Origin of the sequence: Nonomuraea marmarensis (genome assembly GCF_043197025.1) — a bacterium.
Taxonomy (GTDB): domain Bacteria; phylum Actinomycetota; class Actinomycetes; order Streptosporangiales; family Streptosporangiaceae; genus Nonomuraea; species Nonomuraea marmarensis.
Window position 1 is genome coordinate 56,028 of sequence record NZ_JBICRM010000031.1, and the last position, 57,671, is coordinate 113,698.

The following is a 57,671-nucleotide window of genomic DNA, read 5'->3' on the forward strand; positions in this document are numbered from 1 at the left end:
TTCGGCATCACGGTGAACCTCTACCCCGTCGACTCGGCCGGCGACCCCCCTGCCGACGCCGACGCCGACGCCGACGCCGACGCCGACGCCGACGCCGACGCGGACGCGGACGCGGACGCGGCCCGGCGCATCGACGCGCTGATGAACCGCCAGTTCCTCGACCCGCTGCTACGCGGCTGCTATCCGGCCGACCTGCTGGGCGACCTCGCACACGTCACGGACACCGGGCACATCGAGGACGGCGACGCCGAGGTGATCGCGCAGCCGCTGGACTTCCTCGGCGTCAACTACTACAGCCGGCACGTCGTACGCGCCGGACGGCCGGACTCCGGCGCGAGCACCCCGTGGGTGGGCAGCGACGACGTGGAGTTCGTCGGCCGCGGCCTGCCCGCCACGGAGATGGGCTGGGAGATCGACCCGGACGGCCTGCACGACGTGCTCGTCAGGATCCACCGCGAGTACGACGCACCGCCCCTCTACGTCACGGAGAACGGCGCCGCCTTCGCCGACGAGCCGGAGCCCGGCGGTCAGGTGCCGGACCCGCGGCGGATCGACTACCTGGACCGCCACTTCCGCTCGGCGGCCCGCGCCATAGCGGACGGCGTGGACCTGCGCGGGTACTTCGTGTGGTCGCTGACCGACAACTTCGAGTGGGCCTGGGGGTACGCACGCAGGTTCGGGCTGGTCTACATCGACTACCCGACCCAGCGCCGCATCCCGAAGGACAGCGCCCGCTGGCTGGCGGCGGTCACCCGTCGCAACGGCCTCGAAGGCGTTCCGTAGACCGCTGACACGCGGAGTCGTTGTCAGAGCCGCCCGGATGGCTGCTCGTCCCAGGGCCAGCGGGGGGTGGGCAGGGCCGCGAGGGTCTCCCGAACCGCCTCCACCGCCGGTGACACCACCCCGCCGGTGCGCCACCACGCCGCCACCACGCGCTCGCAGTACGGCTCGGCGATCGGCACCAGGGTGACCCCTTGGGTGTTGGCAGTGGTCATGGCCAGGCTGTTGGTGACGCCGGTGCCCATGCCGTGGCGTACCAGGGAGATGAGGGTCTGCGGCTGGTTGGTCTGGGCGACGATGATCGGGTTGAGGCCGGCCATGGCGAAGGCGAGGTTGGCCTCGTACTGGCGGCCGTGGCCCTCGCCGCTCTCGCCGATGCTCACCACGGGCAGGGCGGCGATCTGGGTGAGCCGTACGCTGGTCGTGTGCGCGAGTGGGTGGTTGTCGCGGAAGACGGCCACCAGCGGTTCGCGCCACAACACCTGGCTGACCACGTCATCGGAGTTGACGAGCGGCTGCAGCGGCCGGATGGCCAGGTCGACGGCGCCTTCGACGAGGTCGTCGCCGAGCGCCACGCTCGGTCCCTCGCGCAGGACGAGCCGTACGTGCGGGTGCGTCGCGTGCAGTGCCCGTACGGCCAGCGGGTAGAGGTAGGAGGCGGCGCTGGGGTAGGCGCCGAGCCGTACCTCGCCGCGTACGACGCCTCCGGTCAGTTCGGCGAGGAGGCTGAGCCTGCGCAGGATCTCCTCGGCGTGTGGCAGCAGCGCGCGGCCCTCGGGCGTGAGCGCCGCGGGTTGCAGGGAGCGATCCAGCAGCCGGGCGCCGAGCAGGCGTTCGAGCTCGGCGACGTGGCTGCTGACCCGGGGCTGGGAGCGGTAGAGGGCCTTGGCCGCGGCCGAGAAGCCGCCGTGGTGGGCGACGGCCACGAAGCTGACGATCCAGTCGATCCGGTAGTGGTGCACGTTTCGGATGTCCATCAGCCCCGCTCCCTCGCCGCGGCTCCGGAGCTTACCGCGAGGTTCGCGAACGGGACACACCCGGATCAGATGGTCGTCAACGGATGAACTGGTTGACGTAGTCGGCTCCGAGACCGGCCTTGTCGTAGTGCGCGCGGCACATGTCGATCTTGGTGAAGGTGTCCTCGTAGCCGATCTGCGCGCCGTTCTCGTCGACGTAGGCCATCGCGCCCGTGATGTTGAAGAACGTGATCATCTCTGGGCAGTCGTCCGGCACGGCCAGCGTGTGGATCTCGCCCGGCGGCTCGTAGACGAACTGGCCGGCCTCGGCGACCCACTCGTGCTCGTAGTAGTGCCACTTGCCCTTGATCACGTACCCGAAGACCACGCCGGGATGGCGGTGCCGGGACACGATGCCCGCGGCGGTGACCTTGAGCAGGTTGCACCATTGCCCGGTCACCGTGTTGAACATCAGCGGCCGGAACCACACGTTGGGCGCCTGCGGCACCCACACCCGGTCATCCTCGGGGACGGCCGCAACGGCGATCTCCGGCGGCACCACGGAGGAGATCGGGATCACGGGGGCTTGCGTTCCGCTCAAGAGTCGCTCCTTGTCATCAGAAGTCTGGTTCTCGCTGTCACGCGGCCAGGTAGCCGCCGTCCACCGGCAGCACCGCGCCCGTGATGAACCGGGCGTCCGGGCCGCACAGGAACGCCACCGCTCCCGCCACGTCCCCGGGCTCGCCCCAGCGGCCCATCGGGGTGCGCTCGACGATCTTCCGAGCGGCCGCGCCGTCCTCATGCAGGGCGGCCGTCAACGCGGTACGGATCCAGCCCGGGGCCACCGCGTTCACCCGGATGCCCTCCGCCGCCCACGCCACCGCCAGCGCCTTGGTCAACTGCATGACCCCGCCCTTGCTCGCCGTGTACGCGGGCGACTTCGGGCCGCCGAAGAAGCTGAGCATCGACGCCACGTTCACCACACATCCCGCGGAACGGCGCAACAGGCCGTGGGCCGCGACGCAGGCCCGCATGGTGCCGGTCAGATTGACGCCGACCACACGGGCGAACACCTCCGGGTCGTACTCCTCATCCCTGGCGATCACCCCTGCGGCGTTCACCAGCACGTCCAGCTGGGAGAGCCCGCCCAGGAAGCGCTCCAGCGCCCCCGCCTCGGTCAGATCCAGCAGAACCGGCCGCACCGTGCCCGAAAGGCACTCCGTGCCCGCGCTGAGGCCGGCGGCGAACACCTGGGCCCCCGACGCGGCGAAGCGTTCAGCCACAGCCGCACCGATGCCACTGGTGCCACCGATGACGACCACGGTGCGGCCGTCCTTGCCGCCGCCCGGACCCGCCGAATGTGCTTCGTTCACGGTGATCCTCTCCGCCAGGGCTATCGACACCTGCGATTCAACCGCCGGACCGGCTCTCCGCCACCGATCATGCGGGACGGGGATGAGGGCCATTCGAATCGCTCCCGCAGCCCGCCCGTGACCTCTCCGTCAGTGCCCATGCCCGTGCCCATGGCCGCGCCGTCGCCAGCTCACGTCGTCCGGATCGCGGGGCGTGCGATCGGCGGCCAGGACGCCTAAGGAAGATCGTCCTCTGCGCGCCGTCTTGCCTTGCTCACGATCCGTCACCGCACCACGCAATGATTGCCAGAGCCAAGATCAGAGAGCGTCATCACGGGTCAGAAACCGCGACAGCGGACACTGGTATAGGTCTCAGCGCCGGCGGAAGATCAGCTTGGGGTCGGACCGCGTTGCCGCACTAGAGGCAGGTACACCTCGTCGACGATCTCGACGAGGACGTCGTCGGGTGCGGTAGGGACCCCGCGCACGACGAATTCGTTGCGTAGCAGGACGATGGCCACGGTGGCGACCCGTGGATGGAGCGCTTCGGGGGCTGCATCACCGCGTGCGATCGCGCGGCCCAGGATGGTCAACCAGGGGGCGGCTGCGGCGTCGCCGGACTGGTCTTGCAACTGCGCCAGGAGTTCTGACGCGCCGCCGGCTGCAGAGAGTAGTTCGCGCAGGATCGCGCCGAGGGGGGAGCTCCAGTAGCGGTTCGCCTGGCGTAGCTGCTCCAGGACGTCGCCGCGCAGATTGCCGGTGTCGGGGGGCGGGACCGTCGTGGTCAGTTGCCGATAGGCGGCGATGCCGAGCGTGAGGCGGTTTGGCCAGCGGCGGTAGATGGCGTTCTTGTTGGTGCCGGCGCGGGTGGCGACCTTGTCCATGGTCAACCCGGCGTATCCGGACTCGGCGAGTTCGTCCACCGCGGCGCGCAGGATCGCCTCCTCCAGGGCAGCTCCGCGTCGCCGCGTCTGCCCGGCACCTGGCCGCCTCATCGGAGCCCCTTCCCGCAAGCGGTACCGGTCGTACCTTCCTATTTTGGTTGTCACCCCTGGGCCATAGCAACTAGGGTACAGCGAGTACCGTAAGAATTCTCGCCGAAAGAAGGCGCAACACGTGCGAGCCAAGGGCATCAGCTACGACACCGGCTTCGTCTACAACGGAGCCATCGGCCACGAGCTCTTCGACTCGGAGGTAGTCAAACGCGAGCTGCGCATCATCCGTGATGACCTGCACTGCACTGCGGTCCGCGTCATGGGTGGCGATCCGGAACGGATCGAACTCGCGGCGGCGCACGCCGCCGACCTCGGCCTCGAGGTCTGGTTTTCCCCCTACCCGCTGGAACTGACCACCGACGAGATGCTGTCGCTGTTCGCCGACTGCGCCGCGCGCGCGGAGCGGCTCAGGCAGCGGGGAGCCGAGGTCGTGTTCGTCACAGGCGCCGAGCTCAGCTTGATGAACAAGGGATTCCTGCCCGGGGACAGCACCGACGAGCGGGTCGAGTTGCTGAGCCGGCCACATCGCGTGCGCGAGCAGATCGGCGAGCTCAGCGCGCGTGTCAACGACTTCCTCGGCAAGGCCGTGGCACTCGTCCGTGAGCACTTCGGCGGCAAGGTGACCTACGCCTCCGTACCGCTTGAGCGCGTCGACTGGGCACCCTTCGACATCATGTCCGTGGATCTCTACCGGTCGGCCGAGATCGCCGACCGCTTCGCCGAAGGCGTCCATACTCTCGTCGCGCAGGGAAAGCCGGTCGCGATCACCGAGTTCGGCGCGGCCGGCTACCAGGGTGCCGGCGACCGGGGCGCTCGCGGTCTGGAGATCGTCGAGTACGACAAGGACACCCGTGCACCTGTTCGGCTGAACGGTGAGTACGCCCGCGACGAGGCCGGTCAGGCCGCGTATCTGCGCGAACTGCTGGAGGCCTTCGAAGCCGGCGGCATCGACGGCACCTTCGTGTTCACCTTCGCGCTCTATGACCAACCGCACCGCCCCGACGGCGACCCCCGCGAGGACCTGGACCTGGCCAGTTACGGCATCGTCAAGGTCTACGAGGACCGCCTCGGAGCCACCTACCCCGACATGCCATGGGAACCCAAGGCCGCGTTCGCCGCCCTCGCCGACTACTACCGGGAGCACTGAGCAACCGTGCGTTCTTGACCATCGGCATTATGTGCTACTTGTTCGCTCGGAGGGACGGACGGCCGAGGAGGATCCCGCCGCGCTCGTCGAATCCCTGGTCATCGACCGGCGGACGTCCGCCGGTCGTGATCCTTCGACAATGGTAGGTCCCCGGCGTCAATTCTTCCGTCAGCTGCGCCAGTACACGGTGCGCCGAGTCGGGATTAGATTCTGCCGACCCATTCCATTGGCACCGACCTGCCAGCCCCTCATGCATGGAACGGATTCGTCATGGCCAAGCGTCAGGCAGTCCTGGCTACCCTCGGCGTATTAGTCGCGAGCGTCAGTGCGATCGGAGTTCTTCCCGCACAAGCCGCGACACCACACCCACTCCCGATCACTGTCAATCGCGCCGCGGCGGGAGCCGTCGCGGCCACGCCTGAGGTCGCTCTCGAGGTCAAGTTCCAGGAGGCGCTCCGGGTCCGCGGGACGAGCCAGGAACTGCGCAGCACCCGTGGCGAGAACCTGGATTCCGTCCAGACCGTCCTCGACCGTCATCGCGCCCGGTCGGTCACGCCGCTGCTGCCGAGCGCGTCGGTCGCCAAGCTGGACGACCTGAGCACCAGGGCGAAAGCCCGCGCCGGCGAGGCGGTCCCCGACATGGCCTCCTGGTACAGCGTCGTGCTGCCCGCCGACGTGGACGTAAAACAGGTGATCCAGGAACTCCGATCGCTCCCCGAGGTGGCCTTCGCCTATCCGGCCCCCGACCCCGCCCCACCGCCCGCGTCATCGACTCCGGACTTCACCGGGATGCAAGGGTACCAGCGGCCGGCGCCGCAGGGCATCGACGCCGACTTCTCCCACCAGGATCCGCGAGCCCGCGGCGCCGGGATCAAGATCGTCGACTTGGAGTACGACTGGAACATGTCCCACGAGGACCTCCAGCTGGACTCGTCGAGCGACCTCGGCGGCTCGGTGTTCCCACGGTACACGGGCTTCGCGGACGAGCATGGGACCGCGGTCTTCGGCGAGCTGGTCGCCCGGGACAACGGGTACGGCGTGACCGGCAGCGTGCCGGAGGCCACGATGTACGGCATCTCACCCAGCCAGGCACTGGCCAGTGGGGGCACCCGATGGAGCCCGGGCGCGGCACTGGCGTATCTCGCCGGCCTCAACGTCCTCGAACCCGGCGACGCCGTGCTGCTCGAACAGCAGACGTCGGGCCCGCTCGGCGGCAGCAACTACGCGCCGCTGGAGTGGATACCGTCGGTCTTCGACGCGATCCAACTGCTCAACGGGCTCGGGGTCACGGTGGTGGAGACCGGCGGCAACGGCAACCAGAATGTCGACTCCGAGCTGTACGTCCAGAACGGGATCAAGTGGTTCGACCGGAGCGTCCAGGACTCCGGCGCGATCCTGGTCGGCGCCGGCAGCGACACCGAGCGTGAGCGCCTGGGTTTCTCCAACTACGGCGCCCGGTTCGACCTGCAGGGCTGGGGCCGGAACATCGTGACCACGGGCAGCAACGGCAGCCTGTTCGGCGGGACCGACCCGGCGAACCTCAACGTCCGGTACACCAGGTCGTTCGGCGGCACGTCCGGTGCCGGGCCGATCGTCACCGGCGCGGTCGTGGCCGTCCAGTCCTACCTGAAGGCCACCGGCCAGGACCCGTGGACCGCCGCGCAGATCGCCGACCTGCTGAAGCGCACGGGCACCGCGCAGGGCCCCACCACCGCGGGAGAGCACATCGGCCCCCTGCCCAACCTCGCGGCGGCCCTGAAGGCGATCGAGGTCGACCCGCCGACCACCGAGGCGGAGCTGAGCCAGCGTCCTCCTCGCCAGGGCGACTCGTACAACAATCCCTTCGTGACGCTCACGGCGAGCGACGGCTGGGGCTCGGGCGTGACCGGGACCCAGTACCGGCTCGACGGTGGGAAGTGGAAGACGTACAGCAAGCCGTTCCGGGTCCTAGGCGAGGGCGGGCACACGATCGGCTTCCGTTCCACCGATGCCAACGGAAACCAGGAGGAGACCCGGTCGCTGTCCTTCCAGAACCACCGGTGATGGAGACCTGAAGTGTGACGGCGGGGCCGGTGGAGCGCTACATCGGCCCCGTCAGCCGTGCCAGTTTCAATGCCAGATGCAGGGACAGCCGCTCGTTGCCGTTCCTCAGGTCGGTGCCGGTGAGTTGTTCGACGCGCTGTAGCCGGTAGTACACCGAGGTGCGGTGCAGATTCATCTGAACCGCGGTGGCATGCGCGTTGCCCGCCAGGTCGAGATAGGTCTCCAGGGTCTCCAGCAGCGGCCGGTTGGTCGGATCCTCGATCAGCTTCTCGAGGCCGGGATGGACGCCGGCGGTGCTCACCTCGCTGGACAGCTGTGACAGCACGCGGTAGACCCCGAGCTGCGACCAGTTCGCCACCGGCCCGACCGCTGGAACCTGCACGGCGACCCGGGCGGCCAGCGCAGCCTCGTCGTAGGACATGCGGACCTCGGACAACTCCGGGCGGGGGCGCCCCACGCCGACCACAGCGCCGGCCACCGAGGAGACTCCGCGGATGGTCGTCTGCAGCACGTCGTTCAAGTGCTCGGCGACGGCACGCGAGGTGGCGGCGCCCCGCCTGTCATGGACCAGCAGCACGCCGTGGTCGTAGCGCACCAGATGCACCGCCTCCCTTGAACCGGTCCACCGGCGGCTCGCGACCAGTGCCTGCTCCAGGGCGATGCGGGCCAGGTCGTCGAGCCGCACGTTCGGCTGCAGGATCAGCCGGGCGACGACCGCCGTTGTGGGGACGTCGTCGTCGGAGAGCAGGCCGCTTTCGAGCAACGTCATCGCGCCATGCCGCCGGGCGTCCCGCTCGTCGGCGAGCAGCAGGCGGATCGCCTCCGTCTCCCGCTGTGAGGCCAGCTCTCCGGCGAGATTCTCGCGGTACAACGCGAGAGCCAGGTCGGTGGTCGTCCTGGACACCGCCGCGATCTCGTCGTCGGTCATCGACTGACCGGCGTCGATGAGCCAGACGAACCCGAGCAGCAGGTCACCGTGGCGGATCGGCACGCAGACCCTGGGCAGCATCTTCAGCTCGTCGCAGGCCGGGGTGCGGATCGGATCCTTGGCCTGCATGATGCCGACCTCCCGGAAGAACGCGATCACCTCCGGGGTGGTCTGCCTGCGCAAGATCGACAGTCGGCGTACTTCGTCCATCGGCTCGAGTTGCTCGCTGTACACGACCACCCGCTGGCGATGGTCCTCGATCAACGCGGGGCGGCCGACGCGGCTCGCCACAGAGTCCACGATCGCTTGCAGCTCTAAGAGCATCGCACCGCTTTCGACGGGAGTAGGACAACTTTCTCCCGTTATTTGCCGGATAGTGCCTCTTCTCAAACGGCGTGATCGATGAGTCCCGACATATGTCGGGGCGGCCGGCAACGCACTTTCGGCATCTGCACGGTGACGAGTGCCCGTTCCGATCGTATGGTTCCGCCTTGCGCATCCGTTTAGGAAGGTGTTGCTTGTGCTCTTGAACCGCGGCCACCGCTCATCCCGACGATTGTCGGCCAAGGCCCTGGCGGTGTTCTGTACCCTCGTGCTCGGCTTATCGCTGAACATGACGCAGACCAGCCAGGCCACCACCACGGCGTGGGACCCTCCCGCACTGCAGCCGATCGACCCGCAGCGCGTGCAGGACCAGCAGGACATGACCTGGCAGGACTACAAGCCGATTCCCGGGGTGAGCTGGGCCACCAACGGCGCGGTCCCGACCGGCCGCGCGCTCCGGGTGGCACTCGTCGCGGTCGACTTCCCCGACCAGCCGTTCGTGATCACCAAGCCGAAGCAGTCCGACCCGTTCGGCAACCCGCAGATCGACCCCATCACCCGGGACAAGGTCGCGCAGTTCTACGCCGACTTCTTCAACAAGCCGAGCCCGGTGAACCACTACCAGACCATCAACGGGTACTGGATGGAGCAGAGTGGTGGCAAGATCGGCATCTCCTCGGTAACCGCCTTCGGGGCGTACCGGATGCCGAAGAACTCCTCCCAGTACGGCCTCAACGACATCGGCCAGCCACAGCAGCAGGGCTGCCCCGGCCAGACCACGGTGACCGGGAACCAATCCGGCGTGACCACCATCGCGGTGGAGTCGACCAAGTTCCTCAAGGTCGGCGACCTCATCACGATCGCGGGGGTCTCCCCGTCAGGGCAGAGGGTCGTCACCGCCATCCCGGACGACACCCACCTCACCCTCGACGGGACGGTGACGGTCACCGACAAGGCCGGCATCAACAACTGTGCCGGGACCCGCCTGGAGACCGACGCCGACAAGCTCTGGCACGCCGACGCGAGCTGCACCGGCAACTGCGGCTACGACGTGATCATGCGGATCTACGCCGGCTACGACGAGACCTCGGTGTGGCAGGAGTTCGGCGAGATGAAGTTCAACTCGCCGCAGGATGTGCCGCGGGAGATCTGGGGCAACCCGAACCCGGCGCTGCCCACCTCGGTGCAGAGCCGGTACGTCCCCTGGACCTCCTGGCTCGCCGGCTCGCAGCTGTGGGGCCAGTCGACGGTCCGGCAGGGTGAGAGCTCGGGCACGATCACGCACGAGCTGAGCCACTTCTTCTTCAGCATCGGCGACAACAACAACAATCCGTACCTGCAGCCGTACCACCGGGTGGGGTCGGGTCCGTGGGACATGATGGACCGGGGCTCGTTCAATGGGCCGGGCGGTCCGCACAGCCGCTGGCAGGTGCCCGCGCAGCAGGGCGCCTCGATGGGAGCCGAGCAGACGCTGCGGAACAAGATCGGAATGGGATTCGTCCCCTACTCCTCGGTGCTGCGGCTCAACCGTGACGGGCTCGCCAAGTCCGGCCTCGCGGTCGTGGACGTGATCGCCAGGGCGGTGAACACCAGCCCGCTGCCGAAGGGCACCCGGGCGGGCGTCCAGGTGCTGCTGGACGGCGCCGCGCCAGTCGACCGTTCGCCGGCCTGTGACGTCAACACCAACCCGCTGTGCGACGGAGGCGGCCCCTCCGGCGGGTGGAGCAACTACACGCTCGAGACGGTGCAGCGCATCGGGTACGGCTCGTTCCAGCCGGACAACGGCGTGCTGATCGCCAAGAACAAGGCCTACGAGCCCGGAGGCGACGGAAAGGAAGGCGCGACCTGCGGCTACAACTGCTTCACGTGGGCGGTGGACGCGCATCCCGAAGACATCGACATGCTGGACTACAAGCGGCCTGACGGCACCGAGGTGAAGCGCACGATCGGCGACTACCGGCAGCTCAACGACGCGCTGTTCCACGCCGGAACGAACTCGGGCTCGAAGAACGAGTACGTCGACGCCACGAACGGCCTGCACTTCTACATCCTGAACAAGTACCAGGACGCCAAGGGCCTCCTGCACTACGTCATCGGCGTGCAGAACCCGGCGGGCGCCGGACCGCAGCTGCGCGGCGTGGCGGTGGCCATGGGGCTGCCGGGCGGCAAGGCCCCTGCATATGCCACCAACTGCTCGTTCCGGGTGACCAACACCGGCAAGGACGCGGCCACCGATCCGGCGCTGCACCCGCAGGATGAGCGAGCCCACCTGCACAACGACGTCTACCGGTTGTCGGCCTCGGTCACGGGCAGCGGCTGGTCGGCGCAACCGGGCAACAACCTGACCACGGCCGCGTTCGGCAAGTCGGTCGATGTCCCGGTCTTCGTGACCCGGACGCCGGGCAGCGCCCACTCCGCCACGGTCAAGCTGACCGCGACCTCGGTGAGCGATCCGGGGAAGGTGGCCACCTCCACCTGCAAGGTGAAGACCAAGGACACCGACCACTGACCAGGTGACCCCGCACTCGCCCTGGCCCGGCACCCGTCGGCCAGGGCGAGCGGCACGTCCACACTCCGGAACCGCCCGCCTCACGCGCGGAACGCCCAGTTTCTGCTGAGCGGGAGCGGCGCAAGGGGCGCATGCTCGACCGGCGCGCACCGGATGAGGGCGGAGATCGCGATCTGCGGGCGCTGTGGCTGAGCGGGGCGGCGCTGGCCGCCGTCGCCGTCCGATTCGCGCTCCACGTCCGCAAGCCCGCCGCTCCGGCATAGCCTGTACCTGTGCTGAGTCCGGCGCCTGGGGCGCGCGGGTGGGCGGGAGCTGCGATGGCGAACGATTTCGCGTCGGTCATCGATGAGGCCCGCCACCGGGCCTTCGTGGGAAGAGCGGGTGAGCTCGCCAGCTTCGACGAGGCGCTGCGGGCCGACACGCCGCGCCGGGTGCTCTTCGTGCATGGCCCCGGCGGGATCGGCAAGACCACGCTGCTTCATCAGTTCCGGATGCGCGCTCAGATCGCCGGTCGCCCGGCCGTCGCCATCGACGGCCGGGATGTCGATGGCTCACCGGAGAGTTTTCGGGCGGCGGTCGACCGGGCGGTCGCCAGGTGCTCGGGGGGCGATGCTCCGAGCCGTGACGGTCTTCCCGGGGCCGTACTGATGCTCGACGGCTATGAGCATCTGGGCGCGATCGACGCCTGGGTGCGCGAGGAGTTTCTGCCCTCGGTACAGGCCGGGGCGGTCGTCGTGCTGGCCGGGCGTAACCCGCCGAGCGCGCCGTGGCGTACCGATCCGGGGTGGCGGGCCCTGGTCGCCTGTCACCGGCTGGAGACGCTGAGCGGGGCCGAGAGCGCCGAGCTGCTGGAACGCGCCGGGGTCGCCGGCTCGCTCAACCCGCACCTCGCGGCCCTCGGCCGCGGGCACCCGCTCACGCTGGCGCTGCTGGCGAACGCCGCCGCGTCCGGTTCGGTGCCCGACGACCTGGCAAGCGCGCCCGACCTGGTGGCCGCGCTGGTGACTCAGGTGGTCGGCGACGTACCCGACGAAGCGCACGCCATCGGGCTGGCGGTGTGCGCGCAGGCCTGGCTCACCACCGAGGATCTGTTACGCCGCGCCGTCGGTGATCGCGCCCCCGAGATCTGGGACTGGCTGGAAAGCCGGCCGTACGTCAGCCGGGGGGCGGACGGCCTGTACGCGCATGATCTGGTACGTGACCTGCTCGATGCCGATATCCGGCGCCGGTCGCCGGATGCCTTTCGGCGGGTCCATCGGATCGTTCATGGATACGTCATCGCCTGTCTGCGTCGCGCCGACGGCACCGACCGCTGGCTCGCGGCCCATCAGAAGGTCTACCTCCACCGGAGAAGCCCGCTGGGCGGACAGTTCTGGGCCCTGCGCGAGCAGGGGGCGGCGGCCGTGGTCCCCGGGCGTCGCGAGGACCACCAGGGCGTGCTCGAGGTGATCGAGCGATTCGAGGGTGAGCAGAGTGCGGTGCTCGCCGAGCGATGGCTCGACGCGCAGCCCGAGAATCTGGTCGTGGTGCGGTCGCCGGCCGGCCTGGTCGGCTTCGCGTTCCAGATCGTCTATCCCGCCGACCCGTCGCTGTGCGACGCCGATCCCGTGGTGCGTGCCACGCTCGACGCGGCGGCGCGGATCTCGCCCGCCCGGTCCGGTGAGCAGATCAGCATCGCCCGGTTCTGCTCCGGCATGACCGGCCATCAACGCGACCCGTACGCCGTGCTGGCGGGATCGGTGATGTGCACGATCGATTGGGTGTCACGGCCCCTGGCCTGGTCGTTCATGACGACCCTCGACCCTGAGTTCTGGGGACCCGCCATGCACTATGTCGCTCTCACCACCGAGCTCACGACCGAGTTCGCCGACCGGCGATACAGCGTGTACGGGATCGACTGGCGTCGTCTGACCATCGAACGGTGGCTCGAACTCCTGGGCGAGCGTGAGCTGTCGGGCGCGAGCGGGCCACCGCCCGCGGACATGCTACGTCCCGCACCGCTCGACCGGGCACGCTTCGACCAGGCCGTCCGCGCCGCTCTGCGCGACCTGCACCGGCCGGACCTGCTCGGCGCCGGTCCGCTGATGGGCTCCGCCCTGGCCGTCGGATTCGACGGGGCCTCCGTCGAACGGCTCCACGCCATGCTGCTCGGCGGTATCGAGCAGATGGGACGCGAGCCTCGCGCCGAGACGCTGTGCCGGGTGCTCGATCGCACGTTCGTACGGGCGGCGCCCACGCAGGAGACGGCCGCCGAGCTACTTGATCTTCCCTTCTCCACGTACCGGCGCCACCTGGCCAAGGCCATCGAGCGCCTCACCGACCTTTTGTGGGCCGTTGAGATCGGTGAGATCCGGCTGGACGTCCAGTGAGCACCGATTAGGCACCGATCAGGCACCGACCGATCTGGAGGGTGAGCGGCCCGGCGCCTGATGCTGTCAGCACCGAACCGATCAGGGAGGTGCGCCATGGCAGAGGTAGTGGTGCTGGGAGCAGGGCTCAACGGCTTGGCGACGGCGATGCTGCTCGGCAACGACAGGCACCGCGTCACCGTGCTGGAACGCGACGCCGCCGAGCCGAGCGGCGATCCCGCGGAGTTATGGGAGAACTGGGACCGGCGCGGGGTGAACCAGTTCCGGCAGCTCCACTTCATGCTGCCGCGCTGGCGGCTGGTGATGGAGCGCGAACTGCCCGCGGTGATCGAGGAACTCGATGCCCTGGGCGCCACCCGGGTGAACCAGATCCAGGATCTCCCCATGGAGCTGAGCGGTGGTCCGCGCGAAGGCGACGAGCGCTTCGAGACGGTGACGGCGCGCAGGCCCGTGCTGGAGGCGGCGCTGAGCGCGGTCGCGGCCCGTACGCCCGGTGTGACGATTCGCCGGGGCGTCACGGTCACGGGGCTGATGGCGGGGCCGGCGTCGATCGCCGGGGTACCGCACGTGGCCGGCGTCCTGACCGACGAGGGGACGGCGATCCGCGCCGATCTGGTCGTCGACGCCTCGGGCCGCCGGTCGGCGGTGGTCGGCATGCTGGACGCCCTCGGGTGCCGCCGTCCCGTGGAGGAGCGGGAGGATTCGGGGTTCGTGTACTACACCCGCCACTTCCGGTCGAGGAACGGGACCCTGCCCGAGATGCGGGCGACGGTTCTTCAACGCTTCGAGAGTGTGTCGCTGCTCACGCTGCCGTGCGACTCCGACACCTGGGGCGTGGCGTTCATCACGGCCGCCCGGGACAAGAGGTTGCGTGCGCTGCGCGACGTCGAGGCGTGGGAGACGGCGCTGGCCCTGTATCCGACCGTCGCACCCTGGGGTGTCGGCGAGCCGCTCACCGACCCCCAGGTGATCGCCGGCATCGAGGACCGCTACCGCCGGTTCGTCGTCGACGGCACGCCGGTGGTCACCGGGCTGGTCGCAGTGGGGGACGCCTGGGCGTGCACCAACCCCTCTCTTGCGCGGGGCACGTCGATCGGCCTGCTCCACGCGTGCGGCCTGCGCGATCTGCTGCGCGAAGTCGGGCCCGACCAGGCGGGCAGGCTGGCCGTACGGTTCGACGAGGTCACCGAGACGACGGTCGCCCCCCTTTACCGCATGACGCTCGCCTTCGACCGGCATCGGCTGGCGGAGATCGACGGCGAGATCACCGGCAAGCCGTATCGGACCTCCGACGCCACCTGGGCGATGAGCAAGGCAATGTACGCGGCGGCCTACCGCGATCCCGACGTGCTGCGCGCCTACAGCGCGATCGCCGCGCTTATCGCCACGCCGCAGGAGGTGCTGGCCGAGCCCGGCATGGTCGGCAAGGTCACCACCACCGCCGCCGGCGCGCCGCCTTACGCGACGCCAGGCCCGAGTCGCGCCGAATTGCTGGCCGCCATCGATGAGGGGGAGCCGCATCAATCCCGCCGATCATCCACCCGGACCCTGTCCGAGCCGGTACGAGCCCCTACCGAGAGCAGCGTGCGCATCAAGGTCAACGGCATCGGCATCAACCAGGAGCCGCTCTGTGGCTCATCGTAGCCATGGGAAGGTCCGGGCCATGATGTATCCATCCGCGGTGGCCCCGCCATCTGGCCACCTGGCCGTGGCGAGGCCGCCGCGGAGTCTGCTGACCGATCCGGCCGGCCTGTTCGCCGAGCTGGCCCGGCTGAGCTTGCCGCGCGGCCACTACGTGGTGTGCGGTTCAGCCGCCCTGTACGTGCGCGGGTTGCGTGCCCGCATGGGCGACCTGGACGTGCTGGCTCGTGGCGTGGCCTGGAACGTGGCGCTGTCTCTGGGAATGGTCGCCTTCGCGCCCGGGTCGGCGGGGAGTGCGGTCGGGCTGCTGGGCGCCGACAGCACCCTCTACACCGGCCCGCTCACCGCGCTGTCGGGCGGCCTGGATGCCAGCTTTCTGACATCGGGACTGGTGGCCGGGGGGATGTATCTCATTTTGCACGCGTTCCGCAGGCCGGCCGAGCCGCCGGTCCCGATCCCGGCCTGGCGGCAGGAGTACCTCCGATCGTCCGCCTGGGCTCTGGCCAGCCGCCCGGCCCACACGGCGGCGCGGGCATGAACGAGTGGGCGGCCGTCCGGTTCCTCAGGCGTGTCCTGGCGGGTCGCAGGGAACTCAAGCACTGGACCGTCAGCCTGGCCGCCAGCGCGGCGTCGACCTACGCACTAGACGCGAGCGCGGCAGCAGCAGGGGTCTACCTGGTCGCCTCCGGTCTGCTCGCAGGCCTCAACCATCAGTGGGTGGTGGCGTTTCTCGTCGCGAGCTACGCGGTCTGGGGATTCGGCCTGCGTGCCAACCTGCGGGCGAACTGGACGCTGCTGGCGACGACGGGGACCAGCACCAACGTGCTGTCCAAGGCAGCCTACGACCTGACCCGGCGCAAAACGAGCAGCACGCGCGCACCGCGCCTGGCGGCGGCCCTCGGGTACATCGGCACGGAGGTCGCCAAGGAAGTGCCCTACTACGCGGCTGCCTTCGGTGTTGCGGTCTTCAGCGACTCGATCACCTCCAATGAGGCACTCATCTTCCTCGGCGGCGCGAACCTCGGAGCCGCACTGTACGAATACGGGCTCGCCCGCCTCACCAGAGCCGTCCTCCATCGTCGCCGCCCCAGGTACGCGTCGTTCGACACCGACTGGGTACCGGCGGAGTACCTCACCGGCTACTACAGCACTCTCGAACCGGACGAGATCGCCACCATCGCGTTCTTCGTCGACACGATGCACCGCGCGCAACGCGATCAACCCGTCCTATTCTTCGGCGTCGGGCCCACCCTGCACCATGTGTTCGCGGCCGCCGAGGTCGCATCCGAGATCCACCTGGGCGACTATCTGCCGGCAAACCTGACAGAGATCCAGCGGTGGATCGAACGCGAACCAGGTGCCCACGACTGGCGACCCTTCGTCCGCTACACCCTGCAGTGCGAGGGAATCAGCGACCCGACCGACGAAGACGTGGCAGCCCGTGAGGATCTCACCAGAGAAAAGATCACCGAACTGATCAGGGTCGACGGCCGGCACCGTCGCCCAGTGGAGCGACACTACGCAACGGTGATCAGCGCCTATTGCGCGGACTCCGCCACCGGCGACCGTGCGACGTGGGAGCTGTTCATGCGCCACATCACCGGCCTGGTCCGGCCGGGGGGTATCTTCGTTACCGCCGCCCTGCGCCGATGCCGCAGCTACACCGTCGCGGGAAAGGCCTTTCCCAGCGCCGATGTCGACGAACACGACCTCCGGGCCGTGCTGCAGCCCGAGTTCGGGCCGCTGAACGGGTCGATCGAGGTCAGGCAGATGGCCCAGGACGCCACCCACGGTTACTCGGCGATCGTGCTTTGCTGTGCCCGCAGACACATGCCGCCGAACCAGCGGAAACACCAGGCCCGGGTCTGAAGGCGTCTCGGGATGACCCCGATTCAGAGTGGAAAGTCCAACACTGCTCGCCTCCCGAGCTCCGGATCTACCAGCGCAAGCTCCGCGAAGCGGCATATGTCGACGCGCGTAGAAACGACCCCTGTGAGACTCCTAATTCGAGGGTCAAAGGGCGGGGGCACCTCAGGTCGCCGTGGCATGTCGAGCAGGATGTCGATGTTGCCGATCGCATGCACGAAGCTCTCGCGGGCTGCCGAGACCTGGAGGTGGCCAGCCGCCGGGACGCCGCCCCGAGCGCCGGGCCTGCCACTAGCGTCTGGAGAGAGGCAGCCGGACGGCCGGCGGAAGCGGCGTCGGGACGGGGTTCGCCTGGAACGACTGGATCATCAGGGCCGCGAAGCGGCGCGACGCCGCCACCCTCATCTCGGGTGACTCGGCGCGGATGCCTTCGTTCGCCATCAGCGCCAGGCTGATGTCCTCCAGCACGAAATCCCCCCGCAAGGAGCCCGCTTCCTTCGCGCGCCGCACCAGTTCGAGCAGCAGACGCAGCGTGCGATCGCGGTCCGCGGCGAAGCCGACCGCTTGGGGAAGCTGCGAGGTGAATGCGCGGGCGAAGCCTCGGTCGAGGGCATGCACCTCCATGAGGTTCTCGATCACCAGGCAGAACCCGCGCCACGGGTCGCCCGCCGCCAGACCCTCCTCCACGACCGCCGAGCAAGAGGCCATCTGCTCGGCAAAGGCCTCGGCCAGCAGCGCTTCCTTGGTCTGGAAGTGCCTGTAGACGGTCGCGACACCGACCTCAGCGCGCCGGGCGATCTCCCGGATCGGCACGTCGAGGCCCTCGGCGGCGAAGGCTGCGCGAGCGACCGCGAGGATGCGCCCGCGGTTGTCGCGGGCGTCCGAGCGGAGCTTCGTTACCACTTGGGCCGTCACCGCTCTCACTTTAGCCAAACGGACGGGGTGCTCCGTTACGGTCGGCGCATGAGAGCAATTCAATTCACTGAGTACGGCCCGCCCGGCGTTGTGCACGTCGCCGAGGTGGAGGCGCCGCACGCCGGACCGAGCGAGATCCGCATCGCCGTACGGGCCTCCGGAGTCTCGCCCGGGGAGATGTACATCCGCTCCGGAACGCTGCGTGACGTGGTGCCCACGACGTTCCCGTATCGGACCGGGTTCGACGCCGCGGGCGTAGTGGACGAGGTCGGCGGCGGCGTCACCGGCGTGGGCATCGGCGACGAGGTGTTCGGCATGACCACCATGGCCGCGCGTGGCGCCAACGCCGATTACGCGGTCCTGGCCGCCTGGGCGCCCAAACCGGCCGCGTGGAGCTGGGAGGAAGCGGGCGGCGCCGCGGGCAGCGTCGAGACGTCCACCCGGGTCCTCGACCGGCTCGCGGTCGGCGCTGGGCACACCGTGCTGGTGCAGGGTGCGGCCGGTGGTGTGGGCACGATCGCCGTCCAGCTGGCGGTTGCCCGCGGTGCCACCGTCATTGGTACGGCGAGCGAGCACAACCACGACTTCCTGCGTTCCCTCGGTGCGGAGCCGACGACGTACGGGACGGGGCTGGTCGAACGGGTCCGCGCGCTGGCACCGGCCGGGGTGGACGCGGTGTTCGACTGCGCCGGAGGGGCGCTGCCCGATCTGATCGCCATCGCCGGGGACCCGGCGCGCGTGGTGACGATCGCCGACTTCACCGCGGCGGCCCACGGCGTACACATGTCGCACGGAGCGCCGGCCGACGAGACGGGCGCGGCCGTGGGAGCCCCCGCCGACCCGCTGGCGTCGCATGGCCTCGCGATCGCGGTCACGCTCGCCGGCGAGGGCCGGCTGCGGGTGCCGGTCGCGGCGGCGTTCCCGCTCGCCGAGGCCGCGGCCGCGCACGAACTGAGCGAGAGCCGCCACGCCCGCGGAAGAATCGTGCTGGTGAGCTGATCGGGCGCCCGTGGCCGGTCACGACAACCGGTCACGGGCCCGATGCTGCTCAGCGGGCGGCGGCCGACCAGATAGAGGTTGTAGACGGGGGCGCCGAGCAGGTCGCCGGCAGGCCAGTCAGCAGCAGGTCGCCGCGCTTCCCCACGGGCAACCGCGGTGGCAGGGATGACTTCACGGACATGTCGCGATCCGGGTACCTGACCTTGACTGCCGTGTGAAGAGCCAAGGAGATCGCGGCCCCCGGCGTCGTGGTCGAGTCCGGGCAGTATCAGCACCTGATCTCCGAAACCGGGTCGGCGGGTCGCCCGGGACGGCTGTCCCGGGCGGCCGGCTCGGTCAGTAGCGTTCTGCCAGGTTTGAGTTGATCTCGGTGAGGGCCAGGGTGTTGTCGGTGTAGCGGATGGCGTTCGGCAGGACGGGGAGGGCCAGGGTGGCTTGGGTGAAGCGGTAGGCGTCGGCGACCGTGTGGAGGCCGAGGCGTTCGATGGTGATCGTGCGGATCTGGGTGCCGGCGTTGATGCGGCGGGTGGCCAGGTTGAGGGAGGTGGCCATGAGTTCGGCCTGGAGGGTGCGGGGTTGGAGCAGGGGCAGCGTCAGGACGGCCGTGGCTTCCGACTGGGACAGGGCGCCGTCGGGGGTGCTGCCGTCGGCGCCGTCGAAGCGGGGGTCGGTGGCCTGGATGCGGGCCAGCACCTCGGGAGTGCGCAGGTCCTGGCGGAGTGCCCAGATCGTGGTGAGCTGCGGGTTCCTGGTGGGGGTGGGCTCGGTGATCTGGGTGGTGGCTTGGGAGGCGGCCGGGGTGAAGGTGCAGCCGTTCTGACCTCCGTACGAGAGGGCGGCTTGCGCGGTGAGGGGGCCTGCCGGGGTCAGCAGGCTCGGGCGGGCGGTGATGGTGACGGTGCCGGTGGCGTTCTGGGCCAGCGAGCCGACGGGCCAGGTCAGAGTGGTGGTGCCGTCCGTATTGCGGGTGACGGTGGCCGGGCGGGGGCCGGAGCCCTGGTCCAGGGCCTGGCTGTAGTAGAGGTTGGTGGGCAGGGTCTGGCGGAGCGTGGCGCCTGTCGCCTGGGCGCTGCCGGTGTTGCGGTAGGTGAGCGTGTAGGTGATGGGATCGCCTGGGTTGACCGATGGTGTGGCGGTTTGCGACAGGGTCAGGACCGGGGCGTGGATGGTGGTTGAGGCGGTGGCGGTGTTGTCCTGGAGGGTCGCGTCGACTTCGGGGTCGCCGGAGCCGTTCACGCCGGTGATCTTGATGGTGTTGGTGAGCGTGCTGCCGTCGGCCGCCGTACAGGGGACTTGGTAGGTGAAGGTCTCGGTGGTGGGGAGGCCGGCGATTGATCTGGTGATGGGGGCGCCGCTTGGAGGCGTGTCGGTGAGGGAGACCGAGGTGGCCTCGTTGGGGCTGTTGTTGGTCGCTTTCACGGTGTAGGTGAGGGTGTCGCCGCCGGAGGCGTCGGTCTTGTCCGCGGTCTTGGTGGTGGCGAGGTCGACGGAGTGGACGCGGGCGAGGTCGCGGGCGGTCAGTTCGTCGATGGCCTGGCCGTGCGCGCCCTCGGCGTAGTACCTGCTGCTGGTGAAGTCGTAGACGATCCGGTCCCAGTCCTCGTGGCTGAGCAGCGTCTCGTTGGCGTTGGCCACCTGGCATTCGGTGCCGTAGGCGGGGATGAGGTTGACGTCCTGGCTGGCGTTCCTGGCGTAGGAGCCGTCTTCGCCGGCCCAGTGGATGGGGTCGTCCGCGCGGTGGTGCGCGCCGACGCCGCCCACGCCGTGGATGATCAGCCGCTGGCCCACGCCGGAGAGCGCTGGATCCCTGATCTCGTCGAGCCCGGCATTCTCGACCAGGTTGTCGGTCACGTCGGCGGGGCCGGCCAGGTCCAGCGGGCGGGTGCTGTCGACGTCGGGGAACTGGTAGAGGTAGTTCATCACGCTCAGGTAGTTGGGTTTGCAGTTCTTCAGGTCGAGGTCGCCGTTGTCCATCCGGCCGCCGTGTCCCAGGCCGAGCGTGTGGCCCAGCTCGTGCAGGAACGTCGCCTGCTCGGCCACGGCCTTACCACCCAGGGTGTTGATCAGCTTGGTGGTGAAGCCGCCCAGTGACACGACGAAGTCGTTGCTGCCGCGCTCGTCCAGCTCGGCCATTCCGGAGCTGTCGGGAAGGCCGTTCAGCGCGTGGATGAACATCGCGTAGCGAAAGTGTTGCCGCTTGAAGCGCAGGATCTGGTCGCACAGGGGACTCGTCCTGTCCTGTGGGGTGCCGAAGTAGCCGGTGCCCGTGCTGCCGCACGCCTTCTCCGGATGCCCGAGCTTGAGGTCGTCGAAGTCGTCCTGCGCGCCGGTCGGATGACCGTTGAAGTCGAGGTTCGTGACGTCGGGCACCGCCTCGTCGGGCAGCAGGTGTAATCCGATGCCCGTCACGTGGGTCTGGTCGTTGATGACGGGCGCCCCGTTGAAGACGCCTTCGACCGCGGTCAGCACGCCGGGCTGCGGGGCCTCCGACTGCATCCAGTCGACTTCGACGTACAGGTCCCTGCGCTCGGCGTTCGCGCCGGGCAGCGTCAGGTCGACCTGGTTGTCGCCGTTGAAGTCGAGGCCCCGGTACTCCTCGAGATCGGTGAATCCATCCCCGTCCGTGTCCAAGCCGGGGAAGGGCAGGATTTCCATGCAGACCTGGACCGAGGGCTTCGGGTCGTCGCCGAACAGCCCGCCGCCGGGCTCGCCGTTGCCCTCGATGCACTGCACCGAGGACGTCATGTCGCCGGTGACGGTTCCGTGGATCAGGTTGACGGTGAACCTGGCGTAGGGGTCGTCGGGCCGGGGCGAGGCGTCGGCCAGGTCGTCGGGGCTGGTGGTGTCGTGGTCCTTGATCAGGACGTTGATCTTCTGCTCGGTCTTCGTGGTGGGGATCTGTTTGGTCAGCGACCAGTTGGGCGCGACCTGCACCTGGTCGTCCGGTGCCCGTGGGGTGGTGTAGGTGGCGAATCCATCGAAAGTGATCTCCGCGTAGAAGTCCGCCGCGCTCTCCCCGGCACCTTCGAGGCCGTGGTTGCGGCAGTCGGCCACGCAGCTCACCAGGAGCACGCGTAACGTGAGCGGCTGTGTCGTCTCCGCCCTGGCCGGTAGCGAGGTCACGATCATCCCCGCCAGCGCCACGATCAGGGCGACCGCATAGCGGAATGCTGCCTTGGTCTGCATGCCGCCCACGATCCGAGCTCACCGGGTGACACGCATGAGTAAAGGGGTACTTAGAAGGTCATGACCGTGCCACGGTCCGCGCGACGTTGTACCCCTCCACCTGCACGGCGGGCCGGCCCGAAGGCAGAGACTCGGCCGGCCAGGAGAGCCTGAAGGTCCGCGACTCGCCGGGCAGCAGCCAGACGTAATTGTCGCTGTACAACGTCGGTAGCACGCGCTCGCCGCTCCTGTCGTCCACCAGTGACAGCCGTACCATGGCCGCGACCGCGGTGCCGCGGTTGCGGACCTCGGCGGTGAGTTCGCGCCGCGTCCCCGACCTGGTCACCTTCCCCACGTCGACGGAGATTTTGACCTGCGGGACGTCATTGAGCGACTGCATGTCGGCGGGTTCGCGGTAGCGCCAGTAGTCGTTCCTGGACAGCGGTTCGCCCGTGTCGTTCTCCAGGGTCAGCCGAAGCAGGTGGCAGTCCGGGAGGTCGTTCGTCCAGTCGGCGGTGAACACCTGAGCCGTCGCGGCCGAGGCGATGTCCACCGTCTGGCGCCGGGGGGAACCGAGGGTGCGTCCGAGCAGGTCGAAGACCTGGGCCGTCACCGTCACGCCCTTGAGCGCCTGCGCGGTGTGATTGACGGCGATGACCCGCCAGTCGTCGAGGCGGGCCTGCACGTGGACGGGCTCGCACGCCACGCGGGCCCCGTAGTACATCCCGTTGACGTCGAAGTCGTAGTCGTAGGTCTGCCAGACCGTGCTGTGCCAGGCAGGATGAGACATCCACAACATCAGGCCGGTGGCATCCTCCCAGAGGTGGGAGTTCCACGCCTCGAACATGGCGCGGGCGTTCTCGTAGTTGACGAACTGCGCCTTGCGCGCGAAGTCGTCGAGGTCTTCGGCCGCCCCGAGGCGGGTCTCGATGGCCGCCTGGTAGTTCTGCGGCGCCTGGTTGCCCCTGGTGCTCCAGTCGTGGTGGTACCACACGCCGCCGATCGGCCACTCGGGCTCTCCACCGACGAGATTGCGCATGCTCTCGGTCGTGGACACCACGGGCATGCCGATCTCGGTGTGGAATCCGAAGCTCTGGGTGCCGTACGTCGACGCGGAATAGTAGCGCTGCGGCTCGACCCAGCCGTAGGGGCCGCCGCCGTTGACGATGCCGCCGGCCGAGTTGTTCTGGTACAGGATGCCCGGAGCCTCCGACAGGACGGCGTCGCGCATGCCCTCGTCGATGGCGGCGGGCGGATTGCCTTCGTTGGCACCGCACCAGACCACCACACAGGGATGGCTCCGGTAGCGCCGGACGGTGTCCTTCGCCAGGTCGTTGTACGCCTGGTGGTCCGGCGGGTCCATCGCCCACGCGTTGGGGAAGTCGTTCCACACGAGCAGGCCGTGCTCGTCGCAACTGGCGTAGAACTCCTCGCGGGTGCTACTGCCGACCCAGTTGCGGATCATGGTGAAGTTCATGTCCCGGTGCATCCGCACCGCCGTGTCCATGCGGGCGGCAGGCATCCGGCGCAGCAGTTCGTCCCATCCCCAGTTGCCGCCGCGGGCGAAGACGCGGACGCCGTTGACGCTGATCTTCAGCGGTTCGGGAGTGTTGTCGACAGACTTCACGTCCGTCCAGGCGGATCCGTCATCGGACACCTGGATCGTGTACGTCTTGGGGTAGGCCGCCTCCCAGACGATGACGACCCGGTCGATGGAGACGGGCGATCCCAGGTCTACCTGGATCCACTGGGAGTCCTCGTAAGCCGAGTTCCAGCGCGTGCTGGGGTCGCCGTCGGTCGCGTGGGCGGCCGGGTGGGAGGACTCCTCCGTCGAGGCGGTGGCTGTTTTGCGCAGAGCCAGGTCGGTCGCCGGCGAGGCACTGTCGATCACGGACAGGGTCCACAGGGAGTTGCCCCAGCTTGTCGCCCGAGCGCCGCCGCTGATCCGTACGTACCGGGCGGTGCGGGTGGGGAAGTCCACGGTCTGCAGGCTCGCGTCGCCCCGGTTGAAGGGCAGCGGTACGGCGGAGTTGTCCACCGCCTTGACGTCCCGCCACGTCGAGTCGTCGTCGGACACCTGCACCACGTAGGTCTTGGCGTACGCCTGCTCCCAGGTCAGGTCGACCCGGTCGAAGGAGACCGTCGAGCCCAGGTCCACCCGGATCCACTGGTCGTCCGCGAATTCGGAGGACCAGCGGGTGTTCGCGTTGCCGTCGGTGACGTTGCCCGGCTGGTTGGCCTGATCGTCCACGGAAAGGGCGGTGGCCGGCTTGTGCAGGGCCAGGTCGGTGCCCGCGGCGGCGCTGTCGAGGATCGACAGGGCCCACAGCGAGTTGCCCCAGCCGGTGGCGCGGGTCAGGCACCTGATCCGCACATACCGGGCACGCTGCTGGCCCAGGTCCACCGTCTGCACGTAGGCGTCGGTGCCGCCGCCGAAGGGCAACGGCACGTCGTGCTCGTAGCCGAACTGGCGGATGCCGAAGCGGGTGGCGCGCCGGTCGCTCTCCTGGCCGTCGATCGAGGCGACCAGGGTGAGGTCGTGCAGGTGGGGCTCGCCGTAGCCGTTGGGCCACCACAGCTCGGGGTCGCGCAGGCGGAGCCGGTCGTAGGCGTCGGGAGCGAAGGTGACGTCGACCGTCCCGCCCGCGGGCACGGTGACCGTCTGGGAGACTCGCACGTCGTCGAACGCGGCGACGACGGTGACGGGCCGGTCCTCGGTGCCGGCGTTGCGCACCGGGACCACGATGGTCACCTCGGCGGTGCGGGTGTCTGGCAGGCCGGGCAGCCTGGTGTCCACCCAGGGGTCGCCGATGACGGCGTGCCCGGTCGAGCGCAGCCGTACGTGGTTCCAGATGCCGGCGACACGGTCGCGTACTGCCGGCATCCAGTCCCAGCCGGAAGCGGCCAGATACGTCGGAGAGTTGCGGTTCATCATGGTGGCGCCGGCATCCACGAAGGCCAGCCCCGCAGGTCCCTTGTCGCCGGGGCTGCCCGGGAAGGGCATCGGCGAGATCTGCACGGCCAGTACCTGCTCGTCCTCGGCGGTCAACAGGTTCGCGATGTCGTGGGCGGACCGGCCGAAGGGGTATGTCAGGTCGCCTACCCGCTGCCCGTTGAGCCAGATGTCCGCCTTGTGGTTGATGCCGTCGAACTCCAGCCAGATGTGGCGTCCGGATCCGGTGCGCAGACCACGCGGTAGTTCGAAGCTTCGCCGGTACCACCACGAGTGACGCGACAACGCCTCGGGGATGTGCAGGTTGTTGAAGCCCTGCACCGGGTCCGGCAGGTGTCCTTGCTCCACCAGCGTGGCGAGGACGGTGCCGGGCACGGTGGCGGGGAGCCAGGAGCCGGTGTCCACCGACGGCCGGGACAGGGCCGGGCCCTCGCCGCCCGCCCAGTCGTCCATGGTCAGTGTCCAGCCCGACTCCAGCGGCGCCGTGCCGTCAGCGGCGATCTGCAGTTTGGGAGCCTTGTGCCGGTGGGTTCCCCAGTCGGTCCAGCCGGTGACCGCCGGCCGGTGGCCCCGAGCCGTGCCGTACACCTCGAAGCCGTTCAGGCCCAGCGGGTTGGCGTTGGAGCGCTTGTGCACGGTCATCCGCATCCAGCGCGCGACGGCGGGCTTGGCCAGGGTGATGTCCACGACACCGCCGGTGCCGGAGCCGGTGCGGTGGACAGCGGTCCACGAGCGGTTGTCGCGAGAGGTCTCGATGACGAAGTCGACGGCGCAGCTCGAAAGGATCTCCTGACCGGTCGTGTTGTCGCGCGGATTGCCGCTCGTGGAGGGGACGAAGACCGGGTCGTTCACCGTGGCTTCGAAGGTCAGGCGGAGGGCCGTGACCTCGCACTCCGCCTGCAGGTCCACGGAGATCCACTGGGGGTCGCCGTCGGCGGCACGCCAACCGGTGCCCCGCACTCCAACGGAGCTGATCCGGTCCACGACGAACTCCCCGGGCGTGGGCGCGTAGTCCGTGGACGACACTGCGATCGGGCGGTATGCGGCTAACTCTTCCCCAGCGGCGGTACCGCCGTGCGCCGCGCGGCCGGCCGCCTGGGCGTTGGCGGGAAAACCGACTCCCAGGCCGAATCCGGCGAGCAGGGTCGCGCCTGTGACGACGACCGACCGGCGTGAGAGGGAAGGGGGTGGGTTCGACATGTAGGGCAAGTTCCAATCACAGGTGCGCCGGATTTCGGCTCAAGCTGATGACAACGTTGTCATTGTTGGCCACTAGTCCGATTCATGGCAAGAGCGGAAATCTGGGCCATCCCGCTGGGCGGTGCTCGACGAGGGACGGGCCGCGTACCGGAGATTCGGGCTCGACGGGAGCTGCCTGGTCGGCCTCGGGTCAGGCGCCGACCGGTGTGCCGGCTTGTGAGGTGAGCAGCGCACTGCGTGCGGCGCCGAGCAGGCCGGCCTGCCGCCCGAGCGAGGATTGCTGAACGGTCGTGCGTCGCACGAAGCCGAGTGTGGCCAAACGGCTGAGATGGCGTCGCAGTGGTGCGAACAGGATCTGGCCGGCCGCCGAGACCCCGCCGCCGATCACGACGCGGTCGAGATCGCACAGCGTTGCCGTTGCGACGATACCGCGGGCAAGTGCTTGGGTGCCTTGATCGAAGGCGGCCACGGCGATGGGTTCGCCCTGGCCGGCGTCGGCGGCGAGGGTGCGGGCGTCGGTGCCGGTCCAGCCACGCTGCTGGGCCCAGCGGACCATCGACGGGCCGCTTGCGTACGCTTCGACGCAGCCGGTGGCCCCGCACGAGCAGGGCGGCCCGGCAGGATCGACGACCGTGTGGCCGATATGGCCGGCGTTGCCGCTCGGTCCGGGGTACGCTGCGCCGTTGAGCACGAGGCCGCCGCCGATGCCGGTCGAGACGACTATCCCGAGCATCGAGTCCGCGCCCCGGCCGGCGCCGCGCCAGTGCTCGCCCACCGCGGCCGCGATGCCGTCGCCCACCAGAGTGACCGGAACGCCGGGCACGATGTCGGCGGCCAGGTCGACGAGTGGGAAGTCACGCCAGGCGGGAATGTTGACCGGACTGACCGTGCCACGCCGCAGGTCGAGCGGCCCGGCCGAGGCCAGCCCCACCGCGCTGGGCGATACGCCTGCGGCCACCGACGTCAGCAACGCTCGCAGAGCCTCGCCGATGTGGAGCTCCGTCGTCGGTGTGGCGGTCTCGGCGTGCCTGTGCACCTGCCCGTCCGCACCGACCAGCCCTGCAGCGATCTTGGTACCGCCGATGTCGACGGCGAGCACGGCTTTCTGGTCCATCAACCATCCTGTTCTGATCAGTCCGCGATGAGCGCGGACAGTTTCGGTGAGTACGTGGCGTGGAGGACGAGCGCGGCGCCCCCCACGACGGCGGCGTCAACGCCGAGCGGCGAGAGCGCGACGTCAACCATTCGGATGACCCGGGACATATGTCTGGTGGCGAGTGCCGAGGCGACGGCGTCGACGTACCGCTTCTCGACGCGCAGAATGCCGTGACCGCCGAGAACGATGAGGTCCACATCTGTGATGTTGGCGATGTTGACGGCGACCGAAGCGACGTGTTCGGCGGCCTCGTCGATGACCGCGGTCGCGAGGGGATCACCAGCCTCGGCCGCGGCCCGAATCGCGGCGTGGTCGACACAGGCCGGATCGCGGTCGAACGGTTCCGACAGCACGCTGCCGCCACGCTGGCCGGCGAGCCGGCGGTGGACGTTGGCAACGATCGCCGAGGGGTTGACGAGCGTCTCTAAGCAGCCCCGATTGCCGCAGTAGCACTCCGGCCCGTCCGGCAGCACGGACGTGTGACCGAACTCTCCGGCGTTCATCGAACCGCCTCGGTAGACCTGGTGGTTGAGGACGAGACCGCCGCCGATGCCGGTGCCGAGGAAGAAGTACGCGAAGTTCGCCACGCCTCTGCCGGCGCCGGACCATCGCTCGCCGACCGCGGCGGCGGTGGCGTCGTTGTCCAGCGTCACCGGCAGGCCGGTGGCGTCGCTCAGCATTTGCCTGATCGGTACCCGTGTCCAGTTCGCGAGCTGAGGGGGGCCGACGATCACGCCGAGATCCTGGTCGATCGGGCCCGGGGTGGCGAGTCCGAGACCGAGCACCCGGCTCCGTGGGACGTCTGCTTCGGCGAGGACGTCGGCGATCAGCTCGGCCATGGCGGCGACGACATGCGACGGATCGGTGCCGGGCGGTATGGGGCGTCGTTTGGCGACCAGCGGCCGGCCGAGCAGGTCGACCACGGCACAGGTGAGCTCGACCGGGTCGAAGTGGAGTCCGATCGCGCGGCCCGCGTCGGCGTTGATCCGCAGGGTGGTGCGAGGTTTCCCGCTGCTGGGGGCCCGGCTGGCGCCGTCTTCGCGCACGATGCCCTCGTCGAGTAGCCGGCGCACGATGACGGAGACGGTCTGCGGGGTGAGGCCGGTGTGCTGGGCGATCTCGACCCGGCTGATGCCGTCGGCGAGCTGGATCTGGTCCAGCACCACTGCTCGGTTGTATCGGCCTACCTTGGGGAGATTCGTGCCAGTCTGCCGCACCCAAGATCCTCTCTGCTGGTCGTCTGCCGACATTCTGCCCTACGGCGTTGATTAGTAAATCAAATTGATTTAAGGTCCGTCTTCGTAGCTGTAACACCCCTGACATGTAGACACCCCGCGGTGGGCCGCCCCTGCCGCGGTGACTGTGGGTCTCCCCTAGACGAGGCCATCGGAGGCAAGTTGAGGTCAACGACATGCCGCATCCCTCGAGGACCGGATCTGCGCCGTCGTCGCAGTCTGCGCAGTGCGGAGCCCAGGTCATGATCGACGCTCCGATTCTGCTGGAGATGCGGACGATCACCAAGACGTTCCCAGGTGTGACGGCACTCGCCGATGTCAACCTCGTGGTCCAGGCCGGTGAGATCCACGCGATCTGCGGCGAGAACGGCGCCGGCAAGTCCACGCTCATGAAGGTGCTGAGCGGCGTGCATCCACACGGGACTTATACCGGCACGATCTCCTACCAGGGCGAAGAGGTCCGGTTCCAGAACATCCGGGCGAGTGAGCACGCGGGCATCGTGATCATCCACCAGGAGCTCGCGCTGGTGCCCGGCATGTCGATCACCGAGAACATCTTTCTCGGCAACGAGCCGCGCAAGCGGGGCGCGATCGACTGGAAGGCCGCCCAGCGCCGGGCGCTCGAGCTGATGGAACAGGTCGGGCTCGAAGAGGACCCGGACACGTTGATCAAGGACATCGGCGTCGGCAAGCAGCAGCTGGTCGAGATCGCGAAGGCGTTCGCGAAGGACGTGAAGCTGCTCATCCTCGACGAGCCGACCGCGGCGCTCAACGAGGCCGACTCCCAGCACCTGCTCGACCTGCTGCGCGGCTTCCGGGAACGCGGCATCACCTCGATCATCATCTCGCACAAGCTGAACGAGATCGCGGCGGTCGCCGACACCATCACGATCCTGCGCGACGGCCGGACGATCGAAAGCCTCGACGTCAAGGCCGACGGCGTCGACGAGGACCGCATCGTACGCGGCATGGTCGGCCGCGAGCTGCACAGCCGGTTCCCCGATCACACGCCTCGCATCGGCGAGGTGTTCTTCGAGGTCCGCGACTGGACGGTGCGGCACCCGATCTCGGCCGATCGGCTGGTGTGCAAACACTCGAGTTTCAGCGTCCGGCGCGGCGAGATCGTCGGCTTCGCCGGTCTCATGGGGGCCGGACGCACCGAGCTCGCGATGAGCCTCTTCGGCCGCTCGTACGGCGTGTACCTGTCCGGCCAGATCTTCAAGGACGGCGAGGAGATTCAGCTGAGGTCGGTGGCGGACGCCATCCGGCACGGCCTCGCCTACGTGAGTGAGGACCGCAAGGCGATCGGCCTCAACCTGCTCGACGACATCAAGACGTCGATGGTGGCCGCCAAGCTGTCGAAGATCTCGACGCGCGGGGTCATCGACCAGGTCCGTGAGCACCGGGTCGCCGAGGAGTACCGCGAGAGCTTGCGGGTCAAGACGCCGAGCGTCGACGAGGGTGTCACGAAGCTCTCCGGCGGCAACCAGCAGAAGGTCGTCCTGGCGAAGTGGATGTTCACGGACCCGGACCTGCTGATCCTCGACGAGCCGACGCGCGGCATCGACGTGGGCGCCAAGTACGAGATCTACGGGATCATCCAGCGGCTCGCCGACCAGGGCAAGGGCGTCATCGTCATCTCATCGGAGCTGCCCGAGCTCATTGGCCTGTGCGACCGCATCTACACCGTGTTCGAGGGGACCATCACCGGCAACGTGGCGCACCGCGACGCCGATCCGGAAACCCTCATGAAGCAGATGACCTCTACGAAGAAGATGCCCACGCCATGAGCCGAATCAAAGACCTGCAGAAGAACCTTTTCGGAGGCACGACCTCCAACGCCCGCCAGTTCGGCATGATCTTCACGCTCGTGGCCATCGTGCTGCTGTTCCAGATCTGGACCAACGGCCTGACCTTGACCTCCGGCAACCTCATCGCGGTGGTCAGTCAGTACTCCTACATCCTGATCCTGGCCATCGGCATGCTGATGGTGATCGTCGCCGGGCACATCGACCTGTCGGTCGGCTCGGTCGCCGCGTTCATCGGCATCGTGGTCGCCAAGGCGATGCAGGAGTTCTCGATCCCGTGGCCGCTGGGCATCGTGCTCGGCCTGGTCGTCGGCGCGCTGATCGGTGCCTGGCAGGGCTTCTGGGTCGCCTACATCGGGGTGCCGGCGTTCATCGTGACCCTGGCCGGCATGCTGCTGTTCCGCGGCGGCAACCAGTACATCGGCAACGCCGACACGGTGCCGGTCCCCACCGGCTTCCGCCAGATCGGCGCCGGCTTCCTGCCTGAGGTGGGGCCGAACACCGGGTACAACAACCTGACGCTGCTGCTCGGTGTGGCCGCCTGCCTGGCCGTCGCGTGGCGGGAGTGGCGGAGCCGGCAGACGCGGCGCGAGATGAACGCCGACGTCGCGCCGATGTGGATCTCGGTGCTGCGCCTCGCCGTGATGCTGGGCGTCATCATCTTCGCCACGCTGCGCTTCGCCGGCGGCCGCGTCGGCACCAGCCTGCCGATCTCCGGCATCATCCTGATCGTCCTGGTGCTCGCGTACTCGTTCTACACCCGCAACACCATCGGGGGCCGGCACATCTACGCGGTCGGCGGCAACGCCCGCGCGGCGGAGCTGTCCGGCGTGAAGCTCAAGCGGGTCAACTTCCTCGTCATGATGAACATGTCCGTCCTGGCCGCCCTGGCCGGCATGATCTTCGTGGCGCGATCCGCGGCCTCCGGACCGCAGGACGGCCTGAGCTGGGAGCTCGACGCCATCGCGGCCGTCTTCATCGGTGGCGCGGCGGTCTCCGGCGGGCTCGGCACCATCAGCGGGTCGATCGTCGGCGGTCTCGTCATGGCCCTGCTCAACAACGGCCTGCAGCTCGAGGGTGTCGGCTCCGACATGGTCCAGATCATCAAGGGCCTCGTCCTGCTCCTCGCCGTCGCGCTCGACGTCTACAACAAGAGTCAGGGACGCTTCTCGATCCTCGGGTCGCTGATGCGTCCGTTCCGCCGGGAGGGTCCGGCCACACCGACCCAGCAATCCAGTTCGACCCCCGAGTCCGCCAAGGCTCCGATCGTCGGCTGACCGTTCGGCCGCCATCCAAGCGCGCTCAAATCAACATCCGCATCACAACGTAAAGTGGGTTCCTTTCACCATGCGCACATTCCTCACCAGGAGCATCGCGGCGGTCAGTGCCGTGGCGCTGCTCACGCTGAGCGCCGCCTGCTCCAACGAGCGCGAAGGCGCCACCGGTGCCACCACCGGTGGCAGCACCAGCGCCGCCAAGGGCTTCCCGGCGGACTCGCTCATCGGTGTCGCACTGCCGTCGAAGACCTCGGAGAACTGGGTGCTCGCCGGTGACCTGTTCACTGACGGGCTCAAGGCGGCCGGGTTCAAATCCGACGTACAGTACGCGGGCGCGTCGACCACCGTCGCAGACCAGCAGGCGCAGATCTCCGCCATGGTCACCAAGGGCGCGAAGGTCATCGTCATCGGCGCGACCGACGCCGCGCAGCTGTCCACCCAGGTGGCTCAGGCCAAGCAGTCCGGCGCGACCGTCATCGCCTACGACCGGCTGATCACGAACACGCCGGATGTGGACTACTACATCGCGTTCGACAACTTCAAGGTCGGCCAGCTGCAGGGTCAGGCCCTGCTGGACGGCATGAAGGCGAAGAAGGCGACCGGCCCGTGGACGATCGAGCTGTTCTCCGGCTCACCGGACGACAACAACGCCGGCGTGTTCTTCAACGGCGCGATGGACGTGCTCAAGCCGCTCATCGACAAGGGTGAGGTCGTCGTCGGCTCGGGCCAGCAGGACGTCAAGCAGACCGCGATCCAGGGCTGGAAGGCCGAGGGCGCGCAGCAGCGCATGGACTCGCTGCTGACCTCGACCTACGACAGCGGCAAGACCCTCGACGGCGTCCTGTCGCCGAACGACACCCTCGCCCGCGCGATCATCACCTCGGTGAAGGGCGCGGGCAAGCCGATCCCGATCGTGACCGGTCAGGACTCCGAGGTGGAGTCGGTCAAGTCGATCGTGGCCGGCGAGCAGTACTCGACGATCAACAAGGACACCCGCGAGCTCGTCGCAGAGACCGTGAACATGGTCAAGGCCCTGCAGGGTGGCGGCGCGCCCGAGATCAACGACACCAAGTCGTACGACAACGGTGCCAAGGTCGTCCCGGCGTACCTCCTCCCGCCCATCATCGTCACCAAGGACAACGCGGCCGAGGCCTACGCCAACGACCCGAAGCTGTCACCGCTCACCAAGTAATCGCCGACGATGCCGTCGCGCGTCCCGATAGCGATCCTGGGGCGCGCGCGGCCTCCACCCCGCCAAGTTCGGGGCCTGGGCGCTGCTGGTCAGCGTCACGTTCGCGATGGTTGCTTCCTGGCAGGCGAGCCGGGGACGGCTGCATCCGCCGGCGGCCTCACGGGGCCGGCCCCGTGGCTGGGCGGTACGTGTCCAGGGCGGCGTCGAGATAGCTGCTCTCCCCGTCGATGATGATCTCGGTCTCGGCGAGCGTGCGCCCGGCCCGTGCGGTCCCGAGCAGCAGGGTGCGCAGGACAGTGTGCTCCCAGTCGCGATGTGCCACCGCGCCGCAGGCGGCCGCCAGGACGTACGGCAGTACGGTCATGGTGGTGTCCGGCCCTTCCGCCTCGTGGCCATGCTCACCGGGCGTCGTCACCTATTCCGACCCGCTCGGGCCAGTCCTGCCAACTACCACGATGTCCGGGACGAACCTTCGTAGCTGGGGCGTCCGTCGCTATACAGGACAGCCTCGCGGCTTGTGACGGCTGATTTGTGTATCTTGGTGCTGCTTTGTCACAGGTCGGGCCCCTGCCCTGTCTTTCGAAGAGGACGAACCCACGGAGTGACAGGAGCGGGACCTTGCCGGCAGCCAGCAGAAGTCAGATCCGAGTCCGGATGAGCGCGCGCCCCATCGACGAGCCGCACCGCGTTTCGAGCCAGCTCGAGCTTCTGTTCGATCTCACCTTCGTGGTCGCGGTCGCGGCCGTCACCGCCCAGTTCGCACACAGCATCGCCGACGGTCACGGCCTCGCCGGGCTGGTCCTGTTCCTGCAAGTGTTCTTCGCGATCTGGTGGGCGTGGATGAACTTCACTTGGTTCGCCTCCTCCTATGACACCGACGATGTCGCCTACCGGTTGCTGACCATGGTGCAGATGGCCGGCGTACTGGTGCTCGCCGTCGGTGTGCCCGCCGCGGCCGGCCGAGCTGATTTCGGCGTCGTCACGCTGGGCTATTTCATCATGAGGATCGGGCTCGTCGCCCAATGGGTGCGGGCCGGGCTCGAAGACCGGGCGAGCCGTCGCACGGCACTGCGTTACGCCGCCGGCATCAGCATCATGCAGGTGGCGTGGGTGCTAAGACACTTCCTCGGAGAGACGGGCACCTTGCCCTCATCCTCGCAGCTGCCGTTCTTCGCCTGTCTGGCTGTCCTGGAACTCGCTGTACCACGGTGGGCGGAGCGGGCCAGTGCCACTAATTGGCACCCGCACCACATCGCCGAGCGCTACGGGTTGTTCACGATCATTCTGCTCGGCGAGGGCGTCCTCGCCGCGAGCAGGGGAGTCGAAGGAGCGCTCGAAGCAGGCGAGATCAGCAGTCCCTTCGTCGTCATCGCCGTCTCCGGTCTCGTGCTGCTGTTTGCCCATTGGTGGCTCTACTTCCTCATTCAGGCCGGTGAGGGCCTCAGCGACCGCCGCCATCGGTCCTACCTGTGGGGATACGGCCATTACGGCATCTTCGCGGCACTCGCCGCCCTCGGCGCCGGGCTCGAAGTCGCGGTCGAGCAGAGTGGGCACGAGGTGGTGGCATCGCCGCTGGTACTGGGCTATGCCGTCGCGATCCCGGTCGCTCTGTATCTCATCCTGCTTTGCGCGGTACACGCGCTCGTCACAGAGCCCGTCATTCATCCCGCTGCGGTTCTGGGCTGCGTCACCGCCATCTTGTTGCTGCCGCTCGCGTCGCCCCGGATCGGAGTGGCCGCCACGGTCGCGGCGATCGCAGCCATCTGCGTCCTGCTGGTCGCCGTCACGATCACGACCAAAGCCGGCTGGGCCCGCGGCCGAATGCGTCGTCATGGCCCGGTATCCGCAAGCTCTGGCGAGTCGTAAGGCAGAGGGGCCGCGCAGGGCCGAACATCAGCTCCCCGGTGAGTCCGCGGCCCTCCTGCCGGCGTGTCACGGCCTTCGGTGGAGGCCGGCGATGCGTGTAGGGCCACGAGATGACGTAGTTGCCGTGTCCCCGCAGGTGAGTCCTTTGCCGGCCAGCGTGCGCATGAAGAGACAAGCCGGGGGAGGGGAGCCCGAAGAAAAGATTTCGCTGAAGCTGTCACAGGTCGGGAGGCTGCCTTGTCTTAGCTGGCGACCGGTTGGCAACAAATGCCCCGGCGAGCAGGAAGGCTTGTCATGAAGATCGTGGTAATCGGCGGGACCGGTCTGATCGGGTCGAAGCTCGTGACGAAGCTGGGAGAGCACGGTCACGAGGCGGTGGCCGCGTCGCCGAACACCGGAGTCAACACTCTCACCGGCGAGGGGCTGGCCGAGGTGCTGGCCGGCGCGTCCGTGGTGGTCGACGTGTCGAACTCGCCGTCGTTCGAGAGGGCCGCGGTGCTGGAGTTCTTCGAGACCTCCACCCGCAACCTGCTCGCGGCGGAGGCGGCGGCGGGCGTGGGTCACCACGTCGCGCTGTCGGTGGTGGGCACCGAGCGGATGCCGGAGAACGGCTACTTCGCGGCGAAGATCGCGCAGGAGCAGCTGATCGAGAAGTCGTCGATCCCGTTCTCGCTCGTGCACGCGACGCAGTTCTTCGAGTTCGCCCGCGCCATCGCGGACGAGGCCACGGTCGATGGCAAGGTGCACGTGGCGCCGGTGCGCTTCCAGCCCATGGCGGGTGACGATGTCGCCCAGGCGGTCGGCCGGGTCGCGGTGGGGTCGCCGCTGAACGGCAGGGTGGAGGTGGCCGGGCCGGAGCAGTTCCGGATGGATGAGTTCTTCCGCGAGGCCCTGGCCGCTTGGGGCGACCCGCGCGAGGTGGTCACCGACCCGCAGGCGCGCTACTTCGGCAGCGTGCCGGGCGAGCGCACGCTGGTGCCCGGTGAGGGCGCCACCTTCGGCCAGATCCGCTACCGCGACTGGCTCGACCGGACCGCCACCGGAAAGTAGATCAACGAAAGGTAGTCCCATGCCCAAGTCGAGATCAACCGCGTGGCAGACGGCGCTCACCATGGTGCAGGAGGCGGAGCCGCCGTTCATCCCGGAGGGGGCGCACGCGATGACCGTGGTCATCGAGTACCCGCCCGGCGACCCGGGTGCGCCGCCGCACCGGCACTCCGGGCCCGCGTTCGGCTTCGTGCTGGAAGGCGAGATGCTGCTGGAGGTGGAGGGCGAGCCGGAGCGGGTCGTACGTGCCGGCGAGGCGTTCTGGGAGCAGGGCGGCGACGTCATCCACTACCAGGACGGCAACAACCGCGACGACATCCCGCTGCGATTCACCGTCACCATGCTGTGCGCACCCGGCAAGCCCATGCTCACCCTGGTGGACGACGAGGAACTCGCCCAACGCAAGGACCGCCGCGCCCCGCGTCCGTCCTGAGCGCCATACCCGCCGCCTGTCGCGGCAGCGCGATTCCGGCCGAGGCGTGCGAGCTGTCGGCTGGGATCAGGCTGCTGGACGTGGGCGCGGGAGCCGGCCGGCCCGCCGAAATTCACCCAAGCCACGCATGGAGGAAAGATGAGTGCTCCGACCGGCGACAACGATTTCTTGTACGAGCTCAAGGCCGAGGTCGAGGCGGAAGTGACCTTGGCCGAGTCGAGCCACCCGGAGGAGGTCGCCGACCTGCCGGTCACCGATTGGTTGTTCGATCCGACGGACGTCGAGCGCGAGGAAATCGGCCTGCGGGGACTGCTCGACGCGGTCGAGGTGCTGGAGGACGACTCCCGGCCCGGCGATCACGTTGCGTGAAACGCCCCCCTTCCGGCAACCGAGACAGGACACTCATGACATACCTAGAACCACAGTCGACTGCCGCTGTCTCCGGGCCGGCACGGATCGACACCCTCGACAGCCTGCGTGAGCACCTGCAGTGGGCGATCGAGCTGGAACACGCGACCTTGCCGCCGTACCTGTGCGCGCTGTACTCGCTCGACCCGGAACGCAACCCGGAAGCCGTCGAAGTGGTGGCCAGCGTCTTCGCCGAGGAGATGCTGCACCTGGCACTGGCCGCCAACCTGCTCAACGCCGTCGGCGGCCGGCCGCGGCTGGACACGCCGGAGATGCTGCCGCCGCATCCGCGGCGGCTGCCTCACAGCGATCTGGAGCTGTCGCTGCTCCCGTTCGGCGTGGAAGCACTCGAGATGTTCCTGCGCCTGGAACGGCCGGCGCCGCCCGGCGCTCCGGCGGAGGGTGATGGCTACGAGACGATCGGGCAGTTCTACGACGCCATCAAGCAGGGCCTGCGCCACCTGTGCGACCGGCTCGGCGAGCGGGAGGTGTTCTGCGGCGATCCGGCTCGCCAGGTGAGCGTCGACCACTTCCGGCACACTGCCGGACGGGTGTTCGCGGTCGAGGATCTGGAATCCGCGCTGGGGGCGCTGGCGGAGATCGTCGAGCAGGGCGAAGGCACCTCCCGCGGCGAGGTCTGGGACGGTGACCGGGACGTCTTCCACCCCGAACGCGATGAGGTGGCGCACTACTACCGCTTCCAGGAACTCAAGATCGGCCGGCGCTACCGGCGCGGCGACACCCCGCAGTCCGGACCCACCGGCGAGACGCTTCCGGTGAACCTGGCCGCCGTACCTCCGATGCGGCGCAACCCGCGGCTGTCCGACCACGCTCCAGGCAGCGCCATCCGCACGGCAAGGGAAGAGTTCAACCGCACCTACTGCGCCCTCCTGAACCAGCTCGAGCAGGCCTTCGACGGCAGTCCCAAGCTGCTCGGGGCCGCCACCGGCACCATGTACGGGCTCAAGGCCCAAGCCCAGGCCCTGATGCGAATGCCCGACGAAGACGGCACCACGGCCGGGCCCACCTTCGAATACGTGCCACCCGAGTCGCGCCGGTGAGCGTCGGCCGGCGGCGGGTCGCGAGATGCTCGCCGACACCGGCGACAGTGACGTGCGCTCCAACGTCATGGGCCGTATCGACCATCGCCCTTCCGGGGGCCGCCCACTGGAGAGCCGCAACAGGATGACGCTGTGCCGCTGCGGACATTCGGGGTAACAACCCGCTGTGCGACGGGACCCATCGGGAGATCGACTTCCGCGAGGAAACACCGGGCCTCGGTGCGGTCGCCGCCCATCGACTCACCACGAGCAAAGGAAGCACATCATGAGCGGACACATCCTGGAGCCGGCGGCACGGGAGCTCGCCGACGCGACCTCCAAGCCTCCTTTCCTGTACGAGCTGGGCCCCGACGGCGCCCGCAAGGTGCTGGACGACCTCCAGGCCGCCCCGGTTGACAAACCAAGGGTGGACGAGAAGTGGATCACGGTCCCGGCCGAGGTCGGCGACGTGCGGGCACGCATCGTCAAGCCCGCAGGGACGGCCGGGGCGCTGCCCGTCGTCCTGTACGTTCACGGGGGCGGGTGGGTCCTCGGCAACGCCGGCACCCATGACCGGCTGGTGCGCGAGCTGGCCGTCGGCGCGGGCGCGGCGGTGGTCTTCGTCGAGTACGACCGCTCGCCCGAGGCCCGCTACCCGGTGGCGATCGAGCAGGCGTACGCCACCGCGCAGTGGATCACCCGGCACGGCGCCGAAGAGGGCCTGGACGCCTCCCGGCTGGCGGTGGCCGGCGACTCGGTCGGCGGCGACATGACCGCCGCCCTGACCATCCTCGCCAAGCGGCGTGGCGACGTCCGGTTCGTGCACCAGTCGCTGTACTACCCGGTCACCGACGCCGCCCAGGACACCGCCAGCTACCGCGAGTTCGCCCACGGCCCGTACCTGACCGCAAACGCCATGGCCTGGTTCTGGGACGCCTACACCACCGACCCGGCGCAGCGCGCCGAGATCACCGCCTCGCCGCTGCGCGCCACCCTGGAGGACCTGGCCGGGCTGCCGCCCGCGTTCGTCGTCGTCGACGAGAACGACGTGCTGCGCGACGAGGGCGAGGCATACGCCCGCAAGCTGACGGAGGCCGGGGTGCCGACCACCAGCGTGCGCTACAACGGCATCCTGCACGACTTCATGATGCTCAACCCGCTGCGCCACACCCACGCTGCCCGCGCCGCCACCGCCCAGGCCATCGAGGTCCTCAAGACCGCCCTGAACACCGGAAAGGCACAGTCATGAGCGAACAGCCCGTCGTCGTCCTGGTCCACGGCGCCTTCGCCGAGTCCGCGAGCTGGAACCGCGTCATCCAGCGCCTGTACGACCACCGGCTCCCCGCCGTCGCCGCGGCCAACCCCCTGCGCAGTGTGGAGGGCGACGCCGCGTACGTGCGCGACGTGATCAGCGGCATAGACCGCCCGGTCATTCTGGTCGGCCACTCCTACGGCGGCATGGTGATCAGCCAGGCGGCGGCCGGCAACCCGGCAGTCCGCGCCCTGGTCTACGTCGCCGCCTTCGCCCCCGAACCCGGCGAGAGCGCACTGCTGCTGTCCGGCAAGTTCGAGGGCAGCAGCCTGGGCGGTGCGCTGGTCGCCTATCCGGTCGCCTCCGGCGGCAACGAGTTCCGGATCGCCGAAGACAAGTTCCACCACCAGTTCTGCGCCGACCTGGACGCCGGCGAGGCCGCCCTGATGGCGGCGACCCAGCGGCCGGTGACCGAGCGGGCGCTGACCGACGGGCTGACAGCGAGCGAGCCGGCCTGGCGAACCACACCGTCCTGGTTCGTCCACGGCGAGCGCGACCTCAACATCCCGGCCGCGGCGCTGCGGTTCATGGCCGAACGCGCCGGCTCGCGCGGGACCCATGAGATCGCCGGCGCCTCACACGCGATCGCGGCGTCCCAGCCCGACGCCGTGGCCGCCGCCATCCTCGACGCCGCCGGCCACGTACGGGGCTGAACCGGTGGTTGGGCACACGACGGTTCCGCGGCCGAGCAGCCGGCTGACCACGCTCCGCGAAACCGCATGACGGATCGCCGGCCAGCGGCGAAGGCCGCTGGCCGGCGGCACATCGAAGTTGACGCCGACGCAGCAAAGGCCCGGGTAATCATGCATGCAGAACCCCTGGAACAGGCAAGCGCGCTCGAACAGGCCGCTTCCGCCTTCGTCGAACTGCGCCCGCGCCTCTTCGGCATCGCCTATCGGATGCTCGGCAGCGCGGCGGAAGCCAGATACGAGCCGACCTCGTCGTCACCTGGCCCGGAGTCGAACGCGAGACGGCCACCTCCTTGCTCGCGCAGGCCACCGCGCTGTGCCCGTACGCGAAGATGACCCGCCAGGGCATCCCGGCCACGATCGGCCTCGCCGCCTCCCAGCCGCCTCAGTGACGAAGAACCCTCGGTCGCGACGCGATCCAGAGAGCCCGATTGTGCGGCGGCTCGCGCGCGAGAGCGACCGTGCGCACTGACAGGGATGTCACAAGTCACGCGACATGCGCAGGAGTGCCGGAACCATAGGAGGCTTATCGGGCTAGTGACGGGTGTATCAACACCAAGACGCGGAAGGCCGTGTGTGAGTACTCCCGATGTGATACCTGAAGAATGGGATGAGGCATTACTGAGACCCTCGTCTCTTGATGATCCCGACTGCTTCGACGATCTCTTCCGCCGGCACGCACCACCGATCCACCGTTACGCCGCCCGGCGGCTGGGCAGCCACCTTGCTGATGACATCGTCGCCGCGACCTTCCACCAGGCGCTCCAACATCGCCACAGCTACAACCCCGCCCGCGGGGACACGCTGTCGTGGTTGTGGACCATCGCTACCAACCTGATACGCCGTCACCACCGTTCGGAGGCACGGTTTTATCGTGCGCTCGCACGTACGGGCGTCGACCCCGTCACCGAGGGTCATGCTGACCTCGTCGTCGACCAGGTCACCGCGGCAGCTGTGACTCCACGCCTGGCGGAGGCGCTGGCGGACCTGCGCAAAGCCGATCGCGATCTGGTGTTGCTGGTCGCCTGGGGCGAACTGACGTACCAGCAGGTTGCCGACGTGCTGGACATCCCCGTAGGGACGGTCCGTTCGCGGCTGAACAGGACTCGCGCCAAGCTGCGCAAAGCTCTGGGAGAGGTGTCAGATGGATGAGATGAAGCTGCTCCAGCAGATGCGCGCCGAGATATCCATGCCCGATCCGGACGCTCTGGCCGGGTCCATCGGCTGGCGATCGGGGCACCCGGCGGCACCGCACCGGCCGAACCGCCGGCGCTCACTCGTGCTCACCTCGAACCTGAGCCGGGGGTTGATCGTCGGCGCCGTATTGACCGCAGCGCTGGCAGCAGCTCTGGTGATCGGCCCGAGTGTGGTGCCCAGCGGGCCGGGTAGCGCGACGTCCTACGCCAACGCCGCCATCGAGATCGAGAAGGAAGATGGCTATTGGGTGGCCGAGATCAAGGACCCTCTCGCCGACCATGAGCGCTATGCGGAGGGGTTCAGGGCGGTGGGGTTGGATGTGCGGCTGCGTCTGGTTCCGGCTTCCCCGGCAGACGTAGGCAGGGTGGTCCGGCTCGACCGGAGCGGGCCGAGGCCCAGCCCGCTGCCGGGAGATGACGGAACGCCTCGCGCCCGTATCGTCATCACTGCGGGTAAGGAGCCTTCCGGCTGCCAGATAGGGCAGGGCGACTGTCGCCTCGCCGTACGCCTCGCCGAAGACGTCCACGGGACCGTGTCGTTCCAGGTAGGCAGACCCGCACAGCAGGGGGAGACCTACCAACACCCGAGTCTTGCCACAGACCCCGGCGAGGTGCTTCAAGGGGTCGAGGCACACGAGCGGCCGGTGGCTGAGGTGCTCGATGAGATCAAAAAGCATGATCTCCAGGTCGTGTATGAACGGGTGGCGTCCCATGACGAGGGCCCGTCCAACTATCTCACCGACCAGCATTACCATCTGACATTCGAACCCATCGATGCCAGTCAGGTCGGGCCGGACTGGGTTGTCTGGCAGGCGCGGTCGATACAAGACGGCGTCATTCAGCTGCAAGTCTCGCCCGAAAGACTCAAGCCCCTGTCGAAATCGACAAATTAGACCCCTCTTGCCGTTTCGCAACCGGTCAGTTCGATCCACAGAACCGTCGGGCGGCCTCCGGTCCCAACTTCGTGGTGGAAGCGATGATTACCTCACGGCTCAGGGGTTTATCGCTGCCGGGCTCGGACTGAGCCGGGGCCATAGGCGAGAGAGAGGACTGTCCTTGTCGCCGTCGTCCGGCGGCTGGACAACAGGGAGGCCGGCCGTCACCACGGAGCAAGGCTGTGGGACGGTTGTAATGTACTGGGGCATGGGGACGTGGAATGGCGTAGATCCTGATCTCATCGCGAAACAGGGCACACCCCACGGGGGAGGAGCAGCGGCACCCGTCCCTTCGTGGCAGGCACCTTCCGATATCGAACGTGGTCTGTATGAGGCCAAGATGCGCGGCGACTGGAACGCGTACTTCGACGTCCTCGCCGGCGCAGACCTTTATCACGCGATGTCGCGTGCCTGGGCCGACTCCAACCCCGGCTGGGTTCAGTACCGCCCCGCATACTGGAGCCCCCGGCCTGGCCCCAAGAGTCTCGCGTTCTTCACCGATGGGATGCTCCCGGCGCCCGCGCCCGACCCGGTCTATTTCACGGCCGGCCTGGGCCAACTCGCCGATGATTGGCCCCTGGACGATGAGTGGCTGGCCATCAATCCCGGCACCCCCTGTGAAGGGTTCTTTCCCGCGACGGCCGCCCATCGGCACGCATGGCGCTGGCACGCCGGCCGGATGTCCTACCCTGCGCGCAATCGACTACGCACGTTGCGGAACGGGGGCCCGCTGCACGGCCCCGTCGCTCACGGCCTCGCCTGCGGAGCGCTTCTCTGCGTGCACAACGCCTCCCTCTGGAACGCGATGGGCTGGCACGGCACCGGCTACAACCACGAGAGGCGACGCCTGCAGGAGTGGTGGGGGATCACCAGCCGAGAAGAGTGGCGGCGTGCGGAGGACACCCTCCTCAGGGCGGAGATGAGCAGCCCGGTCTGGGCATTTGTGCTGGGAATACGCAGCACCCTCGCCCGCGACTTCGGTGGCGTGGTCGAGGTGGGCCACTGGCGGCAGGTGACCTCGCGCGCCCTACGGCACCGCGCCGCCGAGCAGGGGACGACCCCCGACGGGGTCACCAGCACGGCCCCCCGGAACGATGTCGAGACGGAGGCCCAGGTCGCCGGAGCGCAACGACTCATCGGACGAATCACCCGGTACGAGGGGCGATTCCGCGCGGACGGGCTGCTCGCCGAGAGCAGCTTCGTACGCTCGGTGGAGGCGTGGGACTACGGGCGGGCTTCGAAGATGGCCCGCTGGGGACTCGGTGCCCGCTACTGCGACCTGGACGAGGCTGAACGGGCGGTCCTACGTGCCGGGCGGCTAAGCCGGATGAGCTACCGCTCCTGGGAGGAGTTTTCGGCCGCCTACATCCTGGGACGTTGCCTCCACTTCGACGAGGAGGAGTTCGGCGACTGGTACGGGGAGATGCTCAACGCGCACAGAATCCTGACGACCGACCCGAACAGTCCCTGGCTCAACATCCCCTTCACAGGACCATGACGTCGATCCCGGACGATCCCAGACCGGCTGGCGCCGCTCGCGGGGCCCCGGTGAGTGCATCCACCGCCTCGGCCAAAATTCTTGATCGATCATTACAGATTCGAGGCATGAAAACTCAGTCAAGGCAGCCCAGGGCAACCTCCACGGTGGCCATCAGTGACCTGCGGTCCTTGTTGATGGCGCCCGTGACGCGGAGGCCGTGCGTGGCCATCACGAAGAATCGTGCCAGGTCCCTTGTGTTGCGGCGGCTCGCGACCTGGCCGTTGGCCTGGGCTTCCTTGATCACCTCGGTCAACGCATCCTCCAGCGACGACGTCGTCGATCGCACGCGCTCGGCGACCTTGGGATCGTGGGGCAACCGTTCAATCGCGGCGCTGACAATCAGGCACGCCTGGTGGTCGCCATCGCGCACGATCTCGTCCACCAGGTCGACCAGGGCTGCGCGGAGCAGTTCCCGCGCCGGGGTCCCGTTGCGCAGGATCTCGATCAGTGGCTGGGCGTATCTCTCCCGGTAGCGGTCCACCGCCGCCAGGTACAGCCCTTCCTTGCTGCCGAAGGCGGCGTACAACGACCCCCGCCCGATCCCTGTGGCGTCGACCAGGTCCTGCGCCGAGGTCCCCTCGTATCCGGTGCGACGGAAGGCGATCATCGCCGCCTCCACCGCGGCCTCGGTGTCGAACTCCCTGACTCGTGCCATTCGAGCAATTTACGCCTATCTGGAACGTTCGGTCAAGTTTTCCACCGGAACGGTGGACCATCCCGTGGGCGTTAGCGATCCGCCGAAATCCCAATCACGGCCGGCCGGCATCGAGCGCGCGGAGGGTGGCAGGGACGCCGTCGGCGTTGAGCCGCTCCAGGCAGTCCGTGACCAGATCGCGGAAAACCCGGTTCTCCCGGAGATCGGCACCGAAGATCTCCTCGATCGCCAGCAGGCGGTTCACGGTCGCCGCGGCGGAGGCCGTCCCGTCGCCGCGCAGCCGATCGGCCAGCGGGTCGTCCAAGTCGCGGGCCTCGGTGACGTACCGCATCCACCCGGCCACGGACAGCGCGATCCACCGGGGCTCGTGTCCGCCGGCCAGCCGGTCGCGCGCCGGGTCGAGCAGGCGCTGCGGCAGCTTCTGCGAGCCGTCCACCGCGATCTGCGCGACGCGGTGCCGCAGGCCGGGGTTGGCGAACCTGGCCAGCAACGACTCCTTGTACCCTGCGAGGTCGAACCCGTCCAGCCCGTCCAAGGTGGGTGAGAGGTCGTCGTCCATCAGCCGGCGGAGGAACCCGGCGAACGCGGGATCGCCCACGGCCTCGGACACGTGCGCCGCGCCCGAGAGGTAGGCGATGGCCGAATGGCTGCCGTTGAGCAGGCGCAGCTTCATGCGCTCGTACGGCCGGACGTCACCCACCAGGAGCGCGCCCGCCTGGTCCCAGGCCGGCCGGTCCCCGGCGAAGCGATCCTCGATCACCCACTGCGTGAACGGCTCGGTGACGACCGCGCCCAGGTCGGTCACGCCGAGCCTGGCGGCCATGTCGTCCAGGTCGGCCTGCGTGGTCGCAGGGACGATCCGGTCCACCATGGTGGCAGGGAAGGTGACGCTCTCCTCGACCCACTCGAGCAGCGGCGGCTCGCACAGTTCCGCCACGAGCCCGGCGAGAGTCGCGCCGTTGCCGGGGAGGTTGTCGCAGGAGAGGACGGTGAGCGGGCCCGCGTCCGCGGTGGCACGGGCGCGTAGCCCGGCGACAAGCCTCCCGATCGCGCCAGGCAGCGGGTCGCGGCGGTACGCCTTCTCCGTGATGGTCAGCGTGACCACCGCGGTCTCGGGTGCGGCCAGCCGTGCGGCGAGGTCGTCACCGGGGGCGAGCACGTCGCGCACGGATCCGACCACGCGGACCTCGTCGCCGGCGCGCATGCCGTACAGGCAGTCCTGGGGGCGGAGCCGGTCGGCCACGTCGGTGCTGCGCTGGCTGGCTCCGCAGATGCCCCAGCGGTCGTCGCCGGTCGCGGCCATGGCGCGCTCGGTGTAGACGGCCTGGTGGGCCCGGTGGAAGGCGCCGATGCCCAGGTGCACGACGCCGGTGGCGCGCGGCTCCGCGAGCGGGCGCGCGGCGGGCGCGACCCTGGACAGGGTGGCGCGGCTGAGCCTCACCAATTGTGCATGCTCCCGTCTGTCAGCCGGTTGACCGGCAGGTAGGCCGGTTCGTAGGGGTAGCGGGCGGCGAGCTTCTCGTCGATGTCGACGCCGAGGCCGGGCTCCTCGCTCGGATGGAGGTACCCGTCGGCGAAGCGGTAACCGTGCGGGAACACCTCGTCGGTGGCCTCGGTGTGCCGCATGTACTCCTGGATGCCGAAGTTCGGGACGGCGATGTCCAGGTGGAGCGCGGCCGACATGCAGGCGGGGGAGAGATCGGTGGCGCCGTGCGAGCCGGTGCGCACGTGGTGGAGCGCGGCGAGGTCGAAGATCCGCCGCAGGTGGGTGATCCCGCCCGCGTGGACGACCGTGGCCCGGATGAAGTCGATGAGCTGCTCGCGGATCAGCTGTTCGCAGTCCCAGATCGAGTTGAACACCTCGCCGACCGCGATCGGTGCCGTGGTGTGCTGCCTGATCAGCCGGAACCCGTCCTGGAGCTCGGCGGGCACCGGATCCTCCAGCCAGAACGGCGCGTACTCCTCCAGCCGGGAACCGAGCCCGCCGGCCTCGATCGGGGTGAGCCGGTGGTGGATGTCGTGCAGGATGCGCAGGTCGTAGCCGAAGCGGTCGCGGACGGCGGCGAACAGCTCGGGCACGACGCGCAGGTAGCGCTCGGTCGACCAGGTGGCCTCGCTCGGCAGATTCGCGTCAGCGGGCTCGTAGAACATCTTGTCCCTGCTGACGCCGTAGGTCGCGTCGAGACCGGGGATGCCGCACTGCACGCGGACCGCGCGGTAGCCGAGATCGACATATCTCGCGACCTCGTCGAGCACCTCGGGAATCGTCTCGCCGTTGGCGTGGCCGTACACCGTGACGCCCGCGCGCGAGCGCCCGCCGAGCAGCTGGTAGACGGGCAGCCCGGCGACCTTGCCCTTGATGTCCCACAGCGCGGTGTCGACGGCCGCGATCGCGGTCATCGTGACCGGGCCGCGCCGCCAGTACGCGCCGCGGTAGAGGTACTGCCAGGTGTCCTCGATGCGCGCGGGGTCGCGGCCGATGAGCAGCGGGCAGACGTGGTCGCGCAGGTAGGACGCGACCGAGAGCTCCCTGCCGTTGAGCGTCGCGTCGCCGATGCCGGTGACACCGTCCGAGGTCGTGATCTTCAGGGTGACGAAGTTCCGGCCCGGGCTCGTGACGATGACCTTGGCGTCGGTGATTCTCACTGGTAGGCCTCCAGGTCGGCGAAGAGCGTGCAGTCCGGGTGGGTGCGCAGGACGGAGGCGGGACAGCTCTCGGCGACCGGCCCGTCGAGCGCGGCGGCGAGCGCGGCCTTCTTGTTCGCGCCAGGCACGGTAGCGACCAGCGTACGCCCGGCCATCAGCGTGGGAACGGTCAGCGTGATCGCCCGCTCGGGCACGTCCGCGAGCGTGGCGAAGCACCCGTCGCTGACCTGCTGCCGCCGGCAGGCGTCGTCGAGCTCGACGACCTTGACCGCAAGGGGATCGGCGAAGTCGGCCACCGGAGGATCGTTGAACGCCAGGTGGCCGTTGTCGCCGATGCCCAGGCAGACCAGGTCGATCGGGCCGCGGGCGAGAAGCTCGGCGTAGCGCGCGCTCTCCGCCTCCGGGTCGTCGCGCGGTTCGATCACGTGGACCGCGCCCGGCCGTACGGCGTTCCAGAGCTCGTGGTGGAGGAAGCGGCCGAACCGCTGGGGCGCGTCCGCGGGCAGGCCGATGTACTCGTCCATGTGGAAGACGACGACCCTGGACCAGTCGATCCCCTCAGCCGCGCGCAGGCCGGCCAGCGTCTCCCGCTGCGAGGGCGCGGCCGCGAAGACCACCCTGGCCTCATCGCGGACGGCGAGAGCCGCGCGCAGCGCCGCGGCCGCGGTACGCGCCGCCGCGGCACCGGACTCCGCGATCTCGACGTTCGCCAACGCCTACACGCGCAACTGCGTCATGGCCGCGACGATCGCCGAGCTGGCCGAGCGCGGCACGGTTCCCGAGATCTGGCGCAGCGGGAACGCGCCGGGCGGCGACGAGCGCAACGGGCTCTTCCTCGACCGCTTCCGCGGGCGGGTCCGATGGCTGTGATCGGGGAAGGAGAGCGGCTGCTCGCCGGGGCCGCGGTCGCCGACATCACGCCACGGGCCGGCTGCGGGCCCTCTATGGTTCGACCCGGACGGGATGGGACAGCACCGGATGATAGAGGTAGCCGAGGTCGTTCCACGGGACGGTGTCGGGCTGGGTGCGGCCCTGGTCATCGGTGGCGCGTACTTGGATGATGTGATCGCCGGGGCGTGGATCCCAGGCGAACTGCCAGCGGATCCAGGCCGCGGGCAGCTGCGGGGGAGCCAGCGAGGCCGCACGCCAGGGGCCTTCGTCGATGCGGTATTCGACGGCCGTGACCGTGTTCTCCCCTGCGAACGCACGCCCCCGGATGACCTGTGGTGCCGCCCGCAGCCGTGCCGGCCACGGCAGTTCCACCAGGCTCGCCACCGGTATGGTGGTGATCGGCGTCGGGCGGGCCGGGTGGTCCGGGCCGATCAGCACGTAGTCCTCGGTGTTCCAGGGGACGCGCAGCGGCTGCTCGGAGACCTCGACCCGGCCCACCCACTTGATGCTGGCCGCACCGAGCCAGCCGGACACCACGACCCGGGCAGGGTAGCCGTGGTCGGGCGGCAGCGTCTCGCCGTTCATGACCAGTGCGAGCAGGGTGTCGTCGGCAAGTGCCTTGGCCAGCGGCATGGGACGGCGGGCCCGGATCTGGTCGAGTGCTTCCGGCATGACCTCCAGGGCCCCTGAGGTGATCCCCGCCGGTTCGAGCAGATCGCGCAGCCGCACCCCGGTCCATTCCGCGGTGCCGATCGCGCCGCGCCCCCACTGGGTGCCCGCGAACGTGCGTCCGTACGCCTCGCCGAACAGCCTACGGCGGTTACCCGCGCACTCGATCGTGCGGATCACGGAGACCAGCGGAAAGTGATCCCACAGATCGGCGTACGTATAGGTGACCGGATCGCGTACCCCGTCTCCTTCGATACGAAGCGACCACGTCGCCGCGTCCAAACGGGGAGTGGGTGCGTGGCTGCGGAGGAAGAAACGGTCGATCGGGGTGAGGTAGCCGGGCATGCGGTCCGGCCGGACCCCGTAGTCCAGACCGGTCCCGGTGTCCTCCATGAGCTCGGCGGGAGTCGGCTTGACGACTTTGCGCTCTCGCACGGCCGTGGCCGCTCCCTCGAGATCGCGGCTCATCGTATATCGCCTCTCACCTGGGATAACGTGCCTATTCATGGTGCCACAGCGGATGATCGCATGCCCTGAAGGCTCGCTGATCGGTGCCTCCATCGAAGCCGGGGATCTCCGGGTTCGCGAGCCCCTGACCACGAGCGCACCTTATCCATCGAGTCATCGAGTGGCGCGGCATCGTCGCCACCTGGCTCGGGGCGCCTTAGCCGAGGGGGAGGCGCAGGACGAACCGCGCGCCATGGGGGCTGTCCTCGATCTGGAGGGTGCCACCGTGTGCCATGGCGATCTGACGGGCGATCGGCAGGCCCAGCCCGGTGCCGCCGGCGTGCCTGTTGCGGGCGGTGTCGAGGCGGGCGAACCGCTGGAAGACCAGCTCGCGCTTGTCCGGATCGATGCCCGGCCCGTCGTCGATCACCTCCAGGATCGCGATGCCGTTGGGAAAGCGTCGGGCGTCACGCTTGGGGCTGGGCTCCTGCCGTACGTGGAAGGTGATCGTGGCGGCGGCGTGCCGCTCGGCGTTGTCGATCAGGTTGCCAAGGAGGCGCGACAAGCGCGTCCGGTCGCCGGTGACCACCACACCGGGCTCGAGCGAGCACACGAACCTCTTGCCTGTATGAGGGCGCCTGTCGCACTCCGTGGTCACGAGCTCGGCCAGGTTGATCGGCTCGTGTTCGACCGGTCGTCCTACGTCTTCTCGTGCGATGGTCAGCAGGTCGCGCACGATTGCCTCGATCCGGTCCAAGCTGCCCAGGATGGTTCTCCCCACCGTCGGCACGCTGGTCTCCTCAGGTGCATACAGGGCGTCCTCGACCTCGGCGCGCATCGCGGCGATGGGACTGCGCAGTTCATGAGAGGCGTCCGAGGTGAAATTGCGCTGTTGTGCCATCGCGGCCTGCAGCCGGGCCAGCGTCTGGTTGACGCTGTCGGCCAGATCGTAGATCTCGTCCTGGCTCGGCGGAAACGGCACCCGGCGGTTGGGGCAGGTCTCGTTGATCTTGTCGAGCTCCGCTCGGATGCCGGCCACCGGCCTGAGGGACGCGGTGACGATCCGATGACCGAGGGCGGTTAGGGCCGCGGCCAACACTGCCGCGGCGACTGCCACCGTCGCGGCCAGCCACGGATCGACGTACGGAGGGACGGTGGGAGAGGCGCTGTAGACGACCCAGTCCTGACCCTTCCGGTGAGCCGTCTGCGCGACCACGATGTTGCATTCGCCGGAAGGGAAGACCCCGCCGCACACGACGGACTTGGCGATGTTCTGGCTGTCGGGAGTGAAGCGGGCCATGACAGGCTTGCCTCGCAGCTGCGGTGTCGCGGCGACGACCACCCCCCGAGGGTCGACGATCTGCAGGTTGCGGTCCCTCCGCTCGACCAGGGGAGAGACCACCTCGTTATGCTCCACGTCGCTGGCCACCCGGCCACCGGCAGCGGTGACCTCCTCGACGAGGGATTCGGTGGCGAACCGATGGAACGCCACCACGAGCGCTATGGCCAGGAGCGCGCACAGGAGTGTCGCGACCACACTGGTGAACAGAGTGATACGCCTTGTAATCGAGATACCACGCCGGATGTTCATGTCCCCCTCCCCCAGTCAGTCGAGCACACGGGCCTTCGCAGCCGGTGAACGGGAAGGGCGGGTTTTGGCGTGTGTGGTATCAAGACTGCGCCTGCCGGAAACTCCATCCACACAGCTCAGCCGCATGTGAGTACTCCTGGAGGGTCCCAGCAGGCGTCCACCGCGCGGGCCGGCTTCCTGCGCTCGCACACTCAGCCTGACAGGAATCGGTACAAGCGATAAGGTCCGATCCTGTGGGCCAATTGAGGACCAATTCATGGTCGGCCGACGATCTGCCCATCGCCCGCCGGCGGCGTACCAGGCCGGACGATTGACCGGCACCCGCAGTAGCGGTCGGCATCGACGGATAACCAGTTGAACGAGTGAGTACTCGCTCATTATGCTCGTGCGCATGACCAGAAGGCGAAGGGTGCCGGCCATGGCGCCAGAAGACCGCCGTGCCGCGCTCATCGCCGCCACGCTTCCCCTGCTGCGCGAGTACGGCACCGCGGTGAGCACCCGCCAGATCGCCGAGGCCGCGGGCGTGGCCGAGGGCACGATCTTCGGCGTCTTCCCCGACAAGGCCTCGCTGCTGCGGGCGGCGCTGATGAGCGCGTTCGACCCGCAGCCGGCGGTAGACGCGCTGGCGGCCATCGGCACGCGGATCGAGCTGCGTACGCGGCTGCGCAAGGCGGTCACGATGCTGCGGGCCGGGATGAGCGCCAACGCCAACCTCATCGCCGCGCCCAGGGAGCTGTTGGCCGACGACGCCGAGTTCCGCGAGCGGATGATGGACGGCCGGCGTCGGATACTGGCCGGGCTCGCCGCCCTGGTCGAGCCCGACCGCGACCGGCTGCGCCGCTCTCCCGAGGCCACGGCACAGCTGCTGCTCATGCTGATCGCGGTGAGCGTGCATCGCGGCTTCGGCCAGGACGGCGAGTTCGGAGACATGAAAGACGAGGAGATCGTCTCCGTTCTGCTCGATGGGCTGCTCGTGCGGCCCGCCCCCATCCCTTCGACAGAAAGCCGCACTTGATGCTGCTCCGTCTCCTGCGGGTCCAGCTCAGGCCGTACGGGAAAGAGATCACGCTCGTCGTCCTCTTCCAGTTCGTGCAGACGCTGGCCACGCTCTATCTCCCCACACTCAACGCCGACATCATCGACGACGGCGTCGTCAAGGGTGACACCGGTTACATCGCACGCATCGGGCTGGTGATGCTCGGTGTGACGTTCATCCAGATCATCTGCTCGATCGTGGCCGTCTACTACGGCGCCCGGACCTCGATGGCCTTGGGCAGGGACCTGCGGGCCGCGATCTTCCACCGGGTGCAGGGCTTCTCCGCCCAGGAGGTCAACAGGTTCGGCTCGCCGTCCCTGATCACCCGGACCACCAACGACGTGCAGCAGATCCAGCTGCTCGTGCTGATGACATTCACGATGATGGTGGCCGCGCCGATCATGTGCGTCGGCGGCATCGTGCTGGCGCTGCGCCAGGACGCGACGCTGTCGTCGCTGCTGGTCGTCGTGCTGCCCGTGATGATCGTCATCGTGAGCCTGATCGTGATGCGGATGCGCCCGCTCTTCCGCACGATGCAGGAGCGCATCGACCGGATCAACCAGGTGCTGCGCGAGCAGATCACCGGCATCCGGGTCATCAGGGCCTTCGTCCGCGACCGGCACGAGCGCGAGCGCTTCGGCGTGGCCAACGACCAGCTGACCGACGTGTCGCTGCGGGTCGGGCGGCTGATGGCGCTGATGTTCCCCTCGGTCATGCTGGTGGTGAACCTGTCCAGCGTCGCCGTGGTGTGGTTCGGCGGCCACCGCATCGCCGACGGGACCATGCAGGTGGGCGCGCTGACCGCGGTCATCGCCTACCTGATGCAGATTCTCATGTCGGTGATGATGGCGATGTTCATGTTCATGATGATCCCGCGGGCCGAGGTCTGCGCCGAGCGCATCGAGGAGGTGCTCGGCACCGAGCCGACCGTCCACCCGCCGGCCAGCCCCATCAGCCCGGAAAGACGCCTCGGCGAGCTGGAGTTGCGGTCCGTGGACTTCCGCTACCCGGGCGCCGAGGAGCCGGTGCTGTGCGAGGTGAGCCTTGTGGCACGCCCTGGCCGTACCACCGCGATCATCGGCAGTACGGGCAGCGGTAAGACGACGCTGCTCAACCTCATCCCGCGCCTGTTCGACGCGAGCGCCGGCGAGGTCCTGGTCGACGGTGTCAACGTGCGTGACCTCGACCCGGCCGTGCTCTCCCGAGCGGTCGGCCTGGTCCCGCAGTCGCCTTACCTCTTCTCCGGCACCGTCGCCTCCAACATGCGGTACGGCAAGCCGGACGCGACCGACGAGGAGCTGTGGCGGGCCCTGGAGGTGGCCCAGGCCCGCGAGTTCGTCGAGGCGATGCCCGGCGGCCTGGACGAGCCGATCTCCCAGGGCGGCACGAACGTCTCCGGCGGTCAGCGCCAGCGCCTGGCCATCGCCAGGACATTGGTGCACCGGCCCGAGATCTACCTGTTCGACGACTCCTTCTCCGCTCTCGACTACGCCACTGACGCCCGGCTGCGCGCCGCGCTGACCGAGGAGATCACAGACGCCACGATCGTCATCGTGGCCCAGCGGGTGAACACGATCCGCGACGCCGACCGCATCCTCGTGCTCGACGACGGCCGCGTGGTCGGCAGCGGCAACCACGCCGAGCTCATGACCACCTGCCCGACGTACCGGGAAATCGTGTTGTCCCAGCTCACCGAACAGGAGGCCGCGGCATGACGACCGAGGCGCCCCCGCGCCGCCCTCAGCCGGCTTTCGGCCCGGGCAGGATGATGTCCGGGCCCGCCGAGAAGGCCCTCGACTTCGGCGGCTCGCTCCGCCGCCTGCTGCGGCTACTGCGCCCCGAGCGCGCATTACTGACCGTCGTCCTGGCCCTCGGTACGGCCAGCGTCGCGCTGACCGTGACAGGTCCCAAGATCCTCGGCCACGCCACGGACCTGATCTTCTCCGGCATCATCGGGGCGCAACTGCCCGCGGGGATCACCAAGGAGCAGGCCGTGGCGGGGCTGCGCGCCCGGGGCCAGAGCACGTTCGCCGACATGGTGTCGTCGATGAGCGTGGTGCCCGGCCACGGCATCGACTTCACCGCGCTGGCCCAGGTGCTGGGCTGGGTGCTGGCGATCTACCTGCTGGCGGCGGTGCTCGGGATCGTACAGTTCCGGCTGACCACGATCGTCGTGCAGCGGGCGGCGTCCCGGCTGCGCGAGAAGATCGAGGCCAAGCTGGCGCGACTGCCGCTGAGCTACTTCGACGGCCAGCCGCGCGGCGAGATCCTCAGCCGCGCCACCAACGACACCGACAACATCGCGCAGACGCTGCAGCAGACGATGAGCCAGCTCATCACGTCGGTGCTGACCGTCGTGGCGGTGCTGGTGATGATGTTCCTGATCTCGCCGCTCCTGGCGCTCATCGCGCTGGTCACGGTGCCGCTGTCGATCTACATCACCGCGGCCATCGGCAAGCGGTCGCAACCGCAGTTCATCAAGCAGTGGTCGTCGACGGGCAAGCTCAACGGCCACATCGAGGAGATGTACGGCGGGCACACGCTGGTCAAGGTGTTCGGCAGGCAGAAGGAGGCCGCCGAGACCTTCACCGAGCACAACCAGGCCCTGTTCACCTCCAGCTTCCGCGCCCAGCTCATCTCCGGGTTCATCCAGCCGGCGATGATGTTCATCGGCAACATCAACTACGTGCTGGTCGCCGTGGTGGGCGGGCTCAAGGTGGCCTCGGGCTCAATCTCGCTGGGCGACGTGCAGGCCTTCATCCAGTACTCGCGGCAGTTCAGCCAGCCGCTGACTCAGGTGGCCGGCATGGCGAACCTGGTGCAGTCGGGCGTCGCCTCGGCCGAGCGGGTCTTCGAGCTACTGGAGGCCCCGGAGCAGTCCTCGGAGCCCGACCAGCCCGCGCGGCCCGCACAGATCAGGGGCCGCGTGGCGTTCGAGAACGTGTCCTTCCGCTACGCGCCGGACCGGCCGCTGATCGAGAACCTGTCGCTGACCGTGGAGCCCGGCCAGACCGTGGCCATCGTCGGCCCCACGGGAGCGGGCAAGACGACGCTGGTCAACCTCATCATGCGCTTCTACGAGGTGACCGGCGGCCGTATCACGCTCGACGGCGTGGACATCGCCGAGATGTCCAGGCAGGAGCTGCGCGCCAACATCGGCATGGTGCTGCAGGACACCTGGCTGTTCGGCGGCACGATCGCGGAGAACATCGGCTACGGGGCGGAAGGCGCCACCCGCGAACGCATCGAGGCCGCCGCGGAGGCCGCCCACGTGGACCGCATCGCGCACACGCTGCCTGACGGCTATGACACGGTGATCGACGAGGAGGGCGCGACGGTCAGCGTGGGCGAGAAGCAGCTGATCACGATCGCCCGGGCGTTCCTGTCCGAGCCGGCGATCCTGATCCTGGACGAGGCGACCAGCTCGGTCGACACCCGGACCGAGGTGCTCATCCAGCGGGCGATGAGCACGCTGCGCGAAGGGCGTACCAGCTTCGTGATCGCCCACCGCCTGTCCACGATCCGCGACGCCAGCCTGATCCTGGTCATGGAGAACGGGCGGATCGTCGAGCAGGGCACGCACGAGTCGCTGGTGGCCGCGGGCGGCGCCTACGCCCGGCTGTACTCGGCCCAGTTCGCCCAGGCCGTTGTGGAGGTGGATTAGAGCACTGTGTCGTGCTCCATGATGAAGACGTAGTTCTTCACGATGGGCCCGAAGAAGTCCTCCTTGGTGACTCTGACGATGGCCTGTCCGGGAACGTCGTCCGCCTGCGAGAGGATCTCGTACCGCGCTGCCCGGTCGGCCGGTTTTACCTTGGTGATCTTCGGTGACGCGCCGGCGGCCACGGGGATCGTGTAGGACGAAGCGGACAGGTCGAAGCCACCGATCGTCCGCCCGTTGACCACGATCTTGATCGACAGCGGGCCATCGTCTACGGGATTGTCCCTGCCGCTGAACTCCTTCCAGTAGTTCACGCAGGTATCCCGCCAGTCGCCGGCGTCGGCTTCGTGGATGGCGAGCTTGGCCTTGACCTCGGAGAAGCGGCGGGCGTCGAGGGAGGGTTGCAGGGAATCCCACGTCAGCCGCATCCAGGTGACGTACTGGACGCCCATCTGGTAGCGGTAGACCAGTTCGTCCCAGAAGATCCTGCCGCTCCTCATCCGGTGGTCCCAGGACACGTGGTGGAACCACATCAGCAGGTTCTCGGGGACGGTGCCGATGTTGCCGTATCTCGCTTCCAGAGTGGGGAAGTACTGGGCGGTGAAGTCGCTCCCGGTGGGGGAGCGGTCGTAGCCCAGGCCGACGCTGTCCGCTTTGTTGTAGTAAACGGGGCTCCAGTCGTCGCGCGCGAGCCGTTCCGCGGGATTAGGGCCGTAGTGGTCGCTTGATCGGAACTGGTGCGCGATGCCGAGCGGGGTCTGATAGCTCACCAGCGCTTCCCAGGAGCCCATCATCATCTTCACGATGGTGCCGACCACGTGCTCGCGGTTGCTCCAGGTCATCCGGACCCAGTCGGCCGCGATGTCCGCGGAGTCCAGCGTCCAGTCCCAGGACTGGCGGCCGAAGGCGAACAGGTTCGCCTGAGAGAAGTGGTGCCCGGTCACGTTGTCCGCGTTGCCCAGGTTGGCCACGCCCACGATGGCGGTGTCCGAGTGGCGCTGAGCCGTTCCGTCCACGATGTGGCCCATCAGCCGCTTGCCGAGCAGTCGGCCCCGCTCGTCCGTGGCGTACGTGTCGGTCTTCAGAACCTCCTCCCACATGGGGGCCAGGTAGCAGAGCATCTCGTCCTGGCCGGTGTACTCCTGGGTGACCTGCAGTTCCAGCGCCTGGTTGGTGTTCTCCATCCGGCCGAACATCGGATGGACGGGCTCCCTCGCCTGGAAGTCCAGGGGACCGTTCTTGGTCTGGAGGAACACGTTGTCCAGGAAGCGGCCTCTCGTCCCGTCGGGCCGGCGCTCGTCGTCGATGTATCCGAACTCCAGGTACGCCCTCTTCAGCCGATCCTCGTCCACATCGGCGTTGTAGACGAAGGTGCGCCAGTAGATCTTCATGCCCAGGGGCGCCACCGCCGCCGCGATGGCGTTGGCACCGTCCCCGTGGTCGTCGCCGAAGTCCTGGGGTCCCGGCTGGCCTTCGGAGTTGGCCTTCACGGTGAAGCCGGTGAAGTCCGGGATGGAATCCCGCAGCATCCTGGCCCGCCGGTTCCACCATCCCCTGAACTCGTCGCCGTGGGGATCCAGCTGCTCGTTCGTCAGCGTGTCCGGCGCGAACCGGGGATCCGTGGGCGCCGTGTAGTTGATGGACAGGGCGATCTTGATCCCGTACGGCCGCAGCGCGTCGGCCAGCGCGGCCTCCTGCGCGATGTACTGCGCCGTGAGATAGACGTTGTCGGCGTTGACGAGGTTGATGGTGATGCCGTTGATCCCCACGGACGCCATCGCTCGCGCCACCACGATGTAGCGGTCGAGGATGACCGGCAGGTTCCGCCCGGCACTCGCGCCGGTGGCGGCGAAGTTGAAGATCGTTCCGTTTTCGCCGCTCAGACCGCCCGTTCCCGAGGCGTTGTTGCCGGCGTAGAGGCGCACGGTCTCCCAGTTGTTCAAGTGGCGGTTCTTGACTCTGGGGGACTCGGAGATGTCCAGCCTCGTGATGGGCTTGTGCGTCTGCAAGCGCCGCAGGAAGGCGAACGTCCCGTACAGGGCCCCGGCCTCCGTGTTGCCGGCGATGACGGTGAACCTCTGCGTCCCCCTGGAAAACGACCGGATGAGGTAGCCGTCGTCGCCGACGGGAGCCAGATCGTCGGCGGAGGTGTACTGCCGTACGGCACTTGAGCTGTCCCGGGTTCCCACGATCACAGCGCCGTCGGGGATCCTGTCGCCCGGGCTCGTCTTCACCGGCACTGCCTGGTCCAGCAGTCCGCCCAGGCCTCTGACCAGTTCGTCCCTGGCCGCCGCCAGGGTGGTCTCCACGAGCCTTTCGGTCGATCCCGGCGCCATGCTCAGGTTCGTCGAATGGCGGTACACCTTGTTCCGGTCCGCATTCTCCACGATGACGGTGGTGACCGATTCTCGATACTTCCGGAGGAGACCCGGGTCGCTGACCGGCATGTAGCGCAGCCACAGATCGGAGCCGTCGTAGTTGCCGTCCGCCGTCGTCCTCAGCGCGGCGACCACCTCCTCCCTGCCCACCGCCCACGCGGACCCACCTGTGCCGACCAGCCCCGCGGCCGCTGTGACCGGCACGACCGCACCTAACAATGTCCGGCGACTAATAGTCATGATTTCGTCATAGCACGCCCGCTTGAGTTCGTTAACACGAGAGACGCCAGGGACGCCGGTATTTGATCCTTTGCGTCCGTGGCGCCGACGAAGAGGACCTCGCCCGAGCGGCTTTTCCGCGGCGTCACCCCTGTGTGGTGGCGTTCTCACCATGGCCGGCGGTGAGCGCGATGCAGGCTAG

Annotated in this window: 45 protein-coding genes (2 of these 45 cut by a window edge); 26 read left to right on the forward strand and 19 right to left on the reverse strand. The window is 68.7% G+C overall.

The annotated features are described in order from the left end of the window. A protein-coding gene (locus ACFLIM_RS37250; RefSeq protein WP_393173088.1) for a GH1 family beta-glucosidase crosses the window boundary here: on the forward strand, positions 1-783 show its 3' portion. It extends 672 nt beyond the left edge of the window; only the last 783 of its 1,455 coding nucleotides appear in the window; its start codon lies off the left edge, out of view; the stop codon is at positions 781-783. A gap of 23 nt (positions 784-806) precedes the next feature. Here the strand turns inward: ACFLIM_RS37250 and ACFLIM_RS37255 are convergent, their stop codons facing one another. The 4 genes from ACFLIM_RS37255 to ACFLIM_RS37270 form a co-directional block, all read right to left on the reverse strand. Next, positions 807-1,757 carry a LysR family transcriptional regulator gene (locus ACFLIM_RS37255; protein ID WP_393173089.1) on the reverse strand — a complete coding sequence of 317 codons (951 nt, stop codon included), beginning with the start codon at positions 1,755-1,757 and terminating at the stop codon, positions 807-809. Between the two features lie 76 nt (positions 1,758-1,833). After that, positions 1,834-2,337 (reverse strand): 2,4'-dihydroxyacetophenone dioxygenase family protein, encoded by a 504-nt coding sequence (locus ACFLIM_RS37260; protein ID WP_393173090.1) that lies wholly within the window; start codon positions 2,335-2,337, stop codon positions 1,834-1,836. 37 nt (positions 2,338-2,374) lie between these two features. Next, positions 2,375-3,109, reverse strand: a complete 735-nt coding sequence (locus tag ACFLIM_RS37265) for an SDR family NAD(P)-dependent oxidoreductase (protein ID WP_393173091.1) — start codon at positions 3,107-3,109, stop codon at positions 2,375-2,377. A 368-nt stretch (positions 3,110-3,477) separates the two neighbouring features. Beyond that, complete coding sequence (locus ACFLIM_RS37270) at positions 3,478-4,083, reverse strand: TetR/AcrR family transcriptional regulator (protein ID WP_393173092.1); 606 nt, start codon at positions 4,081-4,083, stop codon at positions 3,478-3,480. A gap of 121 nt (positions 4,084-4,204) precedes the next feature. Here ACFLIM_RS37270 and ACFLIM_RS37275 point away from each other — a divergent pair, with 121 nt between their 5' ends. Both ACFLIM_RS37275 and ACFLIM_RS37280 read left to right on the forward strand, forming a co-directional pair. Then, positions 4,205-5,230, forward strand: coding sequence for a hypothetical protein (locus ACFLIM_RS37275; RefSeq protein ID WP_393173093.1), 1,026 nt, complete (start codon positions 4,205-4,207; stop codon positions 5,228-5,230). Positions 5,231-5,500: 270 nt separating this feature from the next. Next, positions 5,501-7,273: an OmpL47-type beta-barrel domain-containing protein gene (locus tag ACFLIM_RS37280; protein ID WP_393173094.1), complete on the forward strand. Its 1,773-nt coding sequence runs from the start codon at positions 5,501-5,503 to the stop codon at positions 7,271-7,273. Positions 7,274-7,310: 37 nt separating this feature from the next. Here the strand turns inward: ACFLIM_RS37280 and ACFLIM_RS37285 are convergent, their stop codons facing one another. Then, positions 7,311-8,492 (reverse strand): PucR family transcriptional regulator, encoded by a 1,182-nt coding sequence (locus tag ACFLIM_RS37285; protein WP_393173095.1) that lies wholly within the window; start codon positions 8,490-8,492, stop codon positions 7,311-7,313. Between the two features lie 229 nt (positions 8,493-8,721). Here ACFLIM_RS37285 and ACFLIM_RS37290 point away from each other — a divergent pair, with 229 nt between their 5' ends. From ACFLIM_RS37290 to gntF, 5 genes are all read left to right on the forward strand, one after another. Beyond that, a complete protein-coding gene (locus ACFLIM_RS37290; RefSeq protein ID WP_393173096.1) occupies positions 8,722-11,034 on the forward strand; it encodes a peptidase M6 in 2,313 nt (770 codons plus the stop codon). 317 nt (positions 11,035-11,351) lie between these two features. Continuing rightward, a complete protein-coding gene (locus ACFLIM_RS37295; RefSeq protein WP_393173097.1) occupies positions 11,352-13,403 on the forward strand; it encodes an ATP-binding protein in 2,052 nt (683 codons plus the stop codon). Between the two features lie 96 nt (positions 13,404-13,499). After that, positions 13,500-15,047: an FAD-dependent oxidoreductase gene (locus tag ACFLIM_RS37300; RefSeq protein ID WP_393173098.1), complete on the forward strand. Its 1,548-nt coding sequence runs from the start codon at positions 13,500-13,502 to the stop codon at positions 15,045-15,047. 19 nt (positions 15,048-15,066) lie between these two features. Then, positions 15,067-15,582, forward strand: coding sequence for a hypothetical protein (locus ACFLIM_RS37305; RefSeq protein ID WP_393173099.1), 516 nt, complete (start codon positions 15,067-15,069; stop codon positions 15,580-15,582). Further along, positions 15,579-16,913 carry a guanitoxin biosynthesis pre-guanitoxin forming N-methyltransferase GntF gene (gene gntF / locus ACFLIM_RS37310; protein ID WP_393173100.1) on the forward strand — a complete coding sequence of 445 codons (1,335 nt, stop codon included), beginning with the start codon at positions 15,579-15,581 and terminating at the stop codon, positions 16,911-16,913. Before ACFLIM_RS37305 ends, gntF begins: the two co-directional genes overlap by 4 nt. A gap of 288 nt (positions 16,914-17,201) precedes the next feature. Here the strand turns inward: gntF and ACFLIM_RS37315 are convergent, their stop codons facing one another. Continuing rightward, the gene (locus tag ACFLIM_RS37315; RefSeq protein WP_393173101.1) at positions 17,202-17,825 is read right to left on the reverse strand and encodes a TetR/AcrR family transcriptional regulator; all 624 of its coding nucleotides are present in this window, start codon (positions 17,823-17,825) and stop codon (positions 17,202-17,204) included. 48 nt (positions 17,826-17,873) lie between these two features. Between ACFLIM_RS37315 and ACFLIM_RS37320 the strand changes: the two genes are divergently transcribed. Next, positions 17,874-18,824 carry an NADP-dependent oxidoreductase gene (locus ACFLIM_RS37320; protein ID WP_393173102.1) on the forward strand — a complete coding sequence of 317 codons (951 nt, stop codon included), beginning with the start codon at positions 17,874-17,876 and terminating at the stop codon, positions 18,822-18,824. 336 nt (positions 18,825-19,160) lie between these two features. Here ACFLIM_RS37320 and ACFLIM_RS37325 read toward each other — a convergent pair whose 3' ends face one another. The 4 genes from ACFLIM_RS37325 to ACFLIM_RS37340 form a co-directional block, all read right to left on the reverse strand. Next, a complete protein-coding gene (locus tag ACFLIM_RS37325) occupies positions 19,161-22,010 on the reverse strand; it encodes a hypothetical protein (RefSeq protein WP_393173103.1) in 2,850 nt (949 codons plus the stop codon). A 58-nt stretch (positions 22,011-22,068) separates the two neighbouring features. After that, the gene (locus ACFLIM_RS37330; protein ID WP_393173104.1) at positions 22,069-26,142 is read right to left on the reverse strand and encodes a discoidin domain-containing protein; all 4,074 of its coding nucleotides are present in this window, start codon (positions 26,140-26,142) and stop codon (positions 22,069-22,071) included. A gap of 190 nt (positions 26,143-26,332) precedes the next feature. After that, a complete protein-coding gene (locus tag ACFLIM_RS37335) occupies positions 26,333-27,256 on the reverse strand; it encodes an ROK family protein (RefSeq protein WP_393173105.1) in 924 nt (307 codons plus the stop codon). Positions 27,257-27,273: 17 nt separating this feature from the next. Beyond that, on the reverse strand, positions 27,274-28,464 hold the full coding sequence (locus ACFLIM_RS37340; protein ID WP_393173106.1) for an ROK family transcriptional regulator: 1,191 nt from the start codon (positions 28,462-28,464) through the stop codon (positions 27,274-27,276). A gap of 311 nt (positions 28,465-28,775) precedes the next feature. Between ACFLIM_RS37340 and mmsA the strand changes: the two genes are divergently transcribed. From mmsA to ACFLIM_RS37355, 3 genes are all read left to right on the forward strand, one after another. Continuing rightward, positions 28,776-30,323 carry a multiple monosaccharide ABC transporter ATP-binding protein gene (gene mmsA / locus ACFLIM_RS37345; protein WP_393173107.1) on the forward strand — a complete coding sequence of 516 codons (1,548 nt, stop codon included), beginning with the start codon at positions 28,776-28,778 and terminating at the stop codon, positions 30,321-30,323. Continuing rightward, positions 30,320-31,618 (forward strand): multiple monosaccharide ABC transporter permease, encoded by a 1,299-nt coding sequence (mmsB, locus tag ACFLIM_RS37350; RefSeq protein WP_393173108.1) that lies wholly within the window; start codon positions 30,320-30,322, stop codon positions 31,616-31,618. Before mmsA ends, mmsB begins: the two co-directional genes overlap by 4 nt. A 70-nt stretch (positions 31,619-31,688) precedes the next feature. Continuing rightward, positions 31,689-32,810, forward strand: coding sequence for a substrate-binding domain-containing protein (locus tag ACFLIM_RS37355; RefSeq protein ID WP_393173109.1), 1,122 nt, complete (start codon positions 31,689-31,691; stop codon positions 32,808-32,810). A gap of 157 nt (positions 32,811-32,967) precedes the next feature. On the opposite strand, the gene ACFLIM_RS37360 is transcribed toward ACFLIM_RS37355, so the two are convergent. After that, entirely contained in the window at positions 32,968-33,225 is a 258-nt protein-coding gene (locus ACFLIM_RS37360) for a hypothetical protein (protein WP_393173110.1), read from the reverse strand. A 239-nt stretch (positions 33,226-33,464) separates the two neighbouring features. Here ACFLIM_RS37360 and ACFLIM_RS37365 point away from each other — a divergent pair, with 239 nt between their 5' ends. From ACFLIM_RS37365 to ACFLIM_RS37410, 10 genes are all read left to right on the forward strand, one after another. Further along, on the forward strand, positions 33,465-34,676 hold the full coding sequence (locus tag ACFLIM_RS37365) for a low temperature requirement protein A (RefSeq protein WP_393173111.1): 1,212 nt from the start codon (positions 33,465-33,467) through the stop codon (positions 34,674-34,676). 294 nt (positions 34,677-34,970) lie between these two features. Next, positions 34,971-35,726, forward strand: a complete 756-nt coding sequence (locus ACFLIM_RS37370; RefSeq protein ID WP_393173112.1) for an SDR family oxidoreductase — start codon at positions 34,971-34,973, stop codon at positions 35,724-35,726. A 19-nt stretch (positions 35,727-35,745) separates the two neighbouring features. Further along, complete coding sequence (locus tag ACFLIM_RS37375; RefSeq protein WP_393173113.1) at positions 35,746-36,156, forward strand: cupin domain-containing protein; 411 nt, start codon at positions 35,746-35,748, stop codon at positions 36,154-36,156. 138 nt (positions 36,157-36,294) lie between these two features. Beyond that, a complete protein-coding gene (locus ACFLIM_RS37380; RefSeq protein WP_393173114.1) occupies positions 36,295-36,525 on the forward strand; it encodes a hypothetical protein in 231 nt (76 codons plus the stop codon). 35 nt (positions 36,526-36,560) lie between these two features. Further along, positions 36,561-37,625: a ferritin-like domain-containing protein gene (locus ACFLIM_RS37385; RefSeq protein ID WP_393173115.1), complete on the forward strand. Its 1,065-nt coding sequence runs from the start codon at positions 36,561-36,563 to the stop codon at positions 37,623-37,625. A gap of 265 nt (positions 37,626-37,890) precedes the next feature. Further along, the gene (locus ACFLIM_RS37390) at positions 37,891-38,853 is read left to right on the forward strand and encodes an alpha/beta hydrolase (RefSeq protein ID WP_393173116.1); all 963 of its coding nucleotides are present in this window, start codon (positions 37,891-37,893) and stop codon (positions 38,851-38,853) included. After that, positions 38,850-39,569, forward strand: coding sequence for an alpha/beta fold hydrolase (locus tag ACFLIM_RS37395; protein ID WP_393173117.1), 720 nt, complete (start codon positions 38,850-38,852; stop codon positions 39,567-39,569). Before ACFLIM_RS37390 ends, ACFLIM_RS37395 begins: the two co-directional genes overlap by 4 nt. Positions 39,570-40,181: 612 nt before the next feature. Further along, positions 40,182-40,757, forward strand: a complete 576-nt coding sequence (locus ACFLIM_RS37400) for an RNA polymerase sigma factor (protein WP_393173118.1) — start codon at positions 40,182-40,184, stop codon at positions 40,755-40,757. Further along, the gene (locus tag ACFLIM_RS37405) at positions 40,750-41,694 is read left to right on the forward strand and encodes a hypothetical protein (RefSeq protein WP_393173120.1); all 945 of its coding nucleotides are present in this window, start codon (positions 40,750-40,752) and stop codon (positions 41,692-41,694) included. Before ACFLIM_RS37400 ends, ACFLIM_RS37405 begins: the two co-directional genes overlap by 8 nt. Before the next feature lie 382 nt (positions 41,695-42,076). After that, positions 42,077-43,234 carry a DUF1266 domain-containing protein gene (locus ACFLIM_RS37410; RefSeq protein WP_393173122.1) on the forward strand — a complete coding sequence of 386 codons (1,158 nt, stop codon included), beginning with the start codon at positions 42,077-42,079 and terminating at the stop codon, positions 43,232-43,234. Positions 43,235-43,349: 115 nt separating this feature from the next. Here ACFLIM_RS37410 and ACFLIM_RS37415 read toward each other — a convergent pair whose 3' ends face one another. From ACFLIM_RS37415 to ACFLIM_RS37430, 4 genes are all read right to left on the reverse strand, one after another. After that, positions 43,350-43,931 carry a TetR/AcrR family transcriptional regulator gene (locus tag ACFLIM_RS37415; RefSeq protein ID WP_393173124.1) on the reverse strand — a complete coding sequence of 194 codons (582 nt, stop codon included), beginning with the start codon at positions 43,929-43,931 and terminating at the stop codon, positions 43,350-43,352. A 94-nt stretch (positions 43,932-44,025) separates the two neighbouring features. Beyond that, positions 44,026-45,372 carry a mannitol dehydrogenase family protein gene (locus tag ACFLIM_RS37420; RefSeq protein ID WP_393173126.1) on the reverse strand — a complete coding sequence of 449 codons (1,347 nt, stop codon included), beginning with the start codon at positions 45,370-45,372 and terminating at the stop codon, positions 44,026-44,028. After that, the gene (manD, locus tag ACFLIM_RS37425; protein ID WP_393173128.1) at positions 45,369-46,577 is read right to left on the reverse strand and encodes a D-mannonate dehydratase ManD; all 1,209 of its coding nucleotides are present in this window, start codon (positions 46,575-46,577) and stop codon (positions 45,369-45,371) included. The genes ACFLIM_RS37420 and manD overlap by 4 nt, the downstream gene beginning before the upstream one ends. Then, entirely contained in the window at positions 46,574-47,290 is a 717-nt protein-coding gene (locus ACFLIM_RS37430) for a 6-phosphogluconolactonase (RefSeq protein WP_393173130.1), read from the reverse strand. The genes manD and ACFLIM_RS37430 overlap by 4 nt, the downstream gene beginning before the upstream one ends. 22 nt (positions 47,291-47,312) lie before the next feature. Here ACFLIM_RS37430 and ACFLIM_RS37435 point away from each other — a divergent pair, with 22 nt between their 5' ends. Next, complete coding sequence (locus ACFLIM_RS37435; protein WP_393173132.1) at positions 47,313-47,447, forward strand: hypothetical protein; 135 nt, start codon at positions 47,313-47,315, stop codon at positions 47,445-47,447. A 72-nt stretch (positions 47,448-47,519) separates the two neighbouring features. Here ACFLIM_RS37435 and ACFLIM_RS37440 read toward each other — a convergent pair whose 3' ends face one another. Then, a complete protein-coding gene (locus ACFLIM_RS37440) occupies positions 47,520-48,605 on the reverse strand; it encodes a sulfite oxidase (RefSeq protein WP_393173134.1) in 1,086 nt (361 codons plus the stop codon). Positions 48,606-48,801: 196 nt separating this feature from the next. Then, positions 48,802-50,121: a sensor histidine kinase gene (locus ACFLIM_RS37445; protein WP_393173136.1), complete on the reverse strand. Its 1,320-nt coding sequence runs from the start codon at positions 50,119-50,121 to the stop codon at positions 48,802-48,804. 445 nt (positions 50,122-50,566) lie between these two features. Here ACFLIM_RS37445 and ACFLIM_RS37450 point away from each other — a divergent pair, with 445 nt between their 5' ends. Genes ACFLIM_RS37450 through ACFLIM_RS37460 form a run of 3 tightly spaced genes read left to right on the forward strand, consistent with a single transcriptional unit; the run spans position 50,567 to position 54,875 of the window. Further along, entirely contained in the window at positions 50,567-51,190 is a 624-nt protein-coding gene (locus ACFLIM_RS37450) for a TetR/AcrR family transcriptional regulator (protein WP_393173138.1), read from the forward strand. Next, positions 51,190-52,926 (forward strand): ABC transporter ATP-binding protein, encoded by a 1,737-nt coding sequence (locus ACFLIM_RS37455; RefSeq protein WP_393173140.1) that lies wholly within the window; start codon positions 51,190-51,192, stop codon positions 52,924-52,926. The genes ACFLIM_RS37450 and ACFLIM_RS37455 overlap by 1 nt, the downstream gene beginning before the upstream one ends. Further along, entirely contained in the window at positions 52,923-54,875 is a 1,953-nt protein-coding gene (locus tag ACFLIM_RS37460) for an ABC transporter ATP-binding protein (protein WP_393173142.1), read from the forward strand. The genes ACFLIM_RS37455 and ACFLIM_RS37460 overlap by 4 nt, the downstream gene beginning before the upstream one ends. Here ACFLIM_RS37460 and ACFLIM_RS37465 read toward each other — a convergent pair. Both ACFLIM_RS37465 and ACFLIM_RS37470 read right to left on the reverse strand, forming a co-directional pair. Then, on the reverse strand, positions 54,872-57,454 hold the full coding sequence (locus tag ACFLIM_RS37465) for an alpha-glucuronidase family glycosyl hydrolase (protein WP_393173144.1): 2,583 nt from the start codon (positions 57,452-57,454) through the stop codon (positions 54,872-54,874). The two genes, ACFLIM_RS37460 and ACFLIM_RS37465, sit on opposite strands and share 4 nt — an antisense overlap. Before the next feature lie 160 nt (positions 57,455-57,614). Further along, positions 57,615-57,671, reverse strand: the final stretch of a protein-coding gene (locus ACFLIM_RS37470; RefSeq protein WP_393173146.1) for a hypothetical protein. 471 nt of this gene lie beyond the right edge of the window; the window shows 57 of its 528 coding nt (coding positions 472-528); its start codon lies beyond the right edge, outside the window — the gene reads right to left on this strand; it ends in the stop codon at positions 57,615-57,617.

Bases quoted from the DNA above. Each gene is read 5' to 3' on its own strand.
- ACFLIM_RS37255 (WP_393173089.1), bottom strand. From the start codon at position 1,757: ATGGACATCCGAAACGTGCACCACTACCGGATCGACTGGATCGTCAGC.
- ACFLIM_RS37270 (WP_393173092.1), bottom strand. From the start codon at position 4,083: ATGAGGCGGCCAGGTGCCGGGCAGACGCGGCGACGCGGAGCTGCCCTG.
- ACFLIM_RS37280 (WP_393173094.1), top strand. From the start codon at position 5,501: ATGGCCAAGCGTCAGGCAGTCCTGGCTACCCTCGGCGTATTAGTCGCG.
- ACFLIM_RS37295 (WP_393173097.1), top strand. From the start codon at position 11,352: ATGGCGAACGATTTCGCGTCGGTCATCGATGAGGCCCGCCACCGGGCC.
- ACFLIM_RS37300 (WP_393173098.1), top strand. From the start codon at position 13,500: ATGGCAGAGGTAGTGGTGCTGGGAGCAGGGCTCAACGGCTTGGCGACG.
- ACFLIM_RS37305 (WP_393173099.1), top strand. From the start codon at position 15,067: ATGATGTATCCATCCGCGGTGGCCCCGCCATCTGGCCACCTGGCCGTG.
- gntF (WP_393173100.1), top strand. From the start codon at position 15,579: ATGAACGAGTGGGCGGCCGTCCGGTTCCTCAGGCGTGTCCTGGCGGGT.
- ACFLIM_RS37320 (WP_393173102.1), top strand. From the start codon at position 17,874: ATGAGAGCAATTCAATTCACTGAGTACGGCCCGCCCGGCGTTGTGCAC.
- ACFLIM_RS37325 (WP_393173103.1), bottom strand. From the start codon at position 22,010: ATGCAGACCAAGGCAGCATTCCGCTATGCGGTCGCCCTGATCGTGGCG.
- ACFLIM_RS37330 (WP_393173104.1), bottom strand. From the start codon at position 26,142: ATGTCGAACCCACCCCCTTCCCTCTCACGCCGGTCGGTCGTCGTCACA.
- ACFLIM_RS37335 (WP_393173105.1), bottom strand. From the start codon at position 27,256: ATGGACCAGAAAGCCGTGCTCGCCGTCGACATCGGCGGTACCAAGATC.
- mmsA (WP_393173107.1), top strand. From the start codon at position 28,776: ATGATCGACGCTCCGATTCTGCTGGAGATGCGGACGATCACCAAGACG.
- mmsB (WP_393173108.1), top strand. From the start codon at position 30,320: ATGAGCCGAATCAAAGACCTGCAGAAGAACCTTTTCGGAGGCACGACC.
- ACFLIM_RS37355 (WP_393173109.1), top strand. From the start codon at position 31,689: ATGCGCACATTCCTCACCAGGAGCATCGCGGCGGTCAGTGCCGTGGCG.
- ACFLIM_RS37365 (WP_393173111.1), top strand. From the start codon at position 33,465: ATGAGCGCGCGCCCCATCGACGAGCCGCACCGCGTTTCGAGCCAGCTC.
- ACFLIM_RS37370 (WP_393173112.1), top strand. From the start codon at position 34,971: ATGAAGATCGTGGTAATCGGCGGGACCGGTCTGATCGGGTCGAAGCTC.
- ACFLIM_RS37375 (WP_393173113.1), top strand. From the start codon at position 35,746: ATGCCCAAGTCGAGATCAACCGCGTGGCAGACGGCGCTCACCATGGTG.
- ACFLIM_RS37380 (WP_393173114.1), top strand. From the start codon at position 36,295: ATGAGTGCTCCGACCGGCGACAACGATTTCTTGTACGAGCTCAAGGCC.
- ACFLIM_RS37385 (WP_393173115.1), top strand. From the start codon at position 36,561: ATGACATACCTAGAACCACAGTCGACTGCCGCTGTCTCCGGGCCGGCA.
- ACFLIM_RS37390 (WP_393173116.1), top strand. From the start codon at position 37,891: ATGAGCGGACACATCCTGGAGCCGGCGGCACGGGAGCTCGCCGACGCG.
- ACFLIM_RS37395 (WP_393173117.1), top strand. From the start codon at position 38,850: ATGAGCGAACAGCCCGTCGTCGTCCTGGTCCACGGCGCCTTCGCCGAG.
- ACFLIM_RS37405 (WP_393173120.1), top strand. From the start codon at position 40,750: ATGGATGAGATGAAGCTGCTCCAGCAGATGCGCGCCGAGATATCCATG.
- ACFLIM_RS37410 (WP_393173122.1), top strand. From the start codon at position 42,077: ATGCGCGGCGACTGGAACGCGTACTTCGACGTCCTCGCCGGCGCAGAC.
- ACFLIM_RS37415 (WP_393173124.1), bottom strand. From the start codon at position 43,931: ATGGCACGAGTCAGGGAGTTCGACACCGAGGCCGCGGTGGAGGCGGCG.
- ACFLIM_RS37435 (WP_393173132.1), top strand. From the start codon at position 47,313: ATGGCCGCGACGATCGCCGAGCTGGCCGAGCGCGGCACGGTTCCCGAG.
- ACFLIM_RS37440 (WP_393173134.1), bottom strand. From the start codon at position 48,605: ATGAGCCGCGATCTCGAGGGAGCGGCCACGGCCGTGCGAGAGCGCAAA.
- ACFLIM_RS37450 (WP_393173138.1), top strand. From the start codon at position 50,567: ATGACCAGAAGGCGAAGGGTGCCGGCCATGGCGCCAGAAGACCGCCGT.
- ACFLIM_RS37455 (WP_393173140.1), top strand. From the start codon at position 51,190: ATGCTGCTCCGTCTCCTGCGGGTCCAGCTCAGGCCGTACGGGAAAGAG.
- ACFLIM_RS37460 (WP_393173142.1), top strand. From the start codon at position 52,923: ATGACGACCGAGGCGCCCCCGCGCCGCCCTCAGCCGGCTTTCGGCCCG.